Genomic DNA, 56123 nt, shown 5'->3' with positions numbered 1-56123 from the left:
TGAGTTTGGCTTTGCCAGGCATGCGCAGATTCCTTTGCGTTACTGTTTTTCTCCAGAGACGAAGAATACGCCGATCCCCGCCCAGCCGCCCGGGCTCTCGATGCTTTGGGTGATCACGGCCATCTCGCGCCGGGCCAGTTCGAGTTCGTCTTCTGGAATCACTTCCATCTTGTAGCCAAAGACCAGGTCGCAGAAAGCGCTCGCTCCGATCAGCGACGTGGACACCAGCAACATGCTGCAGCGGATATCGCCATAGCCGGCCTGTTCGAAATAGCTCGCCAGCTTGCTGCCGACGTGACGGTCGCCTCCGCGAGCGGCTTGGGCCCTGGCCACGCGGGCGAGGAACGACTGCAGCTCGGGCGGCTGGGGCGAGGCGCCGAACCAGCGGTCGTCAATGTCGCAGATGCACAGGCGCCCGCCGATGGCCAGGCTGCGGTGGATATTGCGCAAAGCGCTCAGGGGCTCCGACAGGTGCTGGAAAACCATGCGCGCATAGCTGAAATCGAACTGCCCCGGCTCGGTCAGGCTTTCGTCATACAGGTTGCATTGGCGCACCTGGGCTTCGTCGATGCTGGCACTGGCCAATTGCTTGCGCGTCTCGCTGATGCTGGTTTCGTTGCAGTCCAGGGCCATCAACCGGCTGGGCTGGGCCCGAAGCGCAATCTGGGTGGTGATGATGCCCGGGCCGCAGCCGACATCCAGGACCCGTTGTCCCTGGGTCAGCCCGGCTTGCCTCAGATGATCGAACTCCAGGTCCAGCGCAATGCCGGCCTGGGATTTCAGGCGACGCAGGGAGTCTTCATTGTCGCGAAAGGTCCCCAGCTGATACGACTCGTCAACGATCAAAACCATGAGCATTCCCTTCCATTTTTTTCTGTAGCCAGACTATGTCGACCAGAGTGTCCTCCAGCCTTGCGATCCGAGGAATCCGTACACATTCGGAGAAACCCTGAGACTTGCACCCGCGGGCACTGGCGTGGTTCGGCCCCAGGATAATGGCCACCAGCGACTCGAAACCGGCCTCTCTCGCCGAGACCTCCAGGGCTTGCAGCAGTCGGATCCCGACCCCGCGGGCACGCATGTCCCGTCGTACATACACGGCGACTTCCGCCATGGTTTCGTCGTCGGGCCGCGCGGAAAAGGGTTTCAGGGCACCCCACGCGACCGTCTCGCCGTCACTCGACAAATAAACGAGAACGGCGAAACGTCGGTTCTTTCCGAAGTAGGTCAGGGCGAATTTTTCATGGGTGTGCTGGGGAACGTCACAATTGGCGAAAACCTTGTCGGCAATGGCCTGATTGTAGGTTTCCACCATGGAGGGCAAATCATCGGGAGTGGCCGGCCGAATCATCTGATAACTTCCTGTAGAACACGTTCAGCGTCGAATTTCCGCTCGCTCCCACCGCGCCGCCCAACAGAAAGGGGCTGTCGGAAAACCATGAGGCGTGGCGTTGCATATGGCTGTCCACCACACTGATCAGCGTGTGCACGCCTTGCTCTTTGCCCCTTGAGGCGCACGCGCTGGACAGCACATCGAAAACGTTGGAACTGGCATCCTCGTCTTCGCTGTGCAGCACCAGCTTCATGCTTCCGTCATAACCGGCGCGTTCGTGGAACCGAAAGTACACGGCCCAACCCGATGCAACGCCATCGCGGCGCGTGCAAGCATAAGCACCCCCCGGCCGGTGCGGATTGAATATCTCCGCGACACACTCCGCCGGGCTGGAAAAGCGCTGGGCAAGGACCCGTGTCCAGGCGTCGCTCCCCATGCTGTCGGTCAGGCATTTCAAGATTGCATCGGGGGCCATGGGGTGCGCGTGGTAAGCATCCGATCCAGTACTTTTCACGATGACGAGCCCCCTCACTCACCCAGTCTTGATGTCCGTTCGAGTCTACGCCCAAGCATGTCGCGCAAACGGCGCGTTAGATTTTTTAAAGCCACGCCAGTAACGCTTAACGAGCCTTGACGCCGTGGCGGATCGCTCAACAGGGCGCCGGTTGCAGGGACTTGCTGGCGGTATCGATGATGCGCCTTCCCACCAGGTCCTTGACCACCGAGTGGTTCATCCAGCCATGCCAGTAGAGCGGTTCGCGGTAACTGCTGTCCGGCATCAGGTCCACCAGTTGTCCTTCTTCGAGCAGCGGCGCGGCGACATCCGCGGGCATCAGCGTATAGCCCAGCCCCGCCAGGACCGCATCCTGGACCATGGGCAATGAAGGCAAGTAATGACAGGGGAACCGCTCGATCGAGACGCCGAGCAGTTCGCGAAGGAAGGCGGTGTGGCGCGTGTCATTGCGCCCCCGGGTGATCGCCGGCGCGTCGAGCAGCGAATGCGTGCCCATGCCGCGGGCCAGATAGCGGCGCATATAGTCGGGGGTGCTGACACATTTGTATTCCATGGCCCCCAACGGATGGACTTCAAACCCATCGAGGGGATCGGCGACCACCGACACGCACCCCTGGACATCCCCGCGCTTGAGAATGTTCAGGCTGGAGCAACGATCATCGGAAATGATTTCGACACAGACCTGTTCGGCCCGCATCAACTCGATCAACAGCGGGGCGAACCAGGTATTGAGCGAGTCGGGGTGTACACCGATGGCAATCTTGGAGTTCGTATTGCCTTTGCGCGACAGCAACCTCAGCACATCATGTTCGAGCGAACGCAGTGCCGAGACATGCTGCAACAAGGCCTGGCCGGCCGATGTGGGATGAATGGGTCTTTCGCGAATGACCAGGATGGTTGAAAGCGAGTTTTCCAGCGACTTTATTCGTTGCGAAATGGCACCGCTGGTGATGTTGAGCGCCGAGGCCGCGCGTTCAAAGCTCTTGTGTTCGATGACGCAGGCAAACGCTTCCAACTGTTGGCGATCCAGCATGACAACCTCCCTGTAAGCCACCGCGTTATCAGGCCAATAACGCAGGGTCATGAACATCCGTGTGCTCGTGGCTGACTGGCCACCCCACATACATTTTCATTGGCAGCGGCAATCCGAAAACGTCGGATCGTTTGAATAAGGAAGACTGTCATGGGGAACGCTGCCCCAGTTGATCAAATCACAAGCGCGCCCCATAGGGTGGGGCGTTGCGTTCGTATTTCCTGTTCGATACGAATCACGTCGCTTGCGCCTGAGCCGTCGGCATAGTCCGAACGGCTATATTGTTATGCGAACAAAATAGACCCATAACGCCCCTTGAGACAAGCCCTGGATCCAATCCATTCGGCGGGCCGAGTCATGGCTTTGCGGTGCTATCGGGCGTCAGCGAAAGGGGGCGCGGTGAGGGTGCCTGTCGGCCAGAGAATCGCCTGGGCGACGATGGTCCGCTCACCATTGAAAGTGACGGCCGGGCCACCATGCAGCGTATAGCCCATTTTCAACGCATCGCTGACCCGATGACAGAATGCGGCATCGTCGGGGCCTGTCAGCACCCGGTAGATGGGAAGCCCGTCGGGCGGTAGGTTCATGGTCATTCTCCTTGAGTACGACGGCAGCGAAATGCCCTCCGTCCGTTCGACGCCGCCGTGGGGAGCGTCCTGCACACCGTGAGGCAGTCTACTCGCCGTGGATCCGGGCAAACAACGGTCATGCCGCATCGGCCCGCCACCCGACACCGCTGCAATACCCAACCGACACCGCCTTGCGCCGTTGCCTACAACTACGCCAGAATCCGCCGGCTTGTGCGCCTGGGGTCGCGTCGGTAGCTTGGGACCTGTCACTGATTGTCAGTGATCGGGTTTAGTCGCCCGTTGTTGCTAAGTCGCTCAAGCGTCCTTCAGTCAGGGATCTCCCCATCCCTGCACTTGATGGTGGCTGTGCGCAGGGCGCCTTTGGGCGCGCCGATTTCTTAGCTCGTCGGTCGACTAACCTGCGTACAGCTGCCTCCCAATCGTTTAGTCGCGAGCGGGTTGTAGCCTTAACCAAACGAGAGCTAAGGCCATGGTCAAAATTACACCGAACCCCCCAGTCAACGACGAACACGTCTCCCGCGCCCAGACTGCCCGCAACAGGAAAATCGACGACGCAGCCACCCGAGCATTGGATTTCTACCTGAAACCCAAGCCCGACAAGGAAACGTCCGACACTCTCAACACCCTCTTTCGCATCGTTTCCGATGTCGATTCCGAATGCCTGCTGGCCAGCCTCAGCGAGAACCTGGCTTCGGCCAACGCCATGATCAGCGACCTGGCCTTCGACCTGGACGGGTCCAGGCGGCATGTGGCGTTGGGGATCCAGCAGGTGATCGAGTTGAGTGAACTGTTGGCCAATCGAGCGTTGGATATCGTTGAGGTGAGGTAGTCAGCGGACACGCTGCCCCGGATAGGAAAAAGGTCTTGCCACGGCAAGGCCTTTTTTATGCCCGAATGCAACTCGTCCCGCCTGCCGTGAAAAACCCTAATGTGCAGGTAACGTCTTCGATCTCGCCATGAATTAACTTCCAGGAATATCCATCGCTGAAACGTATCAGCATCCAGGAAAAACTCTGAATATGCACAAATGCATTTTTTTGCTTGACCCCTTTGGGGAGCCTCTATAAGGTTGTTTGCACTGTATGCGCATACAGTATTTATCAACCTTTATTCAGTTCAATCCATTCATGGACGAGGTAGTAGCTTATGAAAACCAACGCTGAAAAATTCGGTGTAACCCCCCATCAACCCAGCCTCTGGACCCGCGCCGATGCGTTGAAAGTCCGGGCGGATGATCCCACCACCACCCAGCCTCTGGTCAGCGCGGATTTCCCCGTATTGAGCGACGACGTGTTTATCTGGGACACCATGCCCCTGCGCGACCTGGACGGTAACGTGACGTCCGTCGATGGCTGGTCGGTGATCTTCACCCTGACGGCCGACCGTCATCCAAACGACCCGCAGTACCTGGACGAGAACGGTAACTACGACATCCTGCGCGATTGGAACGATCGTCACGGTCGGGCGAAGATGTACTTCTGGTTTTCCCGTACCGGCAAGGACTGGGAATTTGGTGGCCGTGTGATGGCCGAAGGCGTTTCGCCGACCGTTCGCGAATGGGCCGGCACACCAATTCTGTTGAACGACCGAGGTGAAGTGGACCTGTATTACACCGCCGTCACCCCAGGCGCGACCATCGTCAAGGTGCGCGGTCGGGTCGTGACCACTGAACATGGTGTCAGCATGGTCGGCTTCGAGAAGGTCAAGCCGCTGTTCGAGGCTGACGGCAAGATGTACCAGACCGAAGCCCAGAACGCCTTCTGGGGGTTCCGTGACCCATGGCCATTCCGCGACCCGAACGACGGCAAGTTGTACATGCTGTTCGAGGGCAACGTGGCCGGTGAGCGCGGCTCGCACAAAGTGGGAGAGGCCGAAATCGGCGACGTGCCGCCGGGTTATGAAGAGGTCGGCAACTCCCGCTTCCAGACCGCCTGCGTCGGCATCGCCGTGGCCCGCGACGCGGACGGCGACGACTGGGAAATGCTGCCGCCCCTGCTGACCGCCGTGGGCGTCAACGACCAGACCGAACGCCCGCACTTCGTGTTCCAGGACGGCAAGTACTACCTGTTCACGATCAGCCACACCTTCACCTATGCCGACGGCGTGACCGGGCCGGACGGCGTATACGGCTTTGTCGCAGACTCCCTGTTCGGCCCCTACGTACCGCTCAACGGCTCCGGCCTGGTGCTGGGCAACCCATCCTCCCAGCCATTCCAGACCTACTCGCACTACGTGATGCCAAACGGCCTGGTGACCTCCTTCATCGACAGCGTACCGACCGACGAAACTGGCACGCAGATTCGTGTGGGCGGCACTGAGGCGCCAACGGTGGGCTTGAAGATAAAAGGGCAGCAGACGTTTGTCGTGGCCGAGTACGACTATGGGTACATCCCGCCGATGCTTGACGTCACACTCAAGTAATAGCGGTACGGGGCTTTCAGGCAACGGTTTTGAGGTCGTTGTGGATATGATCGAGATATCCCGCCTGATTCATTGTGATGTTGGTCGCAGGCCCCGTTGAACAACGAGTCGTAACCTTCTTCGCGACTGGCTGCAAGGATGCAGCCAGTCGCGAATGCATTTGCCTGCGACGTATGTACACAAGCACCTCTGTGGGAGCGAGCTTGCTCGCGATAGCGGTGCATCAGCAACATTCCAGCCAGCTGTTTATCGTGACTCCACGAGACTAGCCCCGACCGACATCGCCTTGCGCCATTGCCTACAACTACGCCAGAATTCGCCGGCTTGTGCGTCTTGGGTCACGTCGGTAGTTTGGGTCCTGTCACTGCTCATCAGTGATCGGGTTTCGCAGCCCGGACTCTACAGGCGCACAACGTCACCTTCGAAAGCAGATCGCCCATGTCTGTGATTTCGTCAGAGGTGGCTGTGCGTGGGAGACCCTCGGGTCTGCCGGTCCCTAGAGTCCCGGTCTGCGAACCCGCGTACAGCTGCCACCCCATACTTCGTTTCGCAGCGAAGGGTGGTAGCTCCAACAGACTCTAGGAGCTTTACCATGGTCAAAATTACACCGAACCCGCCAGCTACCGACGAAGCTGTGTCTCGTGTTCAGTCTGCTCGTAACAAGAAGCTCGATGAAGCTGCTGAACGGGCTTTGGATTTTTATCTGAAGCCTACGCCGAAGAAAGAAACGTCTGACAACCCCTGTAGCATCTTCCGCATCGCGCCTGATGTTGATTCGGAGTGTCTGCTCGCCAGTCTCAGTGAAAACCTGGCTGCGGCCAATGCCATGATCAATGATCTGGCGTTTGACCTTGAGGGTTCGCGACGGCGCGTTGCGATGGGGATTTTGCAGGTGATTGAGGTGAGTGAGCTGTTGGCGAATCGGGCTTTGGATATTGTTGAGGTGAGGTAACAAGGGGCCGCGCTTACCCCGGGTATGAAAAAAGGTCTTGCATGGCAAGGCCTTTTTTATGGTTCAGACCTTGAAATAATGGACTGTAAGGTTTGGGAACGCTGTGGAACCATCGCCTGCGGCTGCTAACCCAGTTACCCGTGATTCTTTATCCCAGAGGACGCTTCCTTGGGGGTAGAATGCGAGTTTTTTTGATGGCATCCATTGATCTAACCCTCGCTATTGGGTGTTTTCGTAGGTTGCCCGCTCACCGCTCAGTTGGGGATAGAAACGTGTTTCAACAGGTATTTGATGCAATTCAAGCCAAACGTAATCGCCCGTGGAGTAATGAGGAAGAGGTTCGGGTTGCTTGGATCGGAGCTCTTGAAAGCGGTCTTGGGATTCACTTTGATGCGGAGCGTGCGAAACGTGATGCCAGCTACAATAATGTAATTATCGAATTTAAAGCCCCAGGTTTTTTTAACGGGTCTAAAGATAGCTCGAAGTTCAAAGAGGCGACAGAAGATCGCCTCCTTAAATACATTATCCGTGCGGCCAAGGCTCAGGGCCTGGAGCAGGATGAATACATTGGTATTGCTATCGATGGCGATCATGTCTGCTTTGCTCAGGTGGTCGAAAATTGCATTAGTTCCCAGCACTTGTTGCCATTTTCACCGGAAGTGGTAGGGCTAGTTCTTGAAGCTATTCAAAAAAGTTATCGTCGAGCTGTAATTACTGAAAATCTGATTGAGGATTTTGGACAGGGGGCTCAGCACGGTATTGCTCTAATGCAGGCTATGTCCGATGCGTTAGCTGCCAGCCTTGCTTTAGACGGTAATAACAAGATTAAAATGCTGTTTGAAGAATGGCGTACGCTTTATGGGCAAGTCGCGGATCTTTCTATCGATCAGCAAAGCGCCATCGATGCATCGTTGCGCTTCGTATGGAGAGGTGGTGCCCCATACAAGATGGCTGGTCGACTGTTTGTGATCCATAGTTATAACTCCCTAATCATCAAATTGTTAGCTGCCGAGATAGTTTCTGCTCACAACCTCACCTCAAAGGTAGGTCCGGCCCAGGAGATGGCTTTTCTCTTGAATGATGAGGCGCTGTTAAGAGCGCTTGGAAGTGACATCGAGCGAGGTCAGATTTTTAGCGAGGCTGGAATAAAAGGATTTGTCGAAGAGGCTATTTTTAGTTGGTATTTAGATGTTTGTCAGGACTTTTCTTTTAGACAGCCAATTTTAGCTGCATTGCGCGGTGTCTTGGGCAAGCTCGCTCTTTATCGAACCGACCGACTCGAGCGCACACGCGATGTATTACGTGATTTTTATCAAGGGCTAGTTCCTGAAACATTGCGCAAAAGTCTGGGGGAGTTCTATACGCCCGACTGGCTGGTCGAGCATACTCTTTCCAGTGCGAAAGTCGAAAATTGGTTAAATACTAAGGGGCTTGATCCCACTTGTGGGGCTGGATCGTTCATTATTGAAATGATCCGTCGTAAGCGACATGCCGCAAAAGTAATTGGGATGACCGCAAATCAAACCGTTGAAATGCTTTGCGAGTCAGTATGGGGCTTCGATTTAAACCCCTTGGCAGTGCAAACAGCTCGTGTAAATTACCTTATGGAAATAGCAGACCTATTGAGGGCATGCAAAGGTAAGCAAATTGAAATTCCAATTCTGTTAGCGGACGCCATCTATTCACCGGCACGAGATCCAAACGACGATGAGGATATAGTGTCGTACCAGATTGGTAGCCAAGTGGCACGCTTGGATATTCGTTTGCCATCAGTGCTGGCTTTCAATCGCAAGCGTCTGGACGAAGTCTTTGAACTCATGGGCGAGGCCGTTGAAAAAAACCTCGAATTTGAGCAGGCTGAAAACCTTCTGATCAAGTTTAAGCTTTTAAGTGATGATGATGCGGTTGCTTGGCGTAAACCTTTAAAAGAGACTTATGACCAGGTGCTAAGTCTTCATCGTCAAGACTGGAATGGAATTTGGTTTCGTATCGTACGGAATTTTTTTTGGTCGGCTACAGCAGGCTGTTTCGACCTGGTATGCGGGAATCCACCATGGGTGCGCTGGTCAAAGCTGCCTGAAGCGTACCGGGAGCGGGTCAAACCTACATGCGAGCAGTACTCAATATTCTCCAATACTAAGTTTCATGGCGGTAATGAGCTTGATATTTCTGCGATTATTACTTACACGACGGGGGATAAGTGGTTAAGAGATGGCGGTAAGCTTGCTTTTGTGATTACTCAGACTGTATTTCAGTCTCCGTCATCAGCAGGTTTCAGGAATTTCAAAATATCTCAAGATGATTGGTTGTCTCCGCTTTTTGTTGACGATTTAAAATCCCTAAAGCCTTTTCCCGATGCTGCAAACAAAACTTCTGTGGTGGTTTTTGAGAAGGGAAAAAAACCGCCCAGCTATCCGGTTGACTATCGGGTTTGGGAGGCGGGGAAACGAGGTGGAAAGTCTATTGATCCTGTACTGTCGCTTCGTGACGTTCTCGATCGCGTATCGATTCAAAGTATGGAGGCTATGCCAGTAGGAGAGGAAGGATCGCCATGGGCGATTTTGAAGCATGGGCGCTGGGATGTAGTAAGTAAGCTGTCAGGGGAATCCAAATGGATACTAGGTCGTAAAGGTATTACCGCTGATCTCAATGGTGTTTATTTTGTTCCTATTGAAGATGTTTCTGATTCGGGACTGGTTCAGATAAAAACGAGGCCAGAAGCAGGGAAAAAAGATATTGGCACTGCAAAAAAAGTTTGGGTTGAGCCGGATTTGCTCTTTCCTTTGATTAAAGGGGCTAGTGATTTTGAGGCCTGCTATTTTAAGCCGGCTCAAGAGCTTTTTACATTTGTACCCAATGCCGGTATAAATCGTGATGATTACGAAGCTGCCGAGATTGGCGTTAATGTATTGAGGCGAACAAAGCAGTATTTTAACTCGTTTGAAGACATTTTATCTCAGCGTTCAACTTTCCGTGGTCGGATGCCAGGTGCGCCTTTTTATGCTGTTTATAACGTGGGTGAGTTTACTTTTAAGCCTTGGAAGGTAATCTGGGCTGAGATGTCTGGCAAGTTTTCTGCTGCCGTTGCAGGAAAAGCGGAGGTCCCCTTTAAGGGGGAGTGTCCTTATGTTCCTGATCACAAAGTCTACTTCGTGGCTTTTGATGATAAGCAACAAGCTCATTTTCTCTGTGGTTTGCTTAACTCCCAGATTGTGAAGGAGTATGTTGAGAGCCATAACATTTCTATTCAAGTGGGAAATATTTTCAAACACATGGAGTTGCCTCGTTTTAATAAGAGCTTCTCTGGTCATGTTGAGTTGGCTTTATTAGTTGAGCAAGCTCATCAGGAGCATAATCCTGATAGGCGCCACCTTTTAGTGCGGGAAATTGCAAAACTCGCAGATGCTGTATTAGAGCTCTGGATGGAAAGTCGTAACTCTGGTGCATGAAAATATATCCTAAAAATGTACCTCGCTAGAGCTTTTAGGGAATATGGACGGTCTCGGTGTCCGTCCTGTTCATTGTTTGTTATTAACTATGATCCAGTCGCGAATGTTCTTGGGTGGTGATAAAGGCAGAGTGCTTGCTCTGCATTGTTGTGGCTAATGTTGATTTCATTTTTATTGGGGGTTCGGTTGGGGTTGTAAATATGTGATTTGTCCAACTTCGGTCAGTAGCTTTGAGTTTATTTTTATGTCGCCTTCATTAATTTGGTAATACCATATTGAATCCCTGTCCTTGCGGAAAGCGCATGCTTGAACAGAGTTTTTTTTGTCCTTTACTATAACCCAATAGCATCTCTCCAAAAATTTCTCCGATAGTTTTACACCGATAACTTGTCCCTTTTGATAGGATGAAAAGCATAGGAAAATTATATATAAAAGAGTGATGAGTCCGATTGGTACTACAGGTGTTATAGCGGTGAGTGAATTTAGGAGGATTTTTTTTTGATTTTTTAAAGTTTGCATGCCCTTGGCGAAAGCGATATAGAGTATAAGAGTCGTAGCTAAAGTTGATAGGGTAAGGAAAGTAAAGGTGGCTAATATAATGTGATTATAAAATACTTCAAATGTGATTAAGCCGCCGTCATAGAATATTTTATCAATGGCTGGTTGGCTGAATTCAGGGCTAACACCAAATGATCGCATGAATGCATTATTTTGACTAATGCCGGCGGAGTATACGCAACCTGTCAATAGTAAGGCGCTACTAACTGGCTCAATAACTTTCATGAGCTTTTCCTATTTCTAAAACGTTGACGCCGAAACTGAAGTCTTCTAAGTTGTTTGTGTTTGTCTGGGTGACAGTAATCTTTAAGTTTTCTTTGATTTCTGTTATCGAGCGTTCGCCATCAAGTTTTTTGATTTCACTAGATTTATTTTTGGCGGCTTGAGCGATTTTTTTGAGTAAGTCAGAGGCCTCGGCAGCTTTAAATTTGTCCGTGAATATATCGCCGCTATCAGATGCTCTTCCTTTTAGATTTATTATGTCTTGAGGTGGGAGGTGTTCCAGTTGTTCTACCTCTGCTGAGCTTACTTGACCGGTCATTATTAAGCATGCTAAAACGCCGGCTAAAATTGTGGGCAGCGTAGCACCTGCGCCAAGTGGGATTTTGCACCACATATCGCCGGGGGACATAAACTCGGCCTGACAGGTAACGCCGCACTCTTCTCCGAAGGTCATCCTATCAATGAAGGCTGAAAAGGATTTTGGATCAATAGTTTTGTTATGTATTAGGGTATTCATAAGCTCTTGAGTAAGAGCCATGTTCTGAAACAGCTTCCCGATAGCCAGTGCATTTATCTGATGGGTTGTTCTAATTTTGTTAGAAAAATATAACGATTCGCCATCAGTAAAAAACGGATAAATTAGGTGGAATATTTTTTCACGATGATTGTTTAAGCACGTAATGGTTTGCTGGCCGCGGGTGGCTTTCCTAACTGCTCCTGGTAACTCGTCCTGACGAATAGATGGTCCCCATATTACTTTTTTTCGTAACTTGAACTTTAATTGAATACGGTCGTAGCCGCTACTTCCGTCTTCATTTACGGTCAGTATCTTTACTGGGTTGTGATCGATGTACGGAATGCTATCGCTACAGATGCCGACGCTGTAACCTCCGTCGCTGTTTCGGGTGACGAGAAGGTCTCCTTGCTTAATTTCATTTGTGAATCTTCTGACTTGGCTTAGCAGGTTAAATCCTGATCTGTTTAGGAATCTAGTTTCTTTGCCCTGCTCATCTTTTTTGAACTCGCTATATTTGTCGTTGTGCAGCAGTTGGGACTTTAAGAACTCTTCGGTTGGGAGTGTAGGAGGGATGTCACCTTCATAAGCACTTTCTAGGTGATTAATAGCAATTAAACCGCTTGATCGAAAGTGACGTGCATATTTTCCTTTCTCAGCCCTAACAAACCAAACATTCTGGTCTTCGCGGAGGATCGCAATTTTTATTTTTTCAAGCATGGTAATTCCTTTTACATTCGTAGCGCGTTTCGAGGCCCATCAGCAAGGGCGTCGTCTGTGAGGTTTTTTGTGAAGCATCTTTTTACGATTGTCTCTCGGACGGCCTCAAAATGCCATCACTGGCAGACTTTGCCCCCGGTCTTCCTCCCCGCCTTCCTCATCGCTTTCATTAGTAGATGTTATGAGATCAATGTCGCGAGATCCCAAGTCAGGTGAAGGCCTTCGTACGACGACAGGCATGCGGATTGGTGGTCAGACGCGGGGTAACGGCCCTCTGATCTGTATCACTGTTGCCTATGACTTCGGCGTTTATCCGCTGGCTATGGTAAGGGGCAACACATCGTTATCTGAGCAGGGGAGTCGTAGCAGTAGGAGCATCCGTTTCTTTCTGGAAGAAAAGTCGGGCGCAGATTGGCGAAATGAAATGACCCCTCTGGTCTTCCGGCCCCATCTTTCGCCGCTCGCTATGTAGCTGGAAGCGCAGACCCAAGATTTAACCTGAGCCCTTGATGGCTATGCGTAATCTTTGAGGATGGCTTTTAAAAGACAATAAAAAGCCGGCTTATGGCCGGCTTCTCGTTGACTGACTCAGTTCGTTTTTGACAAACCTCACCAGCCTTCAAAACGTACATCCGGCTCGTGCGGCCGGCTGTGGGACTTGGTCAGAAAGTGATCTGCCTTGTCGGTGCGAGGCGTGTGCTCGCAAATGTGGGGCGCAGGATACGCGGGTTTTTGGCAGAATCCCAGTGGTAAGTGGTGTGGAATCATTGGGTTATCGCTGATCCAAGGGGAAAAGCGGGGGCTGCTTTGCAGCCCAGCGGGGATGAATCCCCTCGCCACAGATGTGCTCAGCACAGATGCGCTCGCCACTGAAGCGCCTGACTACCAGGGGCTTCGGTGGTTGTCTTGCGGTGGGGTGGTCAATCGAACACCGGCGGTCTCTGTTTGTTGAGGGTGGACCACCAGAAGACCCAGCCGATCACTTTTATGTTTTGTGCTTCGATCTGTTCGGCGCTGAAGACTTCGTCCGGGTAGGCCACGCTGTTGTGGCTGCGCAGGCGCAGTCGGTTGCCGGGGATGCGGTGCAGGTACTTGATGCGCAGCATGCCGTCGTGTTCGAGGGCGTAGATCTGGCCGTCGACGATTTGGGTCAGGCCGCGGTCGATGGCGAGGGTGGAGCCGTCTTCGATGCGTTCGGCCATGCTGTCGCCGACCATGGTGGTGCAGATGGCGTCGCTGGGGTTGATTTCCAGGGATTCGAGGTGGCTGCGGGGCAGGCGGGTGGTTTGGCCGGGGATCTCGATGACGTGGGTCTTGATCGCGCCGGGGGCGATGGGGGCTTCCTTGTAGTAGGGCAGTTCGATGTCCGTGGCTTCCGGCACGCTGTAGACGCCCTGGTTTTCGGCGGCGTCGTAGGTAGTGCCGGGGCCCAGCCCCAGCGGGGTTTGCGGGCCTTCGCCGTTGGCGAGCCATTGGGGGCTGACGGTCAGCAGGCCGGCAATGCCGTGGATGCGCCCGGGTGGGATGCCACGGTTGAACCAGTTGTTCACGTGCTGCGATTTCACGCCGTATAACTTCGCGAAGTCGGCGGAGCGGATATTGGCTTCTTTAAGAAGGGCTCTGAAGCGGTCGCCACTGGAGATCTTTTTCATAAACGGAAAGTTTAGGGGCGACTGTGTTTTGAGCAATAAACATGTCGTGCAAATTTATAAGACGATCTTTCCGTTTGCGGGAATTGAATTGAGTGAGCTAAACGCAGATAAACGTTGTTCGGCACTATTAATACATTGAAGTATTAAGCGACGCTCCAGGCATAAAAAACCCCGGTGAAAACCGGGGTTCTTCTGCAAGTTCAGGCTCAGCCCTTGTAGGCGGCAACCGACTTGGTGATCGCTTCGCGGGCGGCGTCAGCACCAGCCCAGCCTTCGATCTTGACCCACTTGCCCTTTTCGAGATCCTTGTAGTTCTCGAAGAAGTGCTCGATCTGCTGGATCAGCAGTTTTGGCAGGTCGGTGTATTCCTTCACATCAACATACAGCTGCGACAGTTTGTCGTGTGGCACTGCGATGACTTTGGCATCGCCGCCGCCGTCGTCGGTCATGTTCAGGATGCCGACCGGACGGGCGCGGATGACCGAACCTGGGGCAACCGGGTAAGGGGTCACCACCAGTACGTCGAGGGGGTCACCGTCGTCGGCCAGGGTGTTGGGGATGTAACCGTAGTTGGCCGGGTAGAACATCGGGGTGGCCATGAAACGGTCAACAAACAGGCAATCGCTGTCCTTGTCGATTTCGTATTTGATCGGGGCGTGGTTGGCCGGGATTTCGATCGCAACGTAGATGTCGTTCGGCAGGTCTTTGCCAGCCGGAATCTTGCTGTAGCTCATTGGGCGGTGCCCCCGTTAGTTGACCAAAAGGCTGGTCGGATTGACCAAAAGTGGCGGCGATTATAGGCATATTCAGCCGCTGATGCCACGTATCAAGGGTCTTAGAGACCTTGGTATGACGCCTGGTAGACCGGATCTTCGGCCTGAAGTTGCCGCAGCCGGGCCAACGGATCCTGGCGGTAGAAAAGCCGCAGCTGTTCATACACCCTGGGGTATGCCTGGTGCAGCAGGTCCGGGGCGCTGAAGAAGTATTCGCTGGTGACGGCGAAGAATTCCGCAGGGTTTTCCGCCGCGTAGGGATCAATGAGGGTTTGTGCATCCGGATCCCGGTCCAACTGGCGATCGAGGTCGTCGAAGGCCTGTTGCATGGCCTCGGCCCAGTCCTGGATCCGCATGTCGGCATGCAGCGGCGGCAGGCCGTTGGCGTCGCCGTTGAGCATGTCGAGCTTGTGGGCCAGTTCGTGGATCACCAGGTTGTAGCCGTCCCAGCCGCCGCTGGCGATGACGCCGTCCCAGGCCAGGATGATCGGCCCCAGGGGCCAGGCTTCGCCGCTGTGTTCGCCATCCCATTCGTGCTCGATGCCACTGGCGTCCCGGTAGCGCTGGGGGCTGAGGAAGTCGTCGGGGTAGAGGACGATTTCGTGGAAGCCCTGGTACCAGTTTAGATCCCCCAGGTGCATCAGCGGGAGCTGGGCCTGGGCCGCGAGCAACAGGCGCTGCTCCTGGTGCAGTTCGACGCCGGGCAGGGCGGTCAGGTGCTTGTCATGCAGGAACAGCACGCAGGCCTCGCGCAGCCACTGGTCCTCGGCGGGGCTGATGCCGTCGAGGAAGCTCAGTTGATGACGCACTCGCTGCCAGGTTTCATCGGCAACGGGGTGCCTGGCGAGGGTGCGTCGGCGACGCCAAGTGCTCAGGGACCACATGATGGGTCAGCGCGATGCGGCGTTGGAACCGCGGGCCAGGCGGCTGCGGACCAGGCTGATGACCATCGGCAACAGCGACAAAAGGATGATGCCCACCACCAGCAGCGACAGGTTCTGCTTGATGAAGGGCACGTTGCCGAAGAAGAAGCCGAGGGTGACCAGGCCGCCGACCCACAGCACGGTGCCGAGTACGCTGAAGCCGAAGAAGCGCACGTAGGGCATTTTCGCCACGCCGGCGACGAAGGGGGCGAAGGTGCGGATGATCGGCAGGAAGCGCGCCAGGGTCACGGTCTTGCCGCCGTGCTTGTCGTAGAAGTCGTGGGTTTGTTGCAGGTAGTCGCGGCGGAAGATCTTCGAGTTCGGGTTGCTGAACAGGCGCTCCCCCGCCGTGCGGCCGATGAGGTAGTTGGTGCTGTCGCCGAGAATCGCCGCCAGCATCAGCAGGCCACCCAGCAACCAGGGGTCCATGCCGCCGCCCGCCGCCACGGCGCCGGCGATGAACAGCAGCGAATCCCCCGGCAGGAAAGGCGTCACCACCAGGCCGGTTTCACAGAAGATCACCAGGAACAGGATGGCGTAGATCCACGGCCCATAGTTGGTCACCAGCATGTCGAGGTACACATCGAGGTGCAGGATGAGGTCGAGGGGGTTGAAATCCATGCAAAACACCTGTGTTGGTGGCCTGGCTCGGCAGGCTTTGGGTCGGGCTTTGAGTATGACTACAGCGTGTGTAGCTTTTTCTTACAAGCCGGGAAGAGCGGCATTATACGGTCTGGAGGGGGAGGTGCGGGGTGAGTTTGTAGCTAGGGATTTCGGTGGTGTTGTGGCGGGGTGAAGGCTGGGTGAAGGCTGGGTGAAGGCTCTTGTGGCGAGGGGATAAATCCCCTCGCCACAAGAGGGGTGGTGTTGTGGCATGGGGACTCAGCCGCAGGGTCAGATCCCTTCGCTGATCGGCAGCACGTAGTTCTTGAACTCGGTGTCTTCCTTGAAGCCGATGGACTCGTAGGTTTTCTGCGCCGCTTCGTTGTTGCTGCTGGTGGAAACGCGCATGCGCACGGCGTTGGTTTCCTTGGCCATTTTCTTCGCGGTGCGGATCAGGTGGTCGGCCACCAGCTGGCGGCGGGCATCTTCGGCGACGTAGATGTCGTTGAGGATCCACACGCGCTTGAGGGACAGGGACGAGAAGCTTGGATAGAGCTGGCAGAAGCCCAGCAGCTTGTTGTCGTCGTCATCGGGCAAGGCCAGGTAGATCACCGACTCCTTGCGGCGCAGGCGCTTCTCGAGGAAGGCCCGGGAAGAGTCCGGGTACGGCAGTGAGCCGTAGAATTCACGGTATTTGACGAACAAGGGCGTCAGCAGGTCCAGGTGTTCCAGGGTCGCTTGGATAATCCGCATGGTAGGTCTCGCTAACAAAAGGTCGACAGAAGTTCTGACAACGATGGTGCCTTGTCGTGCTTCGATGCTGCCTGAAAGCGCATCAGAAACGCAATCGGGCGCCGGATCAGTCTTGGGGCGGCATCAGTAGGAAGTTACCTTTCATATCGGCGTTTTTTTCCGACTCTAGAGTGTGAACCTGGGCTTCGTCCTTCAGGTTGACCCCCGAGAGCTGTCGGCGGCAGGCCTCGCGCATCAGGTAGATCAGGCGATGGGCCGCCATGCCGTAGCTCAGGCCTTCGAGCCGGACGTTGGAAATGCAATTGCGATAGGCGTCGGTCAGGCCGACCTTGGGGTTGTAGGTGAAATACAGCCCCAGGCTGTCGGGGGAGCTGAGGCCGGGGCGTTCGCCGATGAGGATCACCGACATTCTTGCGCCGAGCCGCTGCGCCACTTCGTCGGCCACGGCGACGCGGCCCTGTTCCACCAGGACCACCGGCGAAACCGACCAGCCTTCGGCGGCGATCTGCTCTTCCAGGCGCGCCAGGAATGGCAGGGTATGGCGATGCACGGCAAGAGCGGAGAGGCCGTCGGCTACCACGATGGTCAGGTCAACGCCGCCGGGGTGGGCGGCGGCGTAGTCCTGCAGGGTCCGGGCGGACGCTTCGTCGAGCCGTCGGCCCAGGTCCGGGCGCTGCAGGTAGCTGTGGCGGTCGCTGGCGGCACTGTGGAGCAACAGGCTCTCGCGACCGCGCTCGCTCAGTTGCGTGCGCAGGCCCTGGTGATCGAATGCCAGGTGCACGGCGTCCCGGGCCTGGGCGTGGGCATACTGGAAATCCAGCTGTGCCTGGGTGGGCAGGCTGGTGCCGGTGCGGCCCAGGGCGATGCGCGCCGGTGTCAGGCGGCGCAGTTCCAACCAGGGGTTTTGCGTGTCGACAGGTTTTTTATCCATCGGCCAATACTCATCCAAATGCGGCTTATCCCAAATGTGCCAAGGCGTGGCGGAACGCCGGTGGCAGGTTGTCGCCGAACCGCACCCGGCCATCGGCCTGGGTAAAGATGCCCATGTTGGCGAGCCATTGTTCGAACTCCGGCGCCGGTTTCAGGCCCAGGGTCTGGCGGGCGTAGAGGGCGTCGTGGAACGAGGTTGTCTGATAGTTGAGCATGATGTCGTCGGAGCCGGGAATGCCCATGATGAAGTTGATCCCGGCCACCCCCAGCAGGGTCAGCAAGGTATCCATGTCGTCCTGGTCGGCTTCGGCGTGGTTGGTGTAGCAGATGTCGCAACCCATGGGCACGCCCAGCAGCTTGCCGCAGAAATGGTCTTCGAGGCCGGCGCGGATGATCTGTTTGCCGTTGTACAGGTACTCCGGGCCGATGAATCCTACGACCGTGTTCACCAGGAATGGGTTGAAATGCCGGGCCACGGCGTAGGCTCGGGTTTCGCAGGTCTGTTGATCCACGCCGTGATGGGCGTTGGCCGACAGGGCACTGCCCTGGCCGGTTTCGAAATACATCAGGTTGTTGCCGAGGGTGCCGCGATTCAGGCTGAGCCCGGCGTCGTAGCCTTCTTTCAACACGTTGAGGTTGATGCCGAAACTGGCGTTGGCCGCTTCGGTGCCGGCGATGGACTGGAACACCAGGTCCAGGGGCACGCCACGGTTGGCCGCTTCAATGGAGGTGGTGACGTGGGTCAGCACGCAGCCCTGGGTGGGGATGTCGTAGCGCTGGATGATGGCGTCGAGCATTTCCAGCATGGCGCAGATCGAGGCCGTGCTGTCGGTGGCGGGGTTGATGCCGATCATGGCGTCGCCGTTGCCCAAGAGCAGGCCGTCGAGGATGCTGGCGGCGATTCCGGCGGGCTCGTCGGTGGGGTGGTTGGGCTGCAGGCGTGTGGACAGCCGGCCACGCAGGCCGAGGGTGCCGCGAAATTTCGTCACCACGCGGATTTTCTGCGCCACCAGCACCAGGTCCTGGACGCGCATGATCTTCGACACCGCCGCCACCATTTCCGGCGTCAGGCCCGGGGCCAGCGCCCGCAGGCTGTGCTCGTCGGCGGCATCGCTGAGCAGCCAGTCCCGAAACCCACCGACGGTGAGGTGGCTGACCGCTGCGAAGGCCTGTTTGTCGTGGGTGTCGACGATCAGCCGGGTGACTTCGTCGGCCTCATAGGGAATCAGTGCTTCCTGCAGGAAATGGCTGAGGGGCAGGTCGGCCAGGGCCATTTGCGCGGCCACCCGCTCGCCATCGTTGAGTGCGGCGACCTCGGCCAGGAAATCCCCGGAACGCGCCGGGCTGGCCTTGGCCATCAAGTCCTTGAGGCTGTCGAAGCGATAGGTCTGGGCGCCGACGGAATGGGCGAATGCGGCCATGGGCGGTGTCCTCCTGATTCTCTGAATAACTTGAATACACCCCGTGACCCTGTGGGAGCGAGCAAGCTCCCTCCCACAGGGGGTTGGCATGCACTTCTATATGGCAGGCACCGGGCCCTCAGCCCGGTGCCGGTGCAACTTCAGATACCTGTGAGCATAGCGTCCGCCGGGGCGTTGGAGCGTTGCTTGGCGGTCAGTTGGAAATACAGGTAGCCGGCAATCATGAAACCGAGGAAGACCAGGCAGATCACCGGGTTGAACCAGGCCATCGCCACCAGGCACACCACCGCCAGGAACAGCGCGATGCCCGGTACGATCGGGTAGCCCGGGGCGCGGAAGGTGCGTTCCAGGTTCGGTTCGGTCTTACGTAATTTGAACAGGCTGAGCATGCTGATGATGTACATCACGATGGCGCCGAATACCGACATGGTGATCATCGCCGCCGTCAGCGTCATGCCTTGCAGGTTCACCAGGCCATCGCTGTAGATCGCCGCGATGCCGATCACGCCGCCGGCCAGGATCGCCCGGTGCGGAGTCTGGAAGCGGGACAGCTTGGCCAGGCCCCGTGGCAGGTAGCCGGCCCGGGCAAGGGCGAAGAACTGGCGCGAGTAGCCGAGGATGATCCCGTGGAAACTCGCCACCAGGCCGAACAGGCCGATCCACACCAGCATATGCATCCAGGTCGAGTCGTTGCCGACCACGGCTTTCATGGCCTGGGGCAGCGGGTCATTGATGTTCGACAGTTGCCGCCAGTCGCCTACGCCGCCGGCCATGATCATGACGCCGATGGCCAGGAAGACGAGGGTCAGGATGCCGCTGACATAGGCCCGGGGAATGGTGCGTTTCGGGTCCTTGGCTTCTTCGGCGGCCATGGCCGCGCCTTCGATGGCCAGGAAGAACCAGATGGCGAAGGGGATCGCCGCGAAAATGCCCGGGATCGAGGCGAGGCTGAACTCGTTGGAGCCGGCCCAGCCGTTGAGCACGAAGTTGCTGAAGCTGAAGCCCGGCGCGACCACGCCCATGAACACCAGCAGTTCGGCGACCGCCAGCACCGTGACCACCAGTTCGAAGGCGGCGGCGATGCTGACGCCGAGGATGTTCAGGGTCATGAAGATCACGTACGCGCCGACGGCCGCGAGCTTGGGATCCAGTTCCGGAAATTGCACGTTGAGGTAGGCGCCGATGGCCATGGCGATGGCCGGCGGCGCAAAGACGAATTCGATCAGGGTGGCGATGCCGGCGATCAATCCGCCTTTCTCGCCAAAGGCCCGACGGCTGTAGGCAAAAGGCCCACCGGCGTGGGGAATCGCGGTGGTCAGTTCGGTGAAGCTGAAGATGAAACAGGTGTACATCAGCGCCACCATGAGGGCGGTGACGAGAAAGCCCAGGGTCCCTGCGGTTCCCCAGCCGTAGCTCCAGCCGAAGTACTCGCCGGAAATCACCAGGCCGACGGCAATGCCCCATAAATGCAGGGTGCCGAGTGTGGGTTTGAGTTGAGTCGTGGTTGTCATAAGTCCTCTCTTCTTTTTTATTGTTCGATCTGTTGGACTTTCGGGTTTGTGGTGGAGCGGGCACGCAAGGCTCATGCCAGAGCGGTGGGCGGTAAATTGATGTTGTCAGTGAGGGCGCTCTTGCGAGCAGGCTCGCTCCCACAGGGATCTGTGGATAACTCTTTTTCCAGGGTTGGCAACAGATCCACTGTGGGAGCGAGCCTGCTCGCGATAGCTATCTAAGGGGCAAGGCAGGAGAACCTGCCTTGCCCCAATGGCTTAGAAGAACCCCAGCGGATTGATGTCGTAGCTCACCAGCAGGTTCTTGGTCTGCTGGTAGTGGTCGAGCATCATCTTGTGGGTTTCACGGCCGACACCGGACTTCTTGTAGCCACCGAACGCGGCGTGGGCCGGGTACAGGTGGTAGCAGTTGGTCCAGACGCGCCCGGCCTTGATGGCCCGGCCCATGCGGTAGGCCCGGTTGATGTCGCGGGTCCACAGGCCGGCACCGAGGCCGAACTCGGTGTCGTTGGCGATGGCCAGGGCTTCGGCTTCGTCCTTGAAGGTGGTGATGCTCACCACCGGGCCGAAGATTTCTTCCTGGAACACGCGCATCTTGTTGGTGCCCTTGAGCAGGGTCGGCTGGATGTAATAACCGCTGGCCAGGTTGCCCTCGAGTTTTTCCACCGCGCCGCCGGTGAGCAATTGCGCGCCTTCGCCCTTGGCGATCTCCAGGTACGAGAGGATCTTGTCGAACTGCTGCTCCGAAGCCTGGGCGCCGACCATGGTGTCGGTGTCCAGTGGGTCGCCGCGCTTGATCTGTTCGATTTTCTTCATCACCACTTGCATGAATTCGTCGTAGATCGACTCCTGCACCAGGGCACGGGAAGGGCAGGTGCAGACTTCGCCCTGGTTGAAGAACGCCAGCACCAGGCCCTCGGCGGCTTTTTCGATGAAGCTTGGCTCAGCCTGCATGATGTCTTCGAAGAAGATGTTCGGCGACTTGCCGCCCAGTTCCACGGTGGACGGGATGATGTTCTCGGCGGCGCATTTCATGATGTGCGAGCCCACCGGGGTGGAGCCGGTGAAGGCGATCTTGGCGATGCGCTTGCTGGTGGCCAGGGCTTCACCCGCTTCCTTGCCGAAGCCTTGCACCACGTTGAGCACGCCGGGCGGCAGCAGGTCGCCGATCAGTTCCATGAGCACGCAGATGCCCAGAGGGGTTTGCTCGGCCGGCTTGAGCACCACGCAGTTACCGGCGGCCAGGGCCGGGGCCAGTTTCCAGGCGGCCATCAGCAGTGGGAAGTTCCACGGGATGATCTGCCCGACCACGCCCAGTGGCTCATGGATGTGATAGGCCACGGTGTTGCCATCGATCTCGGCGGCCGCCCCTTCCTGCGCCCGCAGGCAGCCGGCGAAGTAGCGGAAATGATCCGCTGCCAGGGGGATGTCGGCGTTGAGGGTCTCGCGTACGGCCTTGCCGTTGTCCCAGGATTCGGTGATCGCCAGGGTCTCGAGGTTCTGTTCGATGCGGTCGGCGATCTTCAGCAGGATCAGCGAGCGCGCCTGGGCCGACGTGGCGCCCCAGGCATCAGCGGCAGCATGGGCGGCGTCCAGGGCCTTTTCGATGTCTTCGGCCGTGGAGCGCGGGAATTCGGCAATGGGCTGGCCATTGACCGGGGAAGTATTGGTGAAGTATTGACCTTTGACAGGCGCGACGAACTCGCCGCCGATGTAGTTACCGTATTTGCTCTTGAACGAAACGATAGCGCCTTCAGTACCGGGGTGAGCGTAACGCATGATGAGTTCTCCTTGGCTTTTGTGCTTATACGGGAGGCCGCGCAAATCGAGCGCCGGTATTTAAGCCTAGAGCAAAGGTTGGGCCATTGCCTTGCAAGGCCCGTAAACCAAGACTTCAGGAGGAGTTCGTCGGACAAACGGATGGCTGGTGTGACGATAGCGATACGGCGGGTGTGACACTTTGTGCCATGGGTGAGACAGTCTGTGACTGCCGGGGCTCGCCAGCATTGCATTGCCGGTTGGGCTGGAGGATGCTGGGGCATGCGCCAGATGGCCTGCCGAACACCGTTATGGCGAAGGGGTATCTTTTGGTGAGTGGATGTACCTGTGGCGAGGGATCTATCCCCTCGCCACAGGTTAAGTGCCAGCCCCGGGATCAAGTGCCCAACCAGGTTCAAGCGTCACGTACAGGTTAAGTGTCAGATAAAGCATCAGGTGTCCGGACCGTTACTCCAACAAGGCCGCAACCTTCGGGGAGAATAATAAGAAATGCACAGCAACCATTTGACCCGCCATGCCCAGCAAGTCTTCACGGTCACCCAGGGTAAGGCCCATTTGCAGGGCCCTGGCAGCGATCCATCGATCGCCCGTTCCTGGCTGCGCTGCCTGGAGGATTATCACCTCGACCCGGCCCAGAACCTGGCGCCGACGGTGCTCGAGCATGGCCGGGTGCTGGAGAGCCGCGAGCGCCTGCAGCAGGTGCTGCATATCGCCGGCACGGAAATGACCAGCCTGCACCAGCAACTCTCCGGCGCCGGTCATGCGGTGCTGCTCACCGACGCCCGGGGGGTGATCCTCAATTGCGTCACCGCTCCCAGCGAACGCAAGATCTTCGAACGGGCCGGCCTCTGGCTCGGCGCCGACTGGAGCGAAGCCTGCGAAGGCACCAACGGCATCGGCACCTGCCTGGTGGAGCGCCAGGCCCTGACCATCCACCAGGAAGAACATTTTCGCGGTCGCCATACCGGCCTGACCTGCTCGGCGAGCCCGGTCTTCGACCCGCACGGCGAATTGATGGCGGTGCTCGACGTGTCCTCGGCCCGGCCCGACGTGTCGCGCCAGAGCCAGTTCCACACCATGGCGCTGGTCAACCTGTCGGCGAAGATGATCGAGAGCTGCTACTTCCTGCGTTGCTTCGACGATCAATGGCTGTTGCGCTTCCATTTGCAAGCCGAATCCGTGGGCCTGTTCAGCGAAGGGCTGCTGGCTTTCGATGGCGAAGGGCGGATCCGCGCGGTCAACCAGAGCGCCCTGAACCTGCTTGGGCACATGCGCGGTGGCTTGATCGGTCAGCGGGTCGAGGACTTTTTCGACTGTTCCCTGGACGAATTGCTGGGCCGGGCCAGTCCCCAGGCCAGCGCCAGTTGGCCACTGCGCAGCCGAGATGGGCGGCATCTGTTCGCTGTCTTGCGTGGCCAGGCGCGCAGCGTGCCGGTGCCGATCGCGCCGGCGCTCAAGGCCATCGAACCCGCGCGGGCGTCGGGTATCTGCCTGGGGGATACGACGCTTCAGGAGCATTTTCGCAAGGCGCTGCGGGTGTTCGAACGCGACGTGCCACTGCTGATCCATGGCGAAACCGGCTCCGGCAAGGAGGCGTTCGCCAAGGCCGTGCACCACGCCAGCCAGCGCGCCGGCAAGCATTTTGTCGCCCTCAACTGCGCGGCCATCCCGGAAAGCCTGATCGAGAGCGAACTGTTCGGTTATCGCGGCGGCAGTTTCACCGGGGCCCGCAAGGAAGGCATGCGCGGCAAGCTGCAGCAGGCCGACGGCGGAACGTTGTTCCTGGACGAGATCGGCGACATGCCCCTGGCCTTGCAGACCCGGCTGTTGCGCGTGCTTGAAGACCGCCAGGTGGTGCCCATTGGCGGCGAGCCCGAGCCTGTCAACGTGCGCATCATCAGCGCAACTCACCGGCAATTGCTCGAGCGGGTCCGGGATGGCAGCTTCCGCGAGGACCTGTATTACCGGCTCAACGGCCTGGAGATTGCCTTGCCGCCATTGCGCGAGCGCAGCGACAAGGCCCAGTTGCTGGATTTCCTGCTGGCCGAAGAGGCTGGTGCCGACACGATCAACCTCGATGAACCGGCACGCCAGGCGTTGCTGGGGTTCGACTGGCCGGGCAATGTGCGGCAGTTGCGCAATGTCCTGCGCACCCTGGCCGCGTTGTGCGAAGGCGGGCGGATCGGCCTGGAAGACTTGCCGGCGATGATCCGCCAGCGCCCGGTTGCCGTGGTCGAAACGGTGGCAGAACGGCCCCTGGAAGATGCCGAGCGCCTGGCGTTGCTCGATGCCCTGGAGCGTCAGCGCTGGCACATGACCCACACGGCGGAACAACTGGGGATCAGCCGCAATACCCTTTACCGAAAGTTGCGTAAACACGCCATCGCCCGCTGAGCCGCAGCGCATCTACCTGAAGGAGTGCGGTCAACTGTGGGAGCGAGCCTGCTCGCGATAGCGGCGGCACCTCCAACATCAACGCAAGTTGACCCACCGCTATCGCCAGCAGGCTCGCTCCCGCAGGGGGTATGGGCTGTTTGCAAGTCTGGCGGGCACCTGTAAAGGCGGCGTGAAATCGAAACACAAGGTGCGATTTCCCCCTCCCTAGGCTAACCTGCGGCCATGTTTTACGAGGTCGACTATGCACATCCATATTCTCGGTATTTGCGGCACTTTCATGGGTTCGATGGCGGTCCTGGCCAAGGAGCTGGGCCATCACGTGACCGGCTCCGACGCCAACGTCTACCCACCGATGAGCACCCAGCTGGAAGCCCAGGGCATCGAACTGACCCAGGGCTATGACCCGGCGCAACTGGACCCCGCGCCGGACCTGGTGGTCATCGGCAACGCCATGTCCCGTGGCAACCCGGCGGTGGAATACGTGCTCAACAAGGGCCTGCCCTATGTGTCGGGGCCGCAGTGGCTGGCCGACCATGTGCTGCAGGGCCGTTGGGTCCTGGCAGTGGCCGGCACCCACGGCAAGACCACCACCAGCAGCATGCTGGCCTGGGTCCTGGAGCACGCCGGCATGAGCCCGGGCTTCTTGATCGGCGGCGTGCCGCAGAATTTCTCGGTATCGGCGCGCCTGGGCGGCACGCCGTTTTTCGTGATCGAGGCGGACGAATACGACAGCGCGTTCTTCGACAAACGCTCGAAGTTCGTCCATTACCGTCCCCGCACGGCGATTCTCAACAACCTTGAATACGATCATGCGGACATCTTCCCTGATCTGGCCGCCATCGAACGGCAGTTCCATCACTTGGTACGTACCATCCCGAGCGAAGGCCTGGTCATCCACCCCACCACCGAACCGGCCTTGCAGCGCGTCATCGAGATGGGCTGCTGGACCCCGGTGCAGACCACCGGCGCGGGCGGGCAGTGGCAAGTGAAATTGCTCAGCGAAGATGGCTCGCAGTTCGAGGTCATGTTTGAAGGCCAATCCCAGGGTGTGGTGGAGTGGGCGTTGACCGGCCAGCACAACGTCGCCAACGCCCTGGCGACACTGGCGGCGGCCCGGCATGTCGGTGTGGTGCCTTCCATGGGCATCGCCGCATTGAGCGCATTCAAGAGCGTCAAGCGGCGTATGGAGATAGTCGCCCAAGTGCGCGGCATCACCCTCTATGACGACTTCGCCCACCACCCGACCGCCATCGCCACCACCCTCGACGGTTTGCGCAAGCGCATCGGCGATGCGCCGTTGATTGCCATTATCGAGCCGCGCTCCAACTCCATGAAGCTTGGTGCGCACCGTGATGGCCTGCCCGAAAGCGTGGTGGATGCCGATCAGGTGATCTGGTACTCACCGGCCAACCTCGGTTGGGACCTGGGAGCCACTGCGGCGTTGTGCACGGTGCCGTCGATTGTCAGCGATTCCCTGGAAGGCATCATCGAGCGCGTGAAGAGCCAGGCACAGCCCGGCACGCACGTGGTCATCATGAGCAACGGTGGCTTTGGCGGCCTGCATGGCAAACTGGCCGAGGCGCTCAAATGAATACTCGCCTGGGGGACAATGGCCCCGAACGCATCACACTGGCAATGACTGGAGCTTCCGGCGCCCAGTACGGCTTGCGCCTGCTCGATTGCCTGGTGCGGGAAGATCGCGAGGTGCACTTCCTCATCTCCAAGGCGGCGCAACTGGTGATCGCCACCGAGACCGACGTGAGCCTCCCGGCCAAGACCCAGATGATGCAGGCGTTCCTCACCGAATACACGGGAGCTGCGGCGGGGCAGATCCGTGTGTACGGCAAGGAGGACTGGATGTCGCCGGTGGCTTCCGGCTCCGGCGCGCCGGCGGCGATGGTGGTGGTGCCGTGTTCCACCGGAACCCTGTCGGCGATCGCCACCGGTGCCTGCAACAACCTGATCGAGCGGGCCGCGGACGTGACGCTCAAGGAGCGCCGGCAGTTGATCCTGGTGCCTCGGGAGGCGCCGTACTCGAGTATTCATCTGGAGCATATGCTCAAGCTGTCGAACATGGGCGTAACCATCCTGCCGGCTTCCCCCGGGTTTTATCACCAGCCGCAGACCATCGACGACCTGATCGATTTCGTGGTCGCGCGAGTCCTCAATCTGCTGAACATTCCCCAGGACATGTTGCCGCGTTGGGGGGAGCATCATTTGAGCAGCGATGAATAAGCTGCTGGTCCTGGCGCTGGCGCTGCAACTGGCCGGCTGTGCCACCGCTCGTACCCTCGACGCCGCCAAGCCTGGTGCGCCGGTGGTATATGCCGGGACGCGGCTGGATCTCTATGCCCTCAATGGCGGTTGTTGCGCCAAGGACCGCTTCGGCGCCGAGGCCCCGCGCTATCCAGGCGTCGACCTGCCGGCCAGTGCGTTGCTCGACACCCTGTTGCTGCCGCTGTCGTTGTTCACGGCAATGGGTGTGGGGTTCCAGGCGACTGGCGGGATGTAGGGCTCAGAAGAGGTAGCTGCACGAAAGCACTCCCGTGGCGAGGGGATTTATCCGCGCTGGACTGCGCAGCAGTCCCAAAACCGCAACAGGCGTATATCAGGCCGATCGAGCTGGCTGCCTTGGGGCCGCGTCGCGGCCCAGCCGGGATGAGTCCCCTCGCCACAATTGCCTCGCACCACAAGCGCTTGGCTTGGATACGGGGCCGCTTGCCCAGCCTACTTGCCCAGCTTGCGCAACTCATCCGACTCCACCACCCGCACCCCATCCTGCTCTTCCAGGGCCAGGCGCCACATGGCGCGGGCCAGTTGGCAGGCTTCGATGCCGTGGTACTTGCCCGGGATCAGCTTCGACAAGGGGCCGGCCAGTTGCTCGGCCAGGCGAGGCTCGGGCCGTTCCCCCAGCAGCAGGGAAGGCCGGCAGATGGTCAGTTGCGGCCAGTCCTGGGCCTTGAGCGCCGCTTCCATCTCGCCTTTGACCCGGTTGTAGAAGATCGACGATTTTGGATCGGCCCCCAAGGCGCTGATGACGATCAGGTGCCGGGCCCCCAGTTCCCGGGCACGCTTGGCAAACGCGACGACCAGGTCCAGGTCCACCGCGCGGAAGGCCTGTTCGGAGCCGGCTTTCTTGAGGGTCGTGCCGAGGCAGCAAAAGGCGATATCGACCTGGCCGTCGAGTCGCGGCAGTACGTCGGCCGGCTCCCCGACCGGGTTTTCCAGGCGCGGGTGCTCCGCCAATGGCCGGCGTGAAGGTGCCAGGACCCGGCTGATGGTCGGTTCGTTAAGCAACCGGTCCAGTAGGTGTTCCCCGGTCAGCCCGGTAGCGCCGGCGAGCAAGACATGCTGAGGCGTCAAGTACATGGTGTTTCCCCCTTGATACGGTTCAGCTTAGTTGCTCTTTTGGCCCTCGTCGTTCAGTGCGGTACTTTGCAATGCTTTGCGCGCCTGCTGTTTACGCAGCAGTTGCCAGTGGGAAAGCACCGTCCTGGGCGCCCAGATCTGCGGTTCGGAGGCTTCGAAATTGTCCGCCTGTTCCCGTTCGGCAACGGTGGCCTTGGCCAGCTTGAAAGCCTGTTCCAGGTCGTCGGTCTGGTTCAGTGCCTGGGCGAACAGCGCATCGCCGAAATAAGTGAAGTTGGCCTCCTCGGAACAGCCGAAGGACACCCGGTCCGCCCGGGAAGCGGTCATGATCAGGGTGCGTTCGTCCTTGAGGGCCGGAATGAAACCCCCTGAGTAGCAGGCCGAGATCACCACGATCTTGTCGCGGTTTTTCAGGGGCGCCAGCACCGCCGCCAGTTCATCGGCGGGCAGGTCGGCCAGTTCCATGCGCGGTTGGTCCAGGACCAGTTCATGTTCGCTGGTGCCATGGCTGGTGAGGTAGATGAACACCAGGTCTTCCGGGCCGCTGCGCTCGGCCAGTGTGCGGGCGGCGCGCCGCAGGCTTTCGCGGGTGGCCATGGGACGGTCGCCCAGGTGGTCGCGATGGTTGACCAGGCGGATCTGGCCGAACGCACCGAAGCGGCTGGTGAGCATGTTGGCGACATAGTCGGATTCGCGCAGGAACACGCTCTGCTTGCCGTCGCCGCCCAGGGTCAGGCTGTAGAGCTCCACCGCTGCCGTCGAGGCGGGGATGTCGGCCAGTGCGTCGTCCAGCAGCCGGCCCTGGGCCAGCAGGCCGAGTTCGAGCACATCCGGCAGCGGTTTGCCGTCGGCGTCGCGCACCCGCTGGCCATTGGCCCAGATACCGCTCTGTACCGTGCCGTCGGAGAGCGCCAGGGTGCCGCGACCGTTATAGCTGTCGTTTTCGAACTGGCCGATGTAGAAGCTGCCATCGGGCAGGTTCAGGCGGCCCTGGCCGGTGAAACGCCATTCATTGAATTGACCGCGGTAATGGCTGCCATCGGCACCGATCAGTTCGCCCTTGCCGGTGAGGGCGCCTTCCTTGAACTGGCCGATCCAGACATCGCCATCGGCGTTTTCGTAGCGACCGCGGCCGCTGAGCTGGTTGTCCTTGAACCCGCCGACGTAGACATCGCCATCGGCGCTGTTGAAGGTGCCCCGGCCTTGCAGCTGGCCGTCGACGAAGTTTCCGGTGAACTGATTGCCGGCGGCATCCAAGCGTTGGCCTTCTCCGTTGGGCTTGCCGTTGGTGAAGGGCCCCTGGTACTGGCTGCCATCGGCGAGCTCAAGGCGTCCGAGGCCTGAATACCGGTCGGCCTTGAATTCGCCGCGGTAGGTCATGCCGTTTTCCTTGAGCGTGCCTTCCCCGTCCCGCCGGCCGTGCTTGAACCCGCCGCTGTAGCTGCTGTTGGGCGTGCTCAGGCTGCCCTGGCCATGGAACAGCCCATGCTGGAACTGGCCGCGGTAGACCTCGCCGTTGCTGCCGTGCCATTCCCCATTGCCATGCCATTGGCCCTGGTCGAACTGCCCGGCGTACCAGCTGCCGTTGGGGTAGTCGACGCGCCCCTGGCCTTGCAGCAGGCCGTTCACCAGCTCACCGCGGTAGCGGCCGCCATCGGGCAGGCGAGCGTCGGGCGGCAGCAGCGATTCGCCGTCGCCGCAGGCAGTCAGCAAGAGGGTCAGGGCCAAGGGAGCAAGTGAGCGCATAACGGGGATCCAGGTAATCAGGCGACGAGTATGCCGCAGCTGCGCCTTCTGGATATAGAGAAGCGGTGCGAAACTGCCTGGGCGGCTTCGCTTCCGCCTGGGTTCACACGAAGCAGAGCGACAGGGGCTCGGCGATGTAGGCCGGTTTGTCCGAACCTTCGATTTCCAGCGTGGCGGTGGCCTTGAGCAGCCATTGGCCGGGTTTTTTCTCGGTCACGTCCACCAGGTCGACCTTGAGCCGGACCCTGGAATCGACTTTCACCGGCTGGATGAAACGCACGCTGTCGAGTCCGTAGTTGACCACCATCTTCACGCCCTCGGGCAGGATCAGGATGTCTTCCATCAGCTTGGGCATCAGCGACAGCGACAGGAACCCGTGGGCAATGGTGCTGCCGAACGGGGTCTGTGCCGCCTTGACCGGATCGACGTGAATGAACTGGAAGTCACCAGTGGCTTCGGCGAACAGGTTGATGCGGTCCTGGTCGATGCTCAGCCATTCGGAACGTCCCAGTTCCTTGCCGACATAATCTTTGAGCGCTGCAACAGGCACATAGGGCATTGAGACTCTCCTTGGTTCATCGGTTTTATCTGGAGCGGGGACCTGGGCCCCCGGAGAACCACTGTAGATCAACATGACGGACCGGGCAGGTCATCGACCATGCTTTTTACGAATGCCGGACCATAGCGCGGGCATGCTTATAATGCGGGCGCATTCAATGGGGACATGTCGCGGGGGAAAGAGCGGATGCTGTTACGGGGCCTGACCTGGCTGGTGCTGTTCCAATTGCTGGGCACCGCCATCAATCACTTGTTCTTGCCGGTGCTGCCGGGGCCGATCATCGGCCTGCTGCTGTTGCTGGGTTACCTGGTCATGCGGGGCGAGGTCAGCGAGCCGCTGAGCCTGGCCGCCAGCAGTCTGTTGCGGTACCTGCCCTTGCTGCTGGTACCGCCGGCGGTGGGGGTGATGGTCTATGCCCGGGCCATCGCCGCCGACTTCTGGGCCATCGTCGGGGCGCTGACGTTGTCGCTGGTCTTCTCCGTGGCGCTGACCGGCGTGCTGATGCAGCGCCTGGCCCGGCGTCACGCTCCGGCGCCGGAGGACTCGCAATGATGCTCGATTGGCAAGGCGCCTGGACCTCGGTGATCCATCATCCACTGTTTGGCATCGGCATCACCCTGGGTGCCTATCAACTGGTGCTGGCAGCGTTCGAAAAGACCCGCTGGATATTCCTGCAACCGGTGTTGATGTCGATGCTGGTGCTGATCGGTGTGCTGGTCGGTTGCGGCATCAGCTACGCCGAATACCGCAAGAGCACCGAGATCCTCAGCATCCTGCTGGGCCCGGCCACGGTCGCCCTGGCGGTGCCGCTGTATTTGAACCTGCGGCGGATCCGGCAATTGTTCTGGCCGATTTTTACTACGCTGGTGATAGGCGGGGTGTTCGCCACCGGGTCCGCAGTGCTGCTGGGGTGGGCGTTGGGGGCCGAGCATATGATCCTGATGACCATGGCGCCCAAGTCGGTGACATCGCCGATCGCCATGCTGGTGGCCGAGCAGATCGGCGGCGTGGCGGCCATGGCCGCGGTGTTCGTGCTGATCACCGGCGTGCTGGGGGCGATCCTGGGGCCGGGCATCCTGGACCGCCTGGGCGTGCGCAGCCCTGAGGCGCGGGGCATGGCGTTGGGCCTGACGGCCCATGCGGTGGGCACTTCGGTGGCATTGCAGGAAAGCGAGGAGTCCGGCGCCTTCGCGGCGCTGGCGATGAGCCTGATGGGCGTGGCCACGGCGGTGCTGCTGCCGCTGGTTGTATCGATGACCGTCTAAGGAACTGGGTTATGACGTTGCCGCTTTTCCCGTTGAACACGGTGCTGTTTCCCGGGTGCATCCTCGATCTGCAGATTTTCGAGGCGCGCTACCTCGACATGATCGGCCGCTGCATGAAGCAAGGTGAGGGGTTCGGGGTGGTGTGCATCCTCGATGGCCAGGAAGTCGGCATCGCGCCGCAAGGCTACGCGCGGGTCGGCTGTGAGGCGCGGATCACCGACTTTTCCCAGCAGGACAACGGCCTGCTGGGGATTCGCGTGCAGGGCGCACGCCGCTTCATCGTGCACAGCAGCACGGTGCAGCCGGATCAACTGACGGTCGCTGAAGTGGAGTGGCTGGAGGAAGAGCCGGAGCAACCGTTGCAGGACGAGGACGCCGACCTGGTGGCGTTGCTCAAGGCCCTGGCCGAGCATCCGATGGTCGAGGCGCTGAACATGGGCACCGAAGCGACCGGCCAGCAATCGCTGGCCAACCAACTGGCCTACCTGCTGCCGTTCAATGAGCTGGACAAGCTCGACCTGCTGCAGCTCGACGATCCCCAGCAGCGCCTGGACGCCATCCAGGCCTTGCTCGACGAGTTGCAGGGCGAACTCTTCGCCTGACACCACCAGACAGCACCGATCCCCTGTGGATGCGAGCTTGCTCTGGATTGCCTAATAGGCATACCGCAGCATCCCATGGGGCAGGTGTCGCAATGCAAAGAAGCTGAACCCCGCCACCAGGGCCGGCAGGACCAGCCACCAGATCTTCGGCGGCATGGCCGGCAGCGGCGCCTGGCGCTGGCTCAGCCACAGCATGGCGGCGCAGACGCAGGCGGCGAGCATGGCGCCAGCCAGGATGTCGCTCGGCCAGTGGACGCCGAGGTATACCCGTGACAGCGCGATGGCCAGGGCCGGCATGCAGCCCAGCAATAGCCAGGTCAGGCGCAGGCGCGGCGGCTGGCCACGCCCGGCCAGGACGGCGAGGGCCAAGAACATCGCGAACGAGCCGGAGGCATGGCCGCTGGGCATGCTGTAGCTGGTCAGGGGTTCGGTGAGGATTTCCGGACGCATGCGGGCGAAGAAATGCTTGAGTCCGGTATTGGCCAAGGCGGTGATCAGCATCGTCGAGCCGGCGAAGATTGCCTGTCGCCATTGACGTGCCACCAGCAGCAGGACGGTAAGCAATACGCTGAAAATCAGCATGTAGCGAAATTCGCCGATCAGCGTGAAAGTCACGGCGATTTCATCCAGGTTCGGGCTGCGATGCTCCTGGACCAGCGCCATCAGGCCCTGGTCGAAGGCGCTCAGGTAGCGGAACCCGATGAACAGGCCGATCAGGATCACCAGGCCCAGGCCGGCGATCAATGCCGCGGCATGTCGATGGCGGCGCAGGCTGCTGTTGACGCTCAAGCCGATCATCACGGCGATGCTGCCGATAACCACGCCGGCCTGGGGCCAGAAGCCTTCGGGCAGCGGCAGGCGAAACGCCGCCCCGGTGGCCCAGCCCGGCAGCAGGTACGCCACGCTCCAGCCCGCTGCGGCCAGCAGGCTGACGGCGGCAAAGCGCGGGAACGGCATGTCGCACATCCCGGCCACCATCGGCAGCATCGGCCTCAGCGGGCCGATGAAGCGGCCCACCAGCAGACTGGCGATGCCGTAGCGCTGGAAATAGTTTTCCGCGGCGCTCATCCATTCCGGGTGATGGCGCAGCCCCGGCAGGCGCCGGATGTTCTGGTGGAAGTGCCGCCCCAGGAAATACGACACCAGGTCCCCGAGCAAGCCCCCCAGCAGGCCCAGCAGCAACGTCTCGCCCAGGGACAGCGCGCCGCTGCCGGCCAGCACCGCCACCGCAAACAGCAGCACGGTACCCGGCACGATCAGCCCGGCGATTGCCAGGCATTCCACACATGCAACGATGAATACCGCTACCGCAAGCCATTGCGGGTTGGCGGCCAGCCATCCTGTGATGCTATCGAGCCATGGGCCCATAAGAACAACTCCGTTGAAAAGTGATCGGCATGCAACCTTTCCTGCACCGGGCCCTTGCGGGAGCGAGAGACCGTGGTCACCGAGACCCTTGTGGGAGCGAGCTTGCTCGCGATGGCGGTGGGTCAGTCAGCCCCCCATTCTGCTGATCCGACGCTATCGTGAGCAAGCTCGCTGCCCCAGGGTTCGGCGGTGCTGTGTTCATCCAAGCAAAAAATAGTCGCGACCTTCGACCTGGCCGCGTCGCAACGGGTTACGGGTGCACCAGGGGGCATAGGCCGCATCGACGAAGCGATAGGGCAAGTGTTCGTCGCGCCCCAATGGGATGCCCAGGCGGGTGGTCTGGATCACATTGACCGTCGGTACGCCCACGTCCTCCACCAGCAGGCGTTCGGGGTCGAAGCGCCTGGCATCCCAGTCCGGCACTTTCAGACCCAGGGCCTTGCACAGCAGGGTCTGGCCGGCGCAGAGCTTTTGCGGCGTGCGCGGGCGACCCTGGGCGTCGGGGTTGTTGAGCAGCATCTGCGCCAGGCTCTGGGGTCCGGAAATGCCATCGACCCAAGGGTAGGCCGATTTGATCAACACGGCGTTACCCGGGCCCTGGGCGCTGAAGTTCAGCGAATCGCCGCCCCGGGCGTAGTACATATAGATGTGTCCGCCATCCAGAAACAAAGCCTTACGTTTTTCCGTGTAGCCCAGCGAGGCGTGGCTGCCTTTTTCGGCAAAGTAATACGCCTCGGTCTCGATGATCCGCGCGCTGAGCCACAGTTCGCCAACCTTGTGGCGGATGACTTTGCCCAGCAGGTCCTGGGCCAGTACCTGGGCGTCGCGATCGAAGAAGGCGTGGGGCAGGGCAGTGGGCGTAGAAGGCGAGTCGGTCATGACGATGGGCGAAGTGAGGCCAAAGGAAGCGCGATGATAGCAATGCCAATCTTAATCACCGCTGAACAGGTGAAATTTGTGCCGGTTTTGTGCTTCCGCCGGTCACCGCTGCGAGTCCACGCTGTTAGTCGAGGGATACGACAGTTATAATCTGCCGCTTTCTCCCTCGCCAAGACCACACAGACCATGACTGAGTCCGTTCTTGACTACATGACCCGCCTGGGTCGCGCCGCTCGCGAAGCGTCGCGCATCATCGGCCGGGCCAGCACCGCGCAGAAAAACCGCGCCCTGCAGGCCGCCGCCAATGCGCTGGACGCTGCGCGCGCCGAGCTGTCCGCCGCCAACGAGCTGGACCTGGCCGCCGGCCGGGCCAACGGCCTCGAGCCGGCCATGCTCGAGCGTCTGGCGCTGACGCCGGCCCGCATCGACGGCATGATCGTCGGTCTGCGCCAGGTCGCGGCGCTGCCGGATCCGGTGGGGGCGATCCGCGACATGAGCTATCGCCCGTCGGGCATCCAGGTCGGCAAGATGCGCGTGCCCCTGGGCGTGGTCGGGATCATCTACGAGTCGCGGCCGAACGTGACCATCGATGCGGCGAGCCTGTGCCTGAAGTCCGGTAACGCGACCATCCTGCGTGGCGGTTCCGAGGCGATTCATTCCAACCGTGCCATTGCCGCCTGCATCCAGCGCGGCCTGGCCGAAGCCGGCCTGCCGGCGGCCGTGGTGCAAGTGGTGGACACCACCGACCGCGCCGCTGTCGGCGCGCTGATCACCATGCCCGAGTTCGTCGATGTCATCGTGCCTCGTGGTGGCAAGGGGTTGATCGAGCGGATCAGCCGCGACGCCCGCGTGCCGGTGATCAAGCACCTGGACGGCATCTGCCACGTCTATGTCAGTGCCCACGCCGATCTGCCCAAGGCCCAGCGTATCGCCTTCAATGCCAAGACCTATCGCTATGGCATCTGCGGCGCGATGGAAACCCTGCTGGTGGACCAGGCCGTGGCCCGGGACTTCCTGCCGCCCATGGCTGCACAGTTGCGCGAAAAAGGCGTCGAGCTGCGCGGTTGCGAGCGCACCCGCGCGGTCATCGAGGCCGTTGCGGCCACCCAGGAAGACTGGGACACCGAGTACCTGGCGCCGATCCTGTCGATCCGCGTGGTCGACGGGCTGGATGAAGCCATCGAGCACATCAATCGCCACGGCTCGCACCACACCGACTCGATCGTCAGCGAGCACCAGGGGGAAACCCGGCGCTTCGTGGCCGAGGTGGACTCGGCGTCGGTGATGATCAATATCCCGACCTGCTTCGCCGACGGTTTCGAATACGGATTGGGTGCCGAGATCGGCATTTCTACTGATAAGCTGCACGCCCGCGGCCCGGTGGGCCTCGAAGGCCTGACCTGCGAGAAGTACATTGTGGTCGGTGACGGCCAGTTGCGCGGACAGGAGCCGGTCTGACTTGGGCGATCTCGACCCGGCAGTCGCTGCGACGATGACAACCGCGCCCCGGCGCATCGGCATCCTGGGCGGCACGTTCGATCCGGTGCACATCGGCCATTTGCGCGGTGCGCTGGAAGTCGCCGATGCCCTGGGCCTCGATGAGCTGCGCCTGACGCCCAGCGCCAGGCCGCCGCACCGGGGAACGCCGCAGGTATCGGCACAGGACCGTCTGGCGATGGTCGAGTGCGCGGTGGCAGGTGTGCCGCCGCTGGTGGTGGACGCCCGCGAATTGCAGCGGGACAAGCCGTCCTACTCCATTGACACCCTGGAGCTGATGCGTGCCGAACTGGCCGCCGATGCCCAGGTTTTCCTGCTTCTGGGCTGGGACGCATTTTGCGGCCTGCCTACTTGGCATCGCTGGGAGGAGTTGCTCCAGCATTGCCACATCCTGGTGTTGCAGCGCCCGGATGCCGACAGCGAGCCGCCGGATGCCTTGCGCAACCTGCTGGCGGCCCGCTCGGTGAGCGACCCGCTGGCCCTGAAGGGGCCGAGCGGACAGATTGCATTCGTCTGGCAGACGCCGCTCGCGGTATCCGCCACCCAGATCCGTCAACTGCTGGCCAGCGGTAAGTCGGTACGTTTCCTGGTGCCCGACGCGGTCCTGGCCTACATCGATGCGCACGGGCTGTACCGTGCGTCGAACTGAACAAGGCGTGCTTCACTGTTACGAAGCGCCCGAACATATGAGCAAAACGAGTTTTATATGACGAACAAAGACACCGTAATCGAGAACCCGATGGTCAAAGTGATCGTCGATGCCCTGGAAGACGTGAAGGCCCAGGACATCCAGGTTCTGGATGTTCGCGAAAAGCAAAGCATCACCGACTACATGATCATCGCCACCGGTACCTCCAATCGCCAGATCAACGCGATGCTGGAAAAGGTCCGTGAAGAGGTGAAGAAAAAGGGCCTCAAGCCTCTGGGCGAAGAAGGCAAGGGCGACAGCGACTGGGTACTGCTGGACCTGGACATCGCCATCGTGCACATGATGACCGCCTCGGCACGCCAGTTCTACGACCTGGAGCGCCTGTGGGCCGGTGCCGAGCAGAGCCGTGCGGCCGATGCCCGTCACCACAGCCCGGAAAACACCCATGAGCACTTCACCAAGCTCAACAAAGACCAGCAATAAGGGACCGCTGTGCGACTGCGCCTGATCGCCGTCGGTTCCCGCATGCCCAAGTGGGTCGAAGAGGGCTGGCATGAATATGCCAAGCGTCTTCCGTCCGAGCTGGCCCTGGAACTGGTGGAAATTCCGCTCAACACCCGTGGCAAGAACGCCGACGTGGCGCGCTTCATCCGCCAGGAAGGCGAAGCCATGCTGGCCAAGGTCGGGCCGAACGAGCGGATCGTCACCCTGGAGGTCCATGGCAAGCCCTGGAGCACCGAGCAACTGGCGGTGGAGCTCGATCGCTGGCGGCTGGATTCGCGCACGGTGAACTTCATGGTCGGCGGTCCGGAAGGGCTGGCGCCGGAAGTCTGTGCCCGGGCCGACCAGCGCTGGTCGTTGTCGCCCCTGACGTTGCCGCACCCGCTGGTGCGGATCCTGATCGGTGAACAGCTGTATCGTGCCTGGACAGTCCTGTCCGGGCATCCTTACCACAAGTAATCCAGCCCTCATGCCCCAGCCGATCCGCATCAAGGACCACGAAAAAGACGCCCGCCTGGTGCGCAGTCGCGTCGTGTTCGGTGCCATCACTGTGGTGGCGCTGATTGGCGTGCTGATTGCGCGGCTCTATTTCCTGCAGGTCATCCAGTACGACTATCACTCCACACTGTCGGAAAACAACCGGGTGCATGTCCAGCCGATTCCGCCGACTCGCGGGCTGATCTTCGACCGCAATGGCGTGGTGGTGGCCGATAACCGGCCCAGCTTCAGCCTGAGCATGACCCGCGAGCGTTCCGGCGACTGGCAGAAGGTGCTCGACGTGATCGTCGAAGTGCTGCAGCTCACGCCCGAGGACCGGGCCATCTTCGAGAAACGCATGCGCCAGGGGCGGCGGCCGTTCGAGCCGGTGCCGATCCTGTTCGAGCTGACCGAGGAACAGATCGCCCTGATCGCGGTGAACCAGTTCCGCCTGCCCGGCGTCGAGGTGGTGGCACAGTTGGTCCGGCATTATCCCCAGGGGCCGCACTTTGCCCACTCGGTGGGCTACATGGGGCGGATCAACGAGAAAGAGCTCAAGACCCTCGACCCGGTCAACTACAGCGGTACGCACCACATCGGCAAGACCGGCATCGAGCGCTTCTACGAGGCCGAGCTGCATGGCCAGGTGGGCTACGAGGAAGTCGAGACCAACGCCCGGGGCCGCGTGCTGCGGGTGCTCAAGCGCACCGACCCGATTCCCGGCAAGGACATCGTGCTGAGCCTGGACATCAAGTTGCAGGAAGCCGCCGAAGCGGCGCTGGGCGGGCGGCGGGGGGCCGTGGTGGCGCTGGACCCCAACACCGGTGAAGTCCTGGCGATGGTCAGCCAGCCGAGTTTCGATCCGAACCTGTTCGTCACCGGCATCAGTTTCAAGGCCTACGCCGAGCTGCGCGACTCCATCGACCGGCCGCTGTTCAACCGTGTGCTGCGCGGTCTTTATCCTCCGGGTTCCACCATCAAGCCCGCGGTGGCGATTGCCGGCCTCGACGCCGGGGTGGTGACCGCCTCGAGCCGGGTCTATGACCCTGGCTACTACATGCTGCCCAACTACGATCACAAGTACCGCAACTGGAACCGTACCGGCGACGGTTACGTGGATCTGGAAACGGCCATCATGCGTTCCAACGACACCTACTTCTACGACCTGGCCCACAAGCTGGGGATCGATCGGCTGTCGTCCTACATGACCAAGTTCGGGATCGGCCAGAAAGTCTCCCTGGATATGTTCGAGGAGTCGCCGGGCCTGATGCCGTCCCGGGAATGGAAGCGGGCGACCCGCCGCCAGGCGTGGTTCCCGGGTGAAACCCTGATCCTGGGGATCGGCCAGGGCTACATGCAGGCCACGCCGTTGCAACTGGCCCAGGCCACGGCCCTGGTGGCCAGCAAGGGCAAATGGCACCGTCCGCACCTGGCCAAGACCATCGAGGGCCAGACCCCCGTGGACCCGGATCCGATGCCGGACATCATCCTGCGCAATCCGTCGGACTGGCAGAAGGTCAACAACGGCATGCAGCAAGTGATGCATGGCGCCCGGGGCACGGCGCGCAAGGCGGCCATCGGCTCGCCGTACCGGATCGCCGGCAAGAGCGGTACGGCCCAGGTGGTCGCCATCAAGCAGGGCGAGAAGTACGACCGTTCCAAGGTCCAGGAGCGCCATCGCGACCACGCCCTGTTCGTCGGTTTTGCCCCGGCCGAGAACCCCAAGATCGTCGTGTCGGTGATGGTGGAGAACGGTGAGTCCGGTTCCGGCGTCGCCGCGCCGGTGGTGCGTCAGGTCATGGACGCCTGGCTGCTGGATGAGCACGGTCAGCTCAAGCCTGAATTCGCAAGCCCTATCAGCGCGGAGGCTACGGCCCGTGAAGAGTAATTTCGACCGGATCCTCTCCAGCGAAGACGTGATGCGCCGTCGCGCCACCCTGCTGCAACGCATGCACATCGATGGACCATTGCTCATCCTGCTGCTGATCCTGGCCGCCGGCAGCCTGTTCGTGCTGTATTCGGCCAGCGGCAAGAGCTGGGACCTGCTGGCCAAGCAGGCCACTTCGTTCGGTATCGGCCTGGTGTCGATGATCGTCATCGCCCAGTTGGAGCCGCGCTTCATGGCACGCTGGGTGCCCCTGGCCTATGTCGTCGGCGTGAGCCTGCTGATCGTCGTGGACGTGATGGGCCACAACGCCATGGGCGCCACGCGCTGGATCAACATTCCCGGGGTGATCCGCTTCCAGCCTTCGGAATTCCTCAAGATCATCATGCCGGCGACCATCGCCTGGTACCTGTCCAAGCGCTCCCTGCCGCCGCAACTCAAGCATGTGTGTATCAGCCTGTTGCTGATCGGCATCCCGTTCATCCTCATCGTGCGCCAGCCGGACCTGGGCACGTCGCTGCTGATCCTGGCCGGCGGCGCCTTCGTGCTGTTCATGGGCGGGCTGCGCTGGCGCTGGATCCTGAGCGTGATCGCCGCCGCCGTGCCGGTGTCGGTGGCCATGTGGTACTTCGTGATGCACGACTACCAGAAGCAGCGGGTCCTGACGTTCCTGGACCCGGAGAGCGACCCGCTGGGCACCGGCTGGAACATCATCCAGTCCAAGGCGGCCATCGGCTCGGGCGGTGTGTTCGGCAAGGGCTGGCTGATGGGCACCCAGTCGCACCTGGACTTCCTGCCGGAAAGCCACACCGACTTCATCATCGCGGTGATGGGCGAGGAGTTCGGCCTGGTGGGCATCTGCCTGCTGCTGCTGATCTACCTGCTGCTGATCGGCCGGGGGCTGGTCATCACTGCCCAGGCCCAGACCCTGTTCGGCAAGTTGCTGGCGGGCAGCCTGACCATGACGTTTTTTGTTTATGTTTTCGTCAACATCGGTATGGTCAGTGGCTTGTTGCCCGTGGTGGGGGTGCCGTTGCCCTTCATTAGCTACGGAGGAACTTCGCTGGTGACGCTACTGTCAGCGTTTGGGGTTTTGATGTCGATTCATACACACCGCAAGTGGATCGCTCAGGTTTGAATAAGGTGAAGAGTTCAATGCAAGCAATGCGTGGCTGGTCGACGCGACATGTTCCGTGGATCGGCTTGGTCGGCTTCCTGGGCGCTGCGTCGCACGCCTTGGCCGGCGAATACGAAGGCTCGCCGCAGGTGGCCGAATTCGTCGGTGAAATGACCCGCGACTATGGCTTCGCCGGTGAGCAACTGATGGGCGTGTTCCGCGAGGCCGAGCGCAAACAGTCGATCCTCGATGCGATTTCCCGGCCCGCCGAGCGGGTCAAGCAGTGGAGCGAGTACCGGCCGATGTTCATCACCGAGGCGCGCATCGCCCGGGGCGTGGACTTCTGGCGCCAGCATGAGGCCGCCCTGGCCCGCGCGGAGCAGGAATACGGTGTGCCGGCCCAGGTCATCGTGTCCATCATCGGCGTGGAGACCTTCTTTGGCCGCAACACCGGCAACTTCCGGGTCATCGACGCCTTGTCGACCCTCGGCTTCGATTATCCGCCGCGCGCCGAGTTCTTCCGCAAGGAGTTGCGTGAATTCCTGCTGCTGGCCCGCGAAGAACAGGTCGATCCGTTGACCCTCAAGGGTTCCTACGCCGGGGCCATGGGCCTGCCGCAATTCATGCCCAGCAGTTTCCGCGCCTATGCAGTGGATTTCGACGGCGACGGCCACATCAATATATGGACCAACCCCACCGATGCCATCGGCAGCGTCGCCAGCTATTTCAAGCGTCACGGCTGGGAAGCCGGCCAGCCGGTGGTCAGCCGTGCCGACGTGCGTGGCGACCAGGTGGACCAGGGGCTGAGCGAGGGCATCGAGCCGACGAAAACCGTCGGGGAGTTGCGAGCGTTGGGCTGGTCGAGTCATGATGCGCTGCGTGATGACATGCCGGTCACCGCCATGCGCCTGGAAGGCGAACAAGGGCCCGAATACTGGATGGGCCTGAAGAATTTCTACGCGATCACGCGTTATAACCGCAGTGTGATGTACGCCATGGCCGTGCATCAGCTGTCTGAAGAGCTGGTAAAAGCACGGGGCGTCAAATAATGCGGGCATTGCCTACCTGTCAACCCCTGAAGCTCGTGGCATTGGTCGCGTTGTCGCTGCTGGTCGTCAGCTGTTCGACCAGCCGCGCGCCGGCCCAGAAGAACAGCACCGCCGTGCGTGCCACGCCGGGCCTGGACATCAACCGTGCCCACAAGGACGGCGCGCCGTGGTGGGACGTGGATGTCTCGCGCATTCCCGATGCCACGCCGACCCTGCACACCGGTCCCTACAAGGCCAACCCCTATACGGTACTGGGCAAGACCTACTTCCCGATGGCCGACTCCAAGCGTTATGTCGCTTCGGGCACGGCCTCCTGGTATGGCACCAAGTTCCACGGCCAGAACACCGCCAATGGCGAGGTGTACGACCTGTATGGCATGAGCGCGGCCCACAAGACCCTGCCGCTGCCCAGTTATGTCCGGGTGACCAACCTGGACAACAACAAGAGCGTGATCCTGCGGGTCAACGACCGCGGGCCGTTCTATTCCGACCGTATCATCGACCTGTCGTATGCGGCGGCGAAAAAACTCGGTTACGCTGAAATCGGCACCGCGCGGGTCAAGGTCGAGGGCATCGACCCGCAGGAATGGTGGGCCCAGCGAGGCCGTCCGGCGCCTTTGATGCTCAACGAGCCGAAAGTGGCGCAGAATGCGGCGCTGGCGGTGACGGCTTCCACCGGAACGGTGGAGCAGTGGACGCCTCCGCCGCAGCAGCACGCCGCGGCCGTCGTGCCGATGCAGGTCGAGGCAAAAAAAAACGCTTCTGCAACGGCGTCTGGCCAGTATCTGCAAGTGGGCGCGTTCGCCAACCCGGACGCTGCAGAACTGCTACGGTCGAAGCTGAGCACGATGGTGAGCGCTCCGGTGTTCATCAGCTCGATCGTGCGCAACCAGCAGACACTGCATCGGGTGCGCCTGGGGCCGATCGGTTCTCCGGGTGAGGTCCAGCAGGTCCAGAACAGCGTGCGCCTGGCCAATCTCGGTTCGCCGAGCCTGGTCACCGCCGAATGATTTGATTCAAGGCCCGCTTGCGGTTCGAGCGGGTCAGGTTGTTGGCTCCATGAATAACAAAAGCCCGGCAAGGGATGTGAGTGAGCAACTTAAATACGCGGCAGCTCCAGGGCTGCCTGTTTAGTTTTGCCTTTGGGCAGTCCCATTAGCGATTTCGAGAGACGGATGAACATCACCACCTTTGCCAAGCGCCTTTGCCTGCTAGTCCCGCTGCTTCTTTCTCCCACCGCGTTCGCGGCCGAGATGATGCCGTCGCCTCCACAACTGGCGGCCAAATCCTTTGTGCTCATGGATGCCAGCAGCGGCAACGTGCTGGTCGAGAGCAATGGTGACCAGCGCCTGCCTCCGGCCAGCCTGACCAAGCTGATGACTGCGTACATCGCCACCCTGGAGATCCGTCGCGGCCAGATCGGCGAAAACGACCCGGTCACCGTCAGCGAAAACGCCTGGCGCACCGGCGGTTCGCGGATGTTCATCAAGGTCGGTTCGCAAGTGACCGTCAGCGACCTGCTGCACGGCATCATCATCCAGTCCGGCAACGATGCCAGCGTCGCCCTGGCCGAGCACATTGCCGGCAGCGAAGACGCGTTCGCCGACATGATGAACAAGACGGTCGCCGACCTGGGCATGACCAACAGCCACTTCATGAACCCCACCGGCCTGCCGAACCCCGAGCACTACTCCTCGGCTCACGACATGGCGATCCTGGCGCGGGCGATCATTCACGAAGACCCGGCGCACTACGCCATCTATTCCCAGAAGGAGTTCTTCTGGAACGGCATCAAGCAGCCTAACCGCAACCTGCTGCTGTGGCGCGACAAGACCGTCGACGGCCTGAAGACCGGCCACACCGAAGAGGCCGGCTACTGCATGGTGTCTTCGGCGGTTCGTGACGGCATGCGCCTGATCGCGGTCGTCTTCGGCACCAACAGCGAAGTGGCCCGTGCCGCCGAGACCCAGAAGCTGCTGACCTACGGTTTCCGCTTCTTCGAAACCCAGACCTTCTACCAGAAGGGCACCGAACTGGCCCAGGCCCAGGTCTGGAAAGGCACCAGCAGCCAGGTCAAGGCCGGCCTGGCCCAGGACCTGACCATGACCCTGCCAAAAGGCCAGCTCAAGAAGCTTGCCGCCAGCATGACCATGAATCCACAACTGACCGCCCCTATCGCCAAGGGTGACGTGATCGGCAAGGTGGAAGTCAAACTGGAAGACAAAGTGGTGCACAGCGCCGACCTGATCGCCCTGGACGCGGTCGAGGAAGGTGGTATCTTCCGCCGCATGTGGGATAGCATCCGTCTATTCTTCTACGGCTTGTTCAACTGATTCGAGTGTTGACCCTCATGGCCCCGTTCCTGTCCGGCGCGGGGCCATGTTCGTTACCACGGCTTGTGAGGCCGTACGCCATGACAGACTCTGAAGTAAAGGCGCCAAAAATCGAATTTCCGTGCGCGGATTACCCCATCAAGGTAATCGGCGATACAGGGGTGGGCTTCAAGGACAGGATCGTCGCCATCGTCGAGAAGCACGCCACCGTTGATCTCAAGAGCCTGGCCGAGCGCCAGAGCACCAACGGCAAGTACACCACGATTCAGTTGCACATCATCGCCACCGGCCAGGAACAGCTGTACGACATCAACAGCGAACTGCGGGCGACCGGTTTCGTGCACATGGTGTTGTGATGCCGGGCACGCTGGGCTTTCGCGAGCTGGGCCGGATGGCTTACGAACCGGTCTGGCATGCCATGCAGCGCTTTACCAACGAACGCGGTGACACCACCGCGGACGAAGTCTGGCTGGTGGAACACCCGCCGGTGTTCACCCAGGGCCAGGCCGGCAAGGCCGAGCACCTGCTGCTGCCGGGGGATATTCCGGTGGTGAAGGTCGACCGCGGCGGGCAGGTGACTTACCATGGCCCCGGCCAGCTGGTCGCGTACCTGCTGCTGGACGTGCGCAAGCTGGGGTTTGGCGTGCGTGAGCTGGTGACGCGCATGGAGACCTGCCTGATCGAGCTGCTGGCCAGCTACGGCGTGAGCGCCGCAGCCAAGCCGGATGCACCGGGCGTCTATGTCGACGGGGCGAAAATCGCTTCCCTGGGCCTGCGGATCCGCCACGGTTGTTCGTTTCACGGCCTGGCGTTGAACGTGGACATGGATCTTTCGCCGTTTCGACGGATTAATCCCTGTGGTTATGCGGGGCTGGCGATGACCCAGCTGCGCGATCACACAGGAACGATTGAATTTGCCGAGGTAAGTGCCCGGCTGCGCGCGCAGCTCGTCAAACACCTCGACTATGCTGAGCAGACGACCCTCACGGGCGGAATCGACTGATATGACTACTGATGCAGTGCAAACCATGATCCCGACGCAGGATGTTACCGAACGTCCGGCTCCGCGTGCCAAGGTCGAGGCCGGCGTAAAGCTGCGCGGCGCCGAGAAGGTTGCACGCATCCCGGTCAAGATCATCCCGACCACCGAGCTACCCAAGAAACCGGACTGGATCCGCGTGCGTATCCCGGTTTCCCCGGAGGTCGACCGGATCAAGGCGCTGTTGCGCAAACACAAGTTGCACAGTGTCTGTGAAGAGGCTTCCTGCCCGAACCTGGGGGAGTGCTTCTCCGGCGGCACCGCGACGTTCATGATCATGGGTGACATCTGCACCCGTCGTTGTCCGTTCTGCGACGTGGGCCACGGCCGTCCGAAACCCTTGGATGCAAGCGAGCCGGAAAACCTGGCCGTCGCCATCGCCGACCTGAAGCTCAAGTACGTGGTCATCACGTCGGTGGACCGCGACGACCTGCGTGACGGTGGTGCCCAGCACTTCGCCGACTGCATCCGCGAGATCCGCAAGCTGTCGCCGAACGTGCAGCTCGAAACCCTGGTGCCGGACTACCGTGGCCGCATGGACATCGCCCTGGAAATCACCGCCGCCGAGCCGCCGGATGTCTTCAACCACAACCTGGAAACCGTACCGCGCCTGTACAAGGCCGCGCGTCCGGGGTCGGACTACCAGTGGTCGTTGACCCTGCTGCAACGTTTCAAGCAAATGATGCCGCACATCCCCACCAAGTCCGGCCTGATGCTGGGCCTTGGGGAAACCGACGACGAAGTCATCGAGGTCATGAAGCGCATGCGTGAACATGACATCGACATGCTGACCCTGGGCCAGTACCTGCAACCGTCGCGCAGCCACCTGCCGGTCCAGCGCTTCGTGCACCCGGATACCTTTGCCTGGTTCGCCGAGGAAGGCTACCGGATGGGCTTCAAGAACGTCGCTTCCGGTCCGTTGGTGCGTTCCTCGTACCATGCCGACGAGCAGGCGAAGCTGGTCAAGGCCGAGTTGCTGGGTTCCTGATTCGGCGGCCAGCCTCCAGAATGCCCGCGCGGTGTCTCGCCAGCGGGCATTTTTTTGCCTCGGATTTCTGTAAATTCAGCCTTTCTTGTAGCAACCGGCGGCGATCCCTTCTGTTCGGGCTCGTTTCTGACTACTGTGTGTGCATCACTTCCCAGGGAGATCCATGGATGACCGTTCGACCCACGCACGCCCTTTGTCCTCACCAGCCGGTCCCCGCGTTGCCGCCCGAGGGAGTGATCGCCGTGATCGCGCCGGCCGGTCCCGGCGTGCTGGACACGGAAAAGGCAGTGCAATGGATGCGTGCCCGTGGCCACGAGTTGCGGATATTCCCCGGGGTCTATGAAAAGGATGGCTACCTGGCTGGCAGCGACGACGTTCGCCTCGACGACTTCCACGCCGCCTTCGCCGACCCCGAGGTCAAGGCCATCATTTGCCTGCGCGGTGGCTATGGCACGCCGCGCTTGCTGGATCGCATCGATTTCCAGCTTCTGCGCGACAACGCCAAGCCGTTTGTTGGCTACAGCGATATTACCGCGCTGCACCTGGCCATCAGCCGATACGCGGGTTTCGTCACGTTCCATGGGCCGTTGCTCAACGCCGATCTGCTGGGGGGCAAGGAGCCCTCCACCGTCACTTCGTTTTTCAGCTTCCTGCGCGGGCAGATGAAGGCGGGCAGCGTCATGATCCATCCCGAGGCCTATCCGTTGACCGTCGTGAAGCCTGGCATCGCCCAGGGGCGCCTGTTGGGGGGGAATCTGTCGATTATCGCGGCCACCATGGGCACGCCTTATCAGATCGATGCCGACGGGGTGATTCTGTTCATCGAGGACGTCAACGAGCCGCTGTACCGCATCGACCGGTTACTGACCCAGTTGCGCCTGGCCGGCACCTTGTCGCGGCTCAACGGCGTGCTGGTGGGGGATGTGGCCGGGGTGGATGGCGAGGCGCTGAATCGCTTGCTCAAGCAGACCCTCGAACCTTACGGCATCCCGGTGCTGTCCGGCTGGCGTAGCGGGCACTGCGATCCGAACCTGACCTTGCCCATGGGGGCCTTGGTGAAGCTGGATGCGGGGGGCAAGCGGTTGGTATTGGAACAGGATGTGGTGGCTGACCGTCAGGCTTGATGTTGAGCAGCCCCAGGGGTTGGATATGTGTCCAACTCCTGGAGACAGCCCGTTTGAGCCGGGTTTCCATGTGGAAGCGAGCTTGCTTGCGGCCGCAAGGTGAGTCAGCGGTTGCGCAGGCCTTCCAGCAATTGATGGGTCGGGTACCCATCCGCCGGCCAGCCGAAGGATTGCTGGGCACTGCGAATCGCCTTGCGGGTGTTGGCGCCGATGATGCCGTCGGGGTTGCCTGCGTCGTAATTGTGCTTGCTTAGCAGGGTTTGCAGTTCGATGCGTTCGCTGCGACTCAGAGGCAGGTCATCCTTGGGCCACTGGCCGTAGATCAATCCCCCCTCTCTGAACCGCTCCGACAGCAGGCCCACCGCCAAAGCGTATGACGAGGAGTTGTTGTACTTGAGAATGGCGCGGAAGTTGTCGAGCACCAGGAACGCCGGGCCGCGATAACCGGCGGGCAGCAGCAGGGCCGCCGACAGTTGTTCGGTGCCGGGCGGGACCTGGCTGCCGCTCGGCAGGCTGACCCCCAGTTGCAGCCATTCGGAGACCGGCTTGCGGACCGAGCCATCGGCCAAGGGGTAGTTGAACCCATCCTTGAGTCGCACCTCGAACCCCCACGGCTGGCCGCGTTGCCAGCCGGAGCTTTGCAGGTAGTGGGCGGTGGAGGCCAGGGCGTCGGTGGCGCTGCCCCAGATGTCGCGGCGGCCGTCGCCGTCGAAGTCCACTGCGTGGGTGTTGTAGGTCGTGGGGATGAATTGGGTCTGGCCCATGGCGCCGGCCCACGAGCCGAGCATTTTTTCCGGTGTGATGTCGCCCTGTTGCAGGATTTGCAGCGCGGCGATCAGTTGCGCGTGGGCGAAGCCCGGGCGCCGCCCTTCATAGGCCAGGGTCGCCAGGGAGTTGATCACCGACTTGTTGCCCTGAAACTGGCCGAAGTTGCTCTCCATGCCCCACACCGCCACCAGCGCCTGGCGATCCACGCCATAACGCTGCTCGATGTTCTGCAGGACCTGGGCATTCTGCTGGATCAGGTTCTTGCCTTTGCTGACCCGCAACGGGGACAGCGCGCCATCGAGGTATTCCCAGACCGGCCGGGTGAACTCCGGCTGACTGCGATCGGCCTTGATCACGCTCATGTCCGGGCTCACGCCGATAAAGGCGCGATCGAACAGGTCGGCACGAATTCCGGCGGCCAGGGCTTCCTTGCGAAAGCTCGCTTGCCATTCGGCGAAGGTCTGGGTGGGAGCGATGTCGAGGTTGTCGCCGGTGGGTACCACAGGTGGGACCACGGCCGGAGCGGTCACGGCGGTAACGGTCTGGAGTGGTTGGGCGTCGGCGGCGGTGGGTTTTTCTGCGCAGGCGACTAGCAGCGCGAGGCTTGTGGCAGCAGCCAATTGGCGCAGGGGCCAGCGGCGAGAAAGACAGAAGGGCATGCAGGGGTCCAGAAATACAGATCAGATGCTGACCTTATCATGGGCGAGGCACAATTGGGCTGGTCCCGATGTTTCAAGCCGCCACAAAGCAAGAAGCCTCCCAGTTGTCAGACTGGAAGGCTTCGCGGCGGTAGCTGCCCTTGCCCTTGGCGGGTCGTTCCTGACGGCTTCGGAACAGGGGCTGGGCGATGATGGACTTGGCCTTGTTGGGGCCATGCCTGGATGGCTTTTTGCGCATGATCGGATCTCTCCTGGGGGATGATTTCTTGCGAGGCAAATCATGGGACAGGACTGGGTTTTTGTCCAGTCCCTGCATTGTGCAGGAAGTGACGTTCAGACGGACAGGCAATTTGTGGTGAGAGATTGCCTGTGGCGAGGGAATTTTCTGTTGGGGTGTGAAGCCGCGCTGGAGTCTGGTGCTGCAGGGTTTCAGGTGCGAATCAAGGGGGGCGCTTCGCGCCCCAGCGGGGATAAATCCCCTCGCCACAGATAAGTCCCGTTGCCACAAATGATCCCGTTGCCACAGATGAATCTCTTCACCACGGGTAGTCCCCTGCCGGGTAAGTCTCCAGTCAACGGTATGCAGTGTGCTCTGCCGTGTGTTTATTCGGCGGGTAACGGCAGGCGCTGGCCGGCCATCAACAGCGTCAACCGGCTCAGGCTCATCCACGGCGAGCCTGCGGCCTGGCCCTTGATCTGCGCATCGATGCGCTGGGCTTCCAGCAGCAACTGCGCCCAGCGCGGTGCGGAATAGCGTTGCAGGGCCTTGCTCATCAGCGGTTTGCGCTTGTCCCAGACCGGGGGGCGGGCCTGGCTGAAGGCTTTGTCCAGGGGGACGCCCTGGCTGTATTGCAGCGACAGGTTGGCCAGCAGGCGCAACTCCCGGGCCAGGGCCCAGAGGATCACCGGCGGCTCGACGCCTTCGCCCCGCAAACCCTCGAGCATGCGCAGGGCATGGGCGGCTTCGCCGTTGAGGATCGCATCGGTCAGGCCGAAGACATCGAAGCGCGCACTGTCGGCTACGGCGGCTTGCACCGTTTCCACGGTGATCTGCCCGTCTTCGGCCATCAGCTTGAGCTTTTCGATCTCCTGGGCGGCGGCCAGCAGGTTGCCTTCGACCCGGGCGGCGATCAGTTCCACTGCGTCCTGGCTGGCCGACAGGCCGGCCTGGGACAGGCGCTGACGGATCCAGCTCGGCAACTGGCTGACGTCCACCGGCCAGATCTGCACGAACTGGGTCTGTGGGCCTTCGACCAGGGCCTTGCCCCACTTGGTCTTCTGCGCGCTGCCGTCGAGTTTCGGCAGGCTGATGAGCAGTACGGTGTCCTCGGCCGGTCGTGAGCAGTATTCGATCAGCGCGGCGGCCCCTTTGTCGCCGGGTTTGCCGGACGGCAGGCGCAGTTCCAGCAAGCGTTTCTCGGCGAACAAGGACATGCTCGCACCGGCCTGGAGCAAGGTGCCCCAGTCGAAGCTGGCGTCGGCGGCGAACACCTGGCGCTCGTCGAAGCCTTGTTGGCGGGCGGCGCAGCGGATGGCGTCGGCGGCCTCCTGGCACAGCAGCGGGTCGTCGCCGCTGATGATGTAGACCGGCGCGAGGGCACCTTGCAGATGTTTGCCGAGTTGGGCGGGGGCCAGCTTCATAGACGGTTCATAAGAGAGGGCGAGCGGGGCGCGAGGGCGCCCCGCAAGGCTTATTCAGAAGGGATCTGCAGGGGCGACTGCTGCGGGGTTTGCGCCTCAGCCTTGCGTGCCGCTTCCAGCGCTTCGGCTTCTGCCTTGGCTCGGGCATCGGCGGTCTGCTGCAGTTGATCCAGTTGGGTGGGCGTCAGTTGCTGCAGGCGCAGCATCATGCGCTGTACCAGGTCACGGCGTATTTCGCCGCGCACTTCGCTGGACTCCTGGTCGGAACCGGTGATGTTGTTGCCGTCGTGCAGGTAGACCTTCTGCACCTGGAGCTTGTCGTCCAGCAGCATCAGGTTATTCCGGCCGCGCACTTCATAGCTCAGCACGCTGGACAGCTCGTACTCGGCCGAACGGCCGGCACCGGCGTAGCTCAAGCTGCGCTGGGTTTGCTGCTCGTTGGTCAGGACCAGCTTGTACGGTGCCCCGCTGTAGATTTTCACGCCGCTGCTCTCCAGCGTCTGGCGCAGCATTTTCACGGTGTCGCCATAGGCATCCCGTGCGCTGAGATCCAGCTCGGTGATGGCCAGCTCGGTGGTGCCGGTGCCCCGCAGCTGGAAGCCGCAGGCGCTCAGCAGGACGGTCAGGCCCATGACCAGCAGATTACGTTTGATCATCTTGTTGCTCCCCTTGAAACCCTATGGGCCGACAGTGCGGCCCCGCAGGTCATATTCGGCGCCCGGCCGCGGCCGGGCGCCCGATCCAATTAGCTTGCGACGATATTGACCAGTTTGCCGGGCACCACGATCACTTTACGGATCGTCAGGCCGTCGACGAAGCGCAGCACGTTTTCGTTGGCCCGTGCGGCGGCTTCGACTTCTTCGCGACTGGCGCTGGCCGGCATTTCGATCTGCCCGCGCAGCTTGCCGTTGACCTGGATGACCAGGGTCAGGTTGTCTTGAACCAGCGCGCTTTCATCCACCACGGGCCAGGAAGCGTCGATCACCGGGTCCGCGTGGCCCAGGCGATTCCACAGTTCATGGCTGATGTGCGGGGTGATCGGAGCCAGCAGCAACGTGACGGCCTCCAGGCCTTCATGCAGCAGCGCACGATCCTGTTCGGTACCTTGGGCGGCTTTTTCCAGGACGTTCATCAACGTCATCACCTGGGCGATGGCGGTGTTGAATTTGTGATTCTGGCCGACGTCATGGCTGGCCTGCTTGATGGCCAGGTGGATCGCGCGGCGGATGGCCTTCTGTTCGTCGTTCAGGGCGGTGATGTCCAGCTTGCCCGGCAGGCCCTGGGTGACGTGGGCCTGGGCCAGGCGCCAGACGCGCTTGAGGAAACGGTGCGAGCCTTCGACGCCGGAGTCGGACCATTCCGCGCTCATGTCCGGTGGCGAGGCGAACATCATGAACAGGCGGCAGGTGTCGGCGCCGAACTGGTTGATCATCGACTGTGGGTCGACGCCGTTGTTCTTGGACTTGGCCATCTTCTCGGTGCCGCCGATTTCCACCGGCAGGCCATCGGCGATCAGCTTGGCGCTGATGACCTTGGCCTTGCTGTCACGCTCCAGCTCCACGTCCGCCGGGTTGTACCAGGTGTAGGCGCCGTTGGCCTCGCGGCGGTAGTAGGTCTCGGCGACCACCATGCCCTGGGTCAGCAGGTTCTTGAACGGTTCGTTGGAATTGACCAGGCCTTCGTCGCGCATCAGCTTGTGGAAGAAGCGCGCATAGAGCAGGTGCAGGATCGCATGTTCGATACCGCCGATGTACTGGTCCACCGGCAGCCAGTGGTTGGCTGCCGCCGGGTCTACCAGGCCGCCTTCATAGCGCGGCGAGGCATAGCGGGCGTAGTACCAGGAGGACTCGACGAAGGTGTCCATGGTGTCGGTTTCACGCTTGGCCGGTGCGCCGCATTTCGGGCAACTGCACTCGTAGAACTCGGGCATGCGCGCCAGGGGCGAGCCGGCACCGTCGGGTACGACGTCTTCCGGCAGGACCACCGGCAGCTGGTCTTCCGGCACCGGGACGTCGCCACAGGCGTCGCAATGCACGATCGGAATCGGGCAGCCCCAGTAGCGCTGGCGGCTGATGCCCCAGTCGCGCAGGCGGAACTGGGTGCGGGAGGCGCCCAGGTTCTTCTTGATCAGGGCCACTTCGATGGCGTCGAACGCGCCGGCGAAGTCCAGGCCGTCGAATTCGCCGGAGTTGATCAGCTCGCCGTGCTCACCGTAGGCGTCCTGCCAAGGGGCCGGGGTCTGGTCGCCCGCGCTGGTGCGGACCACCGGCTTGACCGGCAGGTCGTACTTGTGGGCGAATTCGAAGTCACGCTCGTCGTGGGCCGGCACCGCCATCACGGCGCCATCGCCGTAGTGCATCAGCACGTAGTTGGCGACCCATACCGGAAGTTTCTCACCGGTCAGGGGGTGCTCGACGAACAGCGAGGTCGGCAGGCCTTTTTTCTCCTGGGTGGCGACATCGGCTTCGGCCACACTGCCGCTCTTGCATTCGGCGATGAAGGCTTGCAGTTCGGAGTCGTTCCGGGCCGCCAGGGTCGCCAGCGGGTGCTCGGCGGCGACGGCGACGTAGGTGGCGCCCATCAGCGTATCCGGGCGGGTGGTGAAGACTTTCAGGGTACCGGCTTCGCCGATGGAGGCGACATCGTACGGGAACTGCACTTCCATGCCCCGGGACTTGCCGATCCAGTTGCGTTGCATGGTCTTGACCTGTTCGGGCCAGCCGGTCAGTTCGTCGAGACTCTCCAGCAGCTCATCCGCGTAGGCGGTGATCTTGAAGTAGTACATCGGGATCTCGCGCTTTTCGATCAGCGCGCCGGAGCGCCAGCCGCGGCCGTCGATGACCTGTTCGTTGGCCAGTACGGTCTGGTCCACCGGGTCCCAGTTCACGGTGCCGTTCTTGCGGTAGATCACGCCTTTTTCGAACAGGCGGGTGAACAGCCACTGTTCCCAGCGATAGTAGTCGGGCTTGCAGGTGGTGACCTCGCGGGACCAGTCCACCGCCAGGCCCAGGCTGCGCAGCTGGGACTTCATGTAGGCGATGTTTTCGTAGGTCCACTTGGCAGGGGCCACCTTGTTCTTCATCGCGGCGTTTTCCGCCGGCATGCCGAAGGCGTCCCAGCCCATGGGCTGCAGGACGTTCTTGCCTTGCATGCGCTGGTAGCGGGAGATCACGTCGCCGATGGTGTAGTTGCGCACATGCCCCATGTGTAGCTTGCCGCTGGGGTAAGGGAACATCGACAGGCAGTAGTAGGTTTCCTTGCCTGGCTGTTCGCTGACTTCAAAGGACTTTTGCTCGTCCCAGAAAGACTGGGCGGCGGCTTCGATTTCACGGGGCTGGTAGTGTTCGTGCATGGCTACTTTTGTACTGAATGGGGTGGCCCAATCCGCTTCGTTGCCATGCTGGACGCGAACGACGCCAAATGTGGCGCTTTCGATGCCCAGCGGAGCTGGAAGTGGAGTTACAGGAAGCGCCGTAGCATACATGACCGCGCTCCGCGGAGGGAAACCCTGATTGCGTGTCGGACCGTGTCGACAGCCAGCGCCACCGAGCGTTCAGGGCCGTTGGTCGCGGCGTCCTGCCGGTTTGCCCAGCGAAGCTAAGCTTCTCAATGGGGAGTGAGTCTTATCTTCAATGAGGTGAGGGATGGTTGAATCACAACGAAAAGTCGCTACACCGGAGTTGTATGAAAAACTGATCGATCGTCTCGGGGTGGCCCTGGACGCTGCAAGAACCGCCGGCCGCTTGCGCGATGAGCGTCCGGCAGAGCTGGAACTGCGTGGCTTGAGCCCCGCAGAGTTCGAACTGGTCAAGGCTTACCTCGAACAGGTCGGACATCAGGCCCGCACAAGCGGGGCCCAGGTACTCCAGCGTCTCGATGCGCCCCGTTCGGCCAAGGTTGTCTGGCTCAAGGATCGGACGCCCGACAAGGATGCTGCAAAGGTCCGGTCCATGCAGTTCAAGTAAGCCGGATTCACGCGTGCTGCTTTTTTGATTCAAGGTCTTTTCGAATCTGTTGTCGCTTTGCGTCAACCCACCTAGGCTTCGGGCATCTATGGAGATGCCCGATGCCGTTTCGCTATTTCATCAAACAGCTTTTATTACCTCCCGGCCTTCTGTTGCTGTTGCTGGCGCTTGCCTGGTGGTGGCGTGATTCCCGGCCGCGCCTGGCCCGCCTGTGTTTTATCGTGGGGCTGGGCGGTTTCTGGCTGATGAGCCTGCCGGTGGTGGTGCAGTGGAGTGCCAAGGCCCTGGAGCGCGAACCGCCTTTGCTGCACAGCGAATGGGCAGGTCTGGCCCAGCGGGCCGATGCCATCGTGATACTGGGCTCGGGCCGCGAGCGCGGCGACCTGGCCTGGGGCGCCGACCAGCCCACTGGTGTCGGCCTGGAGCGCCAGCGTTATGCGGCGCGCCTGGCCAAGGCCTCGGGACTGCCGGTGCTGACCTCCGGCGGCCTGCACTACGGCAGCCCGCCCTCCGAGGCACAGTTGATGGCCGATTCGATGCGGGACGATTTCGGCGTCACCGTGCGCTGGCAGGAAAGGCGCAGCCGCACCACTTGGGAAAATGCCCGGATGAGCGCCGAGATCCTGCTGCCGGCGGGTATCAAGCGGGTCGTGGTGGTGACCCAGGCGTGGCACATGCCACGGGCGGTCATGAGCTTCGAACGGTCGGGATTTGAAGTGGTGCCGGCGCCGGTGGGTTTCCTGGGGCAGGACAATGCGCGACCGCTGGGTGGCTGGATGCCGGAGTTCAAGTCGATCTGGCAATCAGGGCAGTTGATGAACGAGGCGGTGGGGCTGGTGGGGTATTGGTTGTTCTATCGCTGAACGGCCTTGTGATGAATGGCCTGTCTGTGGCGAGGGGGTTTTATCCCTGCTGGGCTGCGAAGCAGCCCCGAAAAAGAACCGACACTGTGGTGTGCCAGACAGTTTGAATGGGGGGCGCTTCGCGCCCCAGCGGGGATAAAGCCGCTCTCCATGGGGGCGGGAAAAGGCCTTAGACGGTCTTGGCCATCCGCCCCGCCATCAGCGCCCAGCCCACCAGCAACACACACAGGATGATCAATGGCCACGAGCGCCATTGCAGGTACGGTGTCAGTCCATGCATCGGCACCACGTCGCCATAGAGGATGCCTCGCTCGAATTGAGGGATCTGTGCGGTGATTTGCCCAAAGGGGTCGATCAGGCCGGTCACGCCGTTGTTGGTGGCGCGGATCATCCAGCGACCGGCTTCCAGGGCACGCATCTGGGCCATTTGCAAGTGTTGCAAGGGGCCGATGGACGTGCCGAACCAAGTGTCGTTGCTGATGGTCAGCAGCAGGTCGCTGCGGGCCGACAGGCCTGCGGCGAATTCTGGATAGACCACTTCATAGCAGATGAACGGCGCGATCTGGTAACCCTTGGCCTGCAGCAATGGCTGGTCGGACGGGCCGCGGGCGAAATCCGACATGGGCAGGTCGAAGAACGCGATCAGGCCCCGCAGCAGGTCCTGCAGGGGCACGTATTCGCCGAACGGCACCAGCTTCTGCTTGAGGTAGGTGCCGTCGCCTTCGCCGGTCA

General features: G+C 60.8%; 54 protein-coding genes (2 of these 54 running past the window's edge). 26 read left to right on the top strand and 28 right to left on the bottom strand.

From position 1 onward, the window contains the following. The 6 genes from AC1M7R_RS07810 to AC1M7R_RS07785 all read right to left on the bottom strand — a co-directional run. Positions 1-22, bottom strand: the start of a protein-coding gene (locus tag AC1M7R_RS07810) for a gamma carbonic anhydrase family protein (RefSeq protein WP_076406177.1). It extends 569 nt beyond the left edge of the window; only the first 22 of its 591 coding nucleotides appear in the window; its start codon is at positions 20-22; its stop codon lies off the left edge, out of view. A gap of 17 nt (positions 23-39) precedes the next feature. Continuing rightward, a complete protein-coding gene (locus tag AC1M7R_RS07805; RefSeq protein ID WP_490610333.1) occupies positions 40-852 on the bottom strand; it encodes a class I SAM-dependent methyltransferase in 813 nt (270 codons plus the stop codon). Continuing rightward, positions 836-1351: a GNAT family N-acetyltransferase gene (locus tag AC1M7R_RS07800; RefSeq protein ID WP_072395708.1), complete on the bottom strand. Its 516-nt coding sequence runs from the start codon at positions 1349-1351 to the stop codon at positions 836-838. Before AC1M7R_RS07800 ends, AC1M7R_RS07805 begins: the two co-directional genes overlap by 17 nt. Next, positions 1326-1808, bottom strand: coding sequence for a hypothetical protein (locus AC1M7R_RS07795; RefSeq protein ID WP_271902246.1), 483 nt, complete (start codon positions 1806-1808; stop codon positions 1326-1328). Before AC1M7R_RS07795 ends, AC1M7R_RS07800 begins: the two co-directional genes overlap by 26 nt. A 175-nt stretch (positions 1809-1983) precedes the next feature. Continuing rightward, the gene (gene argP / locus AC1M7R_RS07790) at positions 1984-2880 is read right to left on the bottom strand and encodes an HTH-type transcriptional regulator ArgP (protein ID WP_072396092.1); all 897 of its coding nucleotides are present in this window, start codon (positions 2878-2880) and stop codon (positions 1984-1986) included. Between the two features lie 371 nt (positions 2881-3251). Next, a complete protein-coding gene (locus AC1M7R_RS07785; RefSeq protein WP_072431410.1) occupies positions 3252-3467 on the bottom strand; it encodes a DUF1737 domain-containing protein in 216 nt (71 codons plus the stop codon). 472 nt (positions 3468-3939) lie between these two features. Here AC1M7R_RS07785 and AC1M7R_RS07780 point away from each other — a divergent pair, with 472 nt between their 5' ends. The 4 genes from AC1M7R_RS07780 to AC1M7R_RS07765 all read left to right on the top strand — a co-directional run bounded on the left by AC1M7R_RS07780 (position 3940) and on the right by AC1M7R_RS07765 (position 10292). After that, entirely contained in the window at positions 3940-4299 is a 360-nt protein-coding gene (locus AC1M7R_RS07780) for a DUF6124 family protein (RefSeq protein WP_072431409.1), read from the top strand. Between the two features lie 317 nt (positions 4300-4616). Further along, complete coding sequence (locus tag AC1M7R_RS07775) at positions 4617-5891, top strand: glycoside hydrolase family 68 protein (protein ID WP_490610332.1); 1275 nt, start codon at positions 4617-4619, stop codon at positions 5889-5891. A gap of 592 nt (positions 5892-6483) precedes the next feature. Further along, entirely contained in the window at positions 6484-6843 is a 360-nt protein-coding gene (locus tag AC1M7R_RS07770; RefSeq protein ID WP_490610331.1) for a DUF6124 family protein, read from the top strand. Between the two features lie 272 nt (positions 6844-7115). Next, positions 7116-10292 carry an Eco57I restriction-modification methylase domain-containing protein gene (locus AC1M7R_RS07765; RefSeq protein ID WP_490610330.1) on the top strand — a complete coding sequence of 1059 codons (3177 nt, stop codon included), beginning with the start codon at positions 7116-7118 and terminating at the stop codon, positions 10290-10292. Positions 10293-10463: 171 nt separating this feature from the next. Here the strand turns inward: AC1M7R_RS07765 and AC1M7R_RS07760 are convergent, their stop codons facing one another. The 11 genes from AC1M7R_RS07760 to exaC all read right to left on the bottom strand — a co-directional run bounded on the left by AC1M7R_RS07760 (position 10464) and on the right by exaC (position 22651). Then, entirely contained in the window at positions 10464-11075 is a 612-nt protein-coding gene (locus tag AC1M7R_RS07760; protein ID WP_490610329.1) for a hypothetical protein, read from the bottom strand. Beyond that, a complete protein-coding gene (locus tag AC1M7R_RS07755; protein ID WP_490610328.1) occupies positions 11062-12306 on the bottom strand; it encodes a hypothetical protein in 1245 nt (414 codons plus the stop codon). Before AC1M7R_RS07755 ends, AC1M7R_RS07760 begins: the two co-directional genes overlap by 14 nt. Before the next feature lie 920 nt (positions 12307-13226). Then, on the bottom strand, positions 13227-13958 hold the full coding sequence (locus AC1M7R_RS07750; RefSeq protein WP_072458860.1) for a LexA family transcriptional regulator: 732 nt from the start codon (positions 13956-13958) through the stop codon (positions 13227-13229). A 206-nt stretch (positions 13959-14164) separates the two neighbouring features. Beyond that, positions 14165-14692: an inorganic diphosphatase gene (gene ppa / locus AC1M7R_RS07745; protein WP_072395734.1), complete on the bottom strand. Its 528-nt coding sequence runs from the start codon at positions 14690-14692 to the stop codon at positions 14165-14167. A 101-nt stretch (positions 14693-14793) separates the two neighbouring features. Further along, positions 14794-15615 carry a M90 family metallopeptidase gene (locus AC1M7R_RS07740; protein ID WP_490610327.1) on the bottom strand — a complete coding sequence of 274 codons (822 nt, stop codon included), beginning with the start codon at positions 15613-15615 and terminating at the stop codon, positions 14794-14796. 6 nt (positions 15616-15621) lie between these two features. Further along, positions 15622-16275, bottom strand: a complete 654-nt coding sequence (locus tag AC1M7R_RS07735) for a DedA family protein (protein ID WP_072431405.1) — start codon at positions 16273-16275, stop codon at positions 15622-15624. A gap of 273 nt (positions 16276-16548) precedes the next feature. Beyond that, positions 16549-17010: a GNAT family N-acetyltransferase gene (locus AC1M7R_RS07730; RefSeq protein WP_072395750.1), complete on the bottom strand. Its 462-nt coding sequence runs from the start codon at positions 17008-17010 to the stop codon at positions 16549-16551. Positions 17011-17116: 106 nt separating this feature from the next. Further along, positions 17117-17941 carry an ethanolamine ammonia-lyase subunit EutC gene (gene eutC / locus AC1M7R_RS07725; protein ID WP_092181358.1) on the bottom strand — a complete coding sequence of 275 codons (825 nt, stop codon included), beginning with the start codon at positions 17939-17941 and terminating at the stop codon, positions 17117-17119. Between the two features lie 25 nt (positions 17942-17966). After that, positions 17967-19361 (bottom strand): ethanolamine ammonia-lyase subunit EutB, encoded by a 1395-nt coding sequence (locus tag AC1M7R_RS07720; protein WP_165887257.1) that lies wholly within the window; start codon positions 19359-19361, stop codon positions 17967-17969. Positions 19362-19501: 140 nt separating this feature from the next. Beyond that, on the bottom strand, positions 19502-20872 hold the full coding sequence (gene eat, locus AC1M7R_RS07715) for an ethanolamine permease (protein ID WP_072395756.1): 1371 nt from the start codon (positions 20870-20872) through the stop codon (positions 19502-19504). Positions 20873-21130: 258 nt separating this feature from the next. Then, on the bottom strand, positions 21131-22651 hold the full coding sequence (gene exaC, locus AC1M7R_RS07710) for an acetaldehyde dehydrogenase ExaC (RefSeq protein ID WP_072395758.1): 1521 nt from the start codon (positions 22649-22651) through the stop codon (positions 21131-21133). Positions 22652-23140: 489 nt separating this feature from the next. Between exaC and AC1M7R_RS07705 the strand changes: the two genes are divergently transcribed. The 4 genes from AC1M7R_RS07705 (at position 23141) to AC1M7R_RS07690 (ending at position 27560) form a co-directional block, all read left to right on the top strand. Next, positions 23141-25045 carry a sigma-54-dependent Fis family transcriptional regulator gene (locus AC1M7R_RS07705; protein WP_072395771.1) on the top strand — a complete coding sequence of 635 codons (1905 nt, stop codon included), beginning with the start codon at positions 23141-23143 and terminating at the stop codon, positions 25043-25045. Between the two features lie 244 nt (positions 25046-25289). Next, positions 25290-26639 (top strand): UDP-N-acetylmuramate:L-alanyl-gamma-D-glutamyl-meso-diaminopimelate ligase, encoded by a 1350-nt coding sequence (mpl, locus tag AC1M7R_RS07700; protein WP_072395773.1) that lies wholly within the window; start codon positions 25290-25292, stop codon positions 26637-26639. Next, positions 26636-27283 (top strand): flavin prenyltransferase UbiX, encoded by a 648-nt coding sequence (gene ubiX / locus AC1M7R_RS07695; RefSeq protein ID WP_072395775.1) that lies wholly within the window; start codon positions 26636-26638, stop codon positions 27281-27283. Before mpl ends, ubiX begins: the two co-directional genes overlap by 4 nt. Next, positions 27276-27560 carry a YceK/YidQ family lipoprotein gene (locus AC1M7R_RS07690; protein WP_072395777.1) on the top strand — a complete coding sequence of 95 codons (285 nt, stop codon included), beginning with the start codon at positions 27276-27278 and terminating at the stop codon, positions 27558-27560. The genes ubiX and AC1M7R_RS07690 overlap by 8 nt, the downstream gene beginning before the upstream one ends. A gap of 215 nt (positions 27561-27775) precedes the next feature. Here the strand turns inward: AC1M7R_RS07690 and AC1M7R_RS07685 are convergent, their stop codons facing one another. From AC1M7R_RS07685 to AC1M7R_RS07675, 3 genes are all read right to left on the bottom strand, one after another. Further along, positions 27776-28417 (bottom strand): oxidoreductase, encoded by a 642-nt coding sequence (locus AC1M7R_RS07685; RefSeq protein WP_072395779.1) that lies wholly within the window; start codon positions 28415-28417, stop codon positions 27776-27778. Positions 28418-28444: 27 nt separating this feature from the next. Continuing rightward, positions 28445-30163, bottom strand: coding sequence for a C13 family peptidase (locus tag AC1M7R_RS07680; RefSeq protein ID WP_490610326.1), 1719 nt, complete (start codon positions 30161-30163; stop codon positions 28445-28447). Between the two features lie 103 nt (positions 30164-30266). After that, positions 30267-30722 carry a MaoC family dehydratase gene (locus AC1M7R_RS07675; RefSeq protein ID WP_072395783.1) on the bottom strand — a complete coding sequence of 152 codons (456 nt, stop codon included), beginning with the start codon at positions 30720-30722 and terminating at the stop codon, positions 30267-30269. Between the two features lie 186 nt (positions 30723-30908). On the opposite strand from AC1M7R_RS07675, the gene AC1M7R_RS07670 reads away from it, so the two are divergent. The 3 genes from AC1M7R_RS07670 to AC1M7R_RS07660 are packed head-to-tail and all read left to right on the top strand — an operon-like array spanning position 30909 to position 32589. Next, on the top strand, positions 30909-31274 hold the full coding sequence (locus tag AC1M7R_RS07670) for a CidA/LrgA family protein (protein ID WP_072395785.1): 366 nt from the start codon (positions 30909-30911) through the stop codon (positions 31272-31274). After that, positions 31271-31987, top strand: coding sequence for an LrgB family protein (locus AC1M7R_RS07665; RefSeq protein ID WP_072395787.1), 717 nt, complete (start codon positions 31271-31273; stop codon positions 31985-31987). The genes AC1M7R_RS07670 and AC1M7R_RS07665 overlap by 4 nt, the downstream gene beginning before the upstream one ends. Before the next feature lie 11 nt (positions 31988-31998). Then, positions 31999-32589 carry an LON peptidase substrate-binding domain-containing protein gene (locus tag AC1M7R_RS07660; protein ID WP_072395798.1) on the top strand — a complete coding sequence of 197 codons (591 nt, stop codon included), beginning with the start codon at positions 31999-32001 and terminating at the stop codon, positions 32587-32589. 51 nt (positions 32590-32640) lie between these two features. Here the strand turns inward: AC1M7R_RS07660 and AC1M7R_RS07655 are convergent, their stop codons facing one another. Next, the gene (locus AC1M7R_RS07655; protein ID WP_072458854.1) at positions 32641-33957 is read right to left on the bottom strand and encodes a bifunctional DedA family/phosphatase PAP2 family protein; all 1317 of its coding nucleotides are present in this window, start codon (positions 33955-33957) and stop codon (positions 32641-32643) included. 198 nt (positions 33958-34155) lie between these two features. Beyond that, positions 34156-34836 (bottom strand): DNA-3-methyladenine glycosylase, encoded by a 681-nt coding sequence (locus tag AC1M7R_RS07650; protein ID WP_072395802.1) that lies wholly within the window; start codon positions 34834-34836, stop codon positions 34156-34158. Positions 34837-35022: 186 nt separating this feature from the next. On the opposite strand from AC1M7R_RS07650, the gene AC1M7R_RS07645 reads away from it, so the two are divergent. The 13 genes from AC1M7R_RS07645 to AC1M7R_RS07585 all read left to right on the top strand — a co-directional run bounded on the left by AC1M7R_RS07645 (position 35023) and on the right by AC1M7R_RS07585 (position 47495). Further along, complete coding sequence (locus tag AC1M7R_RS07645) at positions 35023-36294, top strand: glutamate-5-semialdehyde dehydrogenase (RefSeq protein WP_076406195.1); 1272 nt, start codon at positions 35023-35025, stop codon at positions 36292-36294. A 34-nt stretch (positions 36295-36328) separates the two neighbouring features. Beyond that, positions 36329-36982: a nicotinate-nucleotide adenylyltransferase gene (nadD, locus tag AC1M7R_RS07640; protein ID WP_168199065.1), complete on the top strand. Its 654-nt coding sequence runs from the start codon at positions 36329-36331 to the stop codon at positions 36980-36982. Positions 36983-37039: 57 nt separating this feature from the next. After that, positions 37040-37465 (top strand): ribosome silencing factor, encoded by a 426-nt coding sequence (rsfS, locus tag AC1M7R_RS07635; RefSeq protein ID WP_072395809.1) that lies wholly within the window; start codon positions 37040-37042, stop codon positions 37463-37465. A 9-nt stretch (positions 37466-37474) separates the two neighbouring features. Next, complete coding sequence (rlmH, locus tag AC1M7R_RS07630; protein ID WP_003185785.1) at positions 37475-37942, top strand: 23S rRNA (pseudouridine(1915)-N(3))-methyltransferase RlmH; 468 nt, start codon at positions 37475-37477, stop codon at positions 37940-37942. A gap of 10 nt (positions 37943-37952) precedes the next feature. Further along, positions 37953-39848 (top strand): penicillin-binding protein 2, encoded by a 1896-nt coding sequence (gene mrdA / locus AC1M7R_RS07625; RefSeq protein WP_072395811.1) that lies wholly within the window; start codon positions 37953-37955, stop codon positions 39846-39848. Positions 39849-39879: 31 nt separating this feature from the next. Then, positions 39880-40983, top strand: coding sequence for a rod shape-determining protein RodA (gene rodA / locus AC1M7R_RS07620; protein ID WP_165887857.1), 1104 nt, complete (start codon positions 39880-39882; stop codon positions 40981-40983). Positions 40984-41000: 17 nt separating this feature from the next. Beyond that, on the top strand, positions 41001-42011 hold the full coding sequence (gene mltB / locus AC1M7R_RS07615; protein WP_072395815.1) for a lytic murein transglycosylase B: 1011 nt from the start codon (positions 41001-41003) through the stop codon (positions 42009-42011). Further along, positions 42011-43021 (top strand): septal ring lytic transglycosylase RlpA family protein, encoded by a 1011-nt coding sequence (locus AC1M7R_RS07610; RefSeq protein WP_123595231.1) that lies wholly within the window; start codon positions 42011-42013, stop codon positions 43019-43021. The genes mltB and AC1M7R_RS07610 overlap by 1 nt, the downstream gene beginning before the upstream one ends. Positions 43022-43186: 165 nt before the next feature. Then, positions 43187-44344 carry a D-alanyl-D-alanine carboxypeptidase family protein gene (locus AC1M7R_RS07605; protein ID WP_072395825.1) on the top strand — a complete coding sequence of 386 codons (1158 nt, stop codon included), beginning with the start codon at positions 43187-43189 and terminating at the stop codon, positions 44342-44344. A gap of 80 nt (positions 44345-44424) precedes the next feature. Then, positions 44425-44700: a DUF493 domain-containing protein gene (locus AC1M7R_RS07600; RefSeq protein WP_072395826.1), complete on the top strand. Its 276-nt coding sequence runs from the start codon at positions 44425-44427 to the stop codon at positions 44698-44700. Continuing rightward, the gene (gene lipB, locus AC1M7R_RS07595) at positions 44700-45347 is read left to right on the top strand and encodes a lipoyl(octanoyl) transferase LipB (RefSeq protein WP_072395827.1); all 648 of its coding nucleotides are present in this window, start codon (positions 44700-44702) and stop codon (positions 45345-45347) included. The genes AC1M7R_RS07600 and lipB overlap by 1 nt, the downstream gene beginning before the upstream one ends. Position 45348: 1 nt before the next feature. Beyond that, positions 45349-46371: a lipoyl synthase gene (lipA, locus tag AC1M7R_RS07590; RefSeq protein ID WP_072395828.1), complete on the top strand. Its 1023-nt coding sequence runs from the start codon at positions 45349-45351 to the stop codon at positions 46369-46371. Positions 46372-46538: 167 nt separating this feature from the next. Further along, positions 46539-47495, top strand: coding sequence for a S66 peptidase family protein (locus AC1M7R_RS07585; protein WP_072395830.1), 957 nt, complete (start codon positions 46539-46541; stop codon positions 47493-47495). Between the two features lie 104 nt (positions 47496-47599). On the opposite strand, the gene AC1M7R_RS07580 is transcribed toward AC1M7R_RS07585, so the two are convergent. From AC1M7R_RS07580 to leuS, 5 genes are all read right to left on the bottom strand, one after another. Then, positions 47600-48922 carry a lytic murein transglycosylase gene (locus AC1M7R_RS07580; protein WP_072395832.1) on the bottom strand — a complete coding sequence of 441 codons (1323 nt, stop codon included), beginning with the start codon at positions 48920-48922 and terminating at the stop codon, positions 47600-47602. A gap of 73 nt (positions 48923-48995) precedes the next feature. Next, positions 48996-49160 (bottom strand): alternative ribosome rescue factor ArfA, encoded by a 165-nt coding sequence (gene arfA, locus AC1M7R_RS07575; RefSeq protein ID WP_072395834.1) that lies wholly within the window; start codon positions 49158-49160, stop codon positions 48996-48998. Between the two features lie 365 nt (positions 49161-49525). Continuing rightward, positions 49526-50563 (bottom strand): DNA polymerase III subunit delta, encoded by a 1038-nt coding sequence (holA, locus tag AC1M7R_RS07570; RefSeq protein WP_072395836.1) that lies wholly within the window; start codon positions 50561-50563, stop codon positions 49526-49528. A 50-nt stretch (positions 50564-50613) separates the two neighbouring features. After that, positions 50614-51219: an LPS-assembly lipoprotein LptE gene (locus AC1M7R_RS07565; protein ID WP_072395838.1), complete on the bottom strand. Its 606-nt coding sequence runs from the start codon at positions 51217-51219 to the stop codon at positions 50614-50616. Between the two features lie 89 nt (positions 51220-51308). Then, positions 51309-53915 (bottom strand): leucine--tRNA ligase, encoded by a 2607-nt coding sequence (gene leuS / locus AC1M7R_RS07560; protein ID WP_072395840.1) that lies wholly within the window; start codon positions 53913-53915, stop codon positions 51309-51311. Between the two features lie 292 nt (positions 53916-54207). On the opposite strand from leuS, the gene AC1M7R_RS07555 reads away from it, so the two are divergent. Together AC1M7R_RS07555 and AC1M7R_RS07550 are read left to right on the top strand one after the other, a co-directional pair. After that, the gene (locus AC1M7R_RS07555; RefSeq protein ID WP_072395842.1) at positions 54208-54528 is read left to right on the top strand and encodes a hypothetical protein; all 321 of its coding nucleotides are present in this window, start codon (positions 54208-54210) and stop codon (positions 54526-54528) included. 101 nt (positions 54529-54629) lie between these two features. After that, the gene (locus AC1M7R_RS07550; RefSeq protein ID WP_490610325.1) at positions 54630-55391 is read left to right on the top strand and encodes a YdcF family protein; all 762 of its coding nucleotides are present in this window, start codon (positions 54630-54632) and stop codon (positions 55389-55391) included. A gap of 169 nt (positions 55392-55560) precedes the next feature. On the opposite strand, the gene lnt is transcribed toward AC1M7R_RS07550, so the two are convergent. Beyond that, a protein-coding gene (lnt, locus tag AC1M7R_RS07545; protein ID WP_072395866.1) for an apolipoprotein N-acyltransferase crosses the window boundary here: on the bottom strand, positions 55561-56123 show its 3' portion. Its footprint extends 961 nt past the window's final position; 563 of the gene's 1524 nt are visible here — the last part of the coding sequence; its start codon lies off the right edge, out of view; the stop codon is at positions 55561-55563.

This window comes from Pseudomonas sp. MS01C9 (assembly GCF_058202755.1).
The sequence above is the reverse complement of the archived record's forward strand: the minus strand, read 5'-3'. Positions and strand labels throughout refer to the sequence as shown.

Excerpts from the sequence above, each read along its gene's own strand:
- AC1M7R_RS07755 (WP_490610328.1), bottom strand. The coding sequence starts at position 12,306 with ATGCTTGAAAAAATAAAAATTGCGATCCTCCGCGAAGACCAGAATGTT.
- AC1M7R_RS07675 (WP_072395783.1), bottom strand. The coding sequence starts at position 30,722 with ATGCCCTATGTGCCTGTTGCAGCGCTCAAAGATTATGTCGGCAAGGAA.
- AC1M7R_RS07585 (WP_072395830.1), top strand. The coding sequence starts at position 46,539 with ATGACCGTTCGACCCACGCACGCCCTTTGTCCTCACCAGCCGGTCCCC.
- AC1M7R_RS07660 (WP_072395798.1), top strand. The coding sequence starts at position 31,999 with ATGACGTTGCCGCTTTTCCCGTTGAACACGGTGCTGTTTCCCGGGTGC.
- exaC (WP_072395758.1), bottom strand. The coding sequence starts at position 22,651 with ATGCGTTACGCTCACCCCGGTACTGAAGGCGCTATCGTTTCGTTCAAG.
- ppa (WP_072395734.1), bottom strand. The coding sequence starts at position 14,692 with ATGAGCTACAGCAAGATTCCGGCTGGCAAAGACCTGCCGAACGACATC.
- leuS (WP_072395840.1), bottom strand. The coding sequence starts at position 53,915 with ATGCACGAACACTACCAGCCCCGTGAAATCGAAGCCGCCGCCCAGTCT.
- AC1M7R_RS07750 (WP_072458860.1), bottom strand. The coding sequence starts at position 13,958 with ATGAAAAAGATCTCCAGTGGCGACCGCTTCAGAGCCCTTCTTAAAGAA.
- AC1M7R_RS07705 (WP_072395771.1), top strand. The coding sequence starts at position 23,141 with ATGCACAGCAACCATTTGACCCGCCATGCCCAGCAAGTCTTCACGGTC.
- nadD (WP_168199065.1), top strand. The coding sequence starts at position 36,329 with ATGACAACCGCGCCCCGGCGCATCGGCATCCTGGGCGGCACGTTCGAT.
- argP (WP_072396092.1), bottom strand. The coding sequence starts at position 2,880 with ATGCTGGATCGCCAACAGTTGGAAGCGTTTGCCTGCGTCATCGAACAC.
- AC1M7R_RS07650 (WP_072395802.1), bottom strand. The coding sequence starts at position 34,836 with ATGACCGACTCGCCTTCTACGCCCACTGCCCTGCCCCACGCCTTCTTC.
- rsfS (WP_072395809.1), top strand. The coding sequence starts at position 37,040 with ATGACGAACAAAGACACCGTAATCGAGAACCCGATGGTCAAAGTGATC.
- AC1M7R_RS07580 (WP_072395832.1), bottom strand. The coding sequence starts at position 48,922 with ATGCCCTTCTGTCTTTCTCGCCGCTGGCCCCTGCGCCAATTGGCTGCT.
- mpl (WP_072395773.1), top strand. The coding sequence starts at position 25,290 with ATGCACATCCATATTCTCGGTATTTGCGGCACTTTCATGGGTTCGATG.
- AC1M7R_RS07665 (WP_072395787.1), top strand. The coding sequence starts at position 31,271 with ATGATGCTCGATTGGCAAGGCGCCTGGACCTCGGTGATCCATCATCCA.
- ubiX (WP_072395775.1), top strand. The coding sequence starts at position 26,636 with ATGAATACTCGCCTGGGGGACAATGGCCCCGAACGCATCACACTGGCA.
- holA (WP_072395836.1), bottom strand. The coding sequence starts at position 50,563 with ATGAAGCTGGCCCCCGCCCAACTCGGCAAACATCTGCAAGGTGCCCTC.
- AC1M7R_RS07775 (WP_490610332.1), top strand. The coding sequence starts at position 4,617 with ATGAAAACCAACGCTGAAAAATTCGGTGTAACCCCCCATCAACCCAGC.
- AC1M7R_RS07795 (WP_271902246.1), bottom strand. The coding sequence starts at position 1,808 with ATGGCCCCCGATGCAATCTTGAAATGCCTGACCGACAGCATGGGGAGC.
- AC1M7R_RS07690 (WP_072395777.1), top strand. The coding sequence starts at position 27,276 with ATGAATAAGCTGCTGGTCCTGGCGCTGGCGCTGCAACTGGCCGGCTGT.
- rodA (WP_165887857.1), top strand. The coding sequence starts at position 39,880 with ATGCGCCGTCGCGCCACCCTGCTGCAACGCATGCACATCGATGGACCA.
- AC1M7R_RS07740 (WP_490610327.1), bottom strand. The coding sequence starts at position 15,615 with ATGTGGTCCCTGAGCACTTGGCGTCGCCGACGCACCCTCGCCAGGCAC.
- lipB (WP_072395827.1), top strand. The coding sequence starts at position 44,700 with ATGCCGGGCACGCTGGGCTTTCGCGAGCTGGGCCGGATGGCTTACGAA.
- AC1M7R_RS07800 (WP_072395708.1), bottom strand. The coding sequence starts at position 1,351 with ATGATTCGGCCGGCCACTCCCGATGATTTGCCCTCCATGGTGGAAACC.
- AC1M7R_RS07780 (WP_072431409.1), top strand. The coding sequence starts at position 3,940 with ATGGTCAAAATTACACCGAACCCCCCAGTCAACGACGAACACGTCTCC.
- AC1M7R_RS07670 (WP_072395785.1), top strand. The coding sequence starts at position 30,909 with ATGCTGTTACGGGGCCTGACCTGGCTGGTGCTGTTCCAATTGCTGGGC.
- AC1M7R_RS07550 (WP_490610325.1), top strand. The coding sequence starts at position 54,630 with ATGCCGTTTCGCTATTTCATCAAACAGCTTTTATTACCTCCCGGCCTT.
- mltB (WP_072395815.1), top strand. The coding sequence starts at position 41,001 with ATGCAAGCAATGCGTGGCTGGTCGACGCGACATGTTCCGTGGATCGGC.
- AC1M7R_RS07805 (WP_490610333.1), bottom strand. The coding sequence starts at position 852 with ATGGTTTTGATCGTTGACGAGTCGTATCAGCTGGGGACCTTTCGCGAC.
- AC1M7R_RS07760 (WP_490610329.1), bottom strand. The coding sequence starts at position 11,075 with ATGAAAGTTATTGAGCCAGTTAGTAGCGCCTTACTATTGACAGGTTGC.
- AC1M7R_RS07680 (WP_490610326.1), bottom strand. The coding sequence starts at position 30,163 with ATGCGCTCACTTGCTCCCTTGGCCCTGACCCTCTTGCTGACTGCCTGC.
- AC1M7R_RS07655 (WP_072458854.1), bottom strand. The coding sequence starts at position 33,957 with ATGGGCCCATGGCTCGATAGCATCACAGGATGGCTGGCCGCCAACCCG.
- AC1M7R_RS07605 (WP_072395825.1), top strand. The coding sequence starts at position 43,187 with ATGAACATCACCACCTTTGCCAAGCGCCTTTGCCTGCTAGTCCCGCTG.
- AC1M7R_RS07555 (WP_072395842.1), top strand. The coding sequence starts at position 54,208 with ATGGTTGAATCACAACGAAAAGTCGCTACACCGGAGTTGTATGAAAAA.
- AC1M7R_RS07785 (WP_072431410.1), bottom strand. The coding sequence starts at position 3,467 with ATGAACCTACCGCCCGACGGGCTTCCCATCTACCGGGTGCTGACAGGC.
- AC1M7R_RS07730 (WP_072395750.1), bottom strand. The coding sequence starts at position 17,010 with ATGCGGATTATCCAAGCGACCCTGGAACACCTGGACCTGCTGACGCCC.
- lipA (WP_072395828.1), top strand. The coding sequence starts at position 45,349 with ATGACTACTGATGCAGTGCAAACCATGATCCCGACGCAGGATGTTACC.
- AC1M7R_RS07735 (WP_072431405.1), bottom strand. The coding sequence starts at position 16,275 with ATGGATTTCAACCCCCTCGACCTCATCCTGCACCTCGATGTGTACCTC.
- AC1M7R_RS07720 (WP_165887257.1), bottom strand. The coding sequence starts at position 19,361 with ATGGCCGCATTCGCCCATTCCGTCGGCGCCCAGACCTATCGCTTCGAC.
- eutC (WP_092181358.1), bottom strand. The coding sequence starts at position 17,941 with ATGGATAAAAAACCTGTCGACACGCAAAACCCCTGGTTGGAACTGCGC.
- AC1M7R_RS07600 (WP_072395826.1), top strand. The coding sequence starts at position 44,425 with ATGACAGACTCTGAAGTAAAGGCGCCAAAAATCGAATTTCCGTGCGCG.
- AC1M7R_RS07770 (WP_490610331.1), top strand. The coding sequence starts at position 6,484 with ATGGTCAAAATTACACCGAACCCGCCAGCTACCGACGAAGCTGTGTCT.
- arfA (WP_072395834.1), bottom strand. The coding sequence starts at position 49,160 with ATGCGCAAAAAGCCATCCAGGCATGGCCCCAACAAGGCCAAGTCCATC.
- AC1M7R_RS07685 (WP_072395779.1), bottom strand. The coding sequence starts at position 28,417 with ATGTACTTGACGCCTCAGCATGTCTTGCTCGCCGGCGCTACCGGGCTG.
- AC1M7R_RS07645 (WP_076406195.1), top strand. The coding sequence starts at position 35,023 with ATGACTGAGTCCGTTCTTGACTACATGACCCGCCTGGGTCGCGCCGCT.
- mrdA (WP_072395811.1), top strand. The coding sequence starts at position 37,953 with ATGCCCCAGCCGATCCGCATCAAGGACCACGAAAAAGACGCCCGCCTG.
- eat (WP_072395756.1), bottom strand. The coding sequence starts at position 20,872 with ATGACAACCACGACTCAACTCAAACCCACACTCGGCACCCTGCATTTA.
- AC1M7R_RS07565 (WP_072395838.1), bottom strand. The coding sequence starts at position 51,219 with ATGATCAAACGTAATCTGCTGGTCATGGGCCTGACCGTCCTGCTGAGC.
- AC1M7R_RS07610 (WP_123595231.1), top strand. The coding sequence starts at position 42,011 with ATGCGGGCATTGCCTACCTGTCAACCCCTGAAGCTCGTGGCATTGGTC.